Annotated in this window: 50 protein-coding genes and 1 riboswitch (2 of these 51 only partly in view); of the genes, 31 read left to right on the top strand and 19 right to left on the bottom strand. The window is 72.0% G+C overall.

Features of this window, described 5'->3' with window-relative positions; all coding sequences use genetic code 11:
- A protein-coding gene (locus FHR37_RS08480; RefSeq protein ID WP_092889959.1) for an FAD-dependent oxidoreductase crosses the window boundary here: on the bottom strand, positions 1 to 454 show its beginning. Its footprint begins 779 nt before the window's first position; 454 of the gene's 1233 nt are visible here — the first part of the coding sequence; it begins with the start codon at positions 452 to 454; the stop codon falls past the left edge of the window.
- 157 nt (positions 455 to 611) lie between these two features.
- Here FHR37_RS08480 and treZ point away from each other — a divergent pair, with 157 nt between their 5' ends.
- Complete coding sequence (gene treZ / locus FHR37_RS08475; RefSeq protein ID WP_092889956.1) at positions 612 to 2459, top strand: malto-oligosyltrehalose trehalohydrolase; 1848 nt, start codon at positions 612 to 614, stop codon at positions 2457 to 2459.
- A complete protein-coding gene (treY, locus tag FHR37_RS08470) occupies positions 2456 to 4951 on the top strand; it encodes a malto-oligosyltrehalose synthase (RefSeq protein ID WP_092889953.1) in 2496 nt (831 codons plus the stop codon). Before treZ ends, treY begins: the two co-directional genes overlap by 4 nt.
- Positions 4952 to 5009: 58 nt before the next feature.
- On the opposite strand, the gene FHR37_RS08465 is transcribed toward treY, so the two are convergent.
- Positions 5010 to 6098: a zinc-binding alcohol dehydrogenase family protein gene (locus FHR37_RS08465; protein ID WP_237769123.1), complete on the bottom strand. Its 1089-nt coding sequence runs from the start codon at positions 6096 to 6098 to the stop codon at positions 5010 to 5012.
- Here FHR37_RS08465 and FHR37_RS08460 point away from each other — a divergent pair.
- From FHR37_RS08460 to FHR37_RS08450, 3 genes are all read left to right on the top strand, one after another.
- A complete protein-coding gene (locus FHR37_RS08460) occupies positions 6097 to 7035 on the top strand; it encodes a (2Fe-2S)-binding protein (protein ID WP_175542830.1) in 939 nt (312 codons plus the stop codon). The genes FHR37_RS08465 and FHR37_RS08460 overlap by 2 nt on opposite strands.
- 111 nt (positions 7036 to 7146) lie before the next feature.
- Positions 7147 to 8217 (top strand): fatty acid desaturase family protein, encoded by a 1071-nt coding sequence (locus FHR37_RS08455; protein WP_237769122.1) that lies wholly within the window; start codon positions 7147 to 7149, stop codon positions 8215 to 8217.
- A 72-nt stretch (positions 8218 to 8289) separates the two neighbouring features.
- Complete coding sequence (locus FHR37_RS08450; protein WP_092890052.1) at positions 8290 to 9123, top strand: MBL fold metallo-hydrolase; 834 nt, start codon at positions 8290 to 8292, stop codon at positions 9121 to 9123.
- A gap of 7 nt (positions 9124 to 9130) precedes the next feature.
- Here FHR37_RS08450 and FHR37_RS08445 read toward each other — a convergent pair whose 3' ends face one another.
- Complete coding sequence (locus FHR37_RS08445) at positions 9131 to 9952, bottom strand: TrmH family RNA methyltransferase (protein WP_092889951.1); 822 nt, start codon at positions 9950 to 9952, stop codon at positions 9131 to 9133.
- 102 nt (positions 9953 to 10054) lie between these two features.
- Here FHR37_RS08445 and FHR37_RS08440 point away from each other — a divergent pair, with 102 nt between their 5' ends.
- A complete protein-coding gene (locus FHR37_RS08440) occupies positions 10055 to 10705 on the top strand; it encodes a DNA methyltransferase (RefSeq protein ID WP_092889948.1) in 651 nt (216 codons plus the stop codon).
- A gap of 210 nt (positions 10706 to 10915) precedes the next feature.
- Here the strand turns inward: FHR37_RS08440 and FHR37_RS08435 are convergent, their stop codons facing one another.
- Positions 10916 to 12181: an ISL3 family transposase gene (locus FHR37_RS08435; RefSeq protein ID WP_179770988.1), complete on the bottom strand. Its 1266-nt coding sequence runs from the start codon at positions 12179 to 12181 to the stop codon at positions 10916 to 10918.
- Between the two features lie 160 nt (positions 12182 to 12341).
- On the opposite strand from FHR37_RS08435, the gene FHR37_RS08430 reads away from it, so the two are divergent.
- Positions 12342 to 14375, top strand: coding sequence for an HNH endonuclease signature motif containing protein (locus FHR37_RS08430; protein WP_179770987.1), 2034 nt, complete (start codon positions 12342 to 12344; stop codon positions 14373 to 14375).
- Between the two features lie 46 nt (positions 14376 to 14421).
- On the opposite strand, the gene FHR37_RS08425 is transcribed toward FHR37_RS08430, so the two are convergent.
- On the bottom strand, positions 14422 to 15453 hold the full coding sequence (locus FHR37_RS08425; RefSeq protein ID WP_092884636.1) for a helix-turn-helix domain-containing protein: 1032 nt from the start codon (positions 15451 to 15453) through the stop codon (positions 14422 to 14424).
- A gap of 71 nt (positions 15454 to 15524) precedes the next feature.
- On the opposite strand from FHR37_RS08425, the gene FHR37_RS08420 reads away from it, so the two are divergent.
- From FHR37_RS08420 to manD, 8 genes are all read left to right on the top strand, one after another.
- Positions 15525 to 16019 carry a rhodanese-like domain-containing protein gene (locus FHR37_RS08420; protein ID WP_092884638.1) on the top strand — a complete coding sequence of 165 codons (495 nt, stop codon included), beginning with the start codon at positions 15525 to 15527 and terminating at the stop codon, positions 16017 to 16019.
- Positions 16020 to 16191: 172 nt separating this feature from the next.
- A complete protein-coding gene (locus tag FHR37_RS32375; RefSeq protein WP_269086091.1) occupies positions 16192 to 16575 on the top strand; it encodes a MerR family transcriptional regulator in 384 nt (127 codons plus the stop codon).
- Between the two features lie 184 nt (positions 16576 to 16759).
- Entirely contained in the window at positions 16760 to 18187 is a 1428-nt protein-coding gene (gene murD / locus FHR37_RS08410; RefSeq protein ID WP_175542600.1) for a UDP-N-acetylmuramoyl-L-alanine--D-glutamate ligase, read from the top strand.
- Between the two features lie 45 nt (positions 18188 to 18232).
- On the top strand, positions 18233 to 18979 hold the full coding sequence (locus FHR37_RS08405) for an HAD family hydrolase (RefSeq protein ID WP_092884642.1): 747 nt from the start codon (positions 18233 to 18235) through the stop codon (positions 18977 to 18979).
- Between the two features lie 101 nt (positions 18980 to 19080).
- Entirely contained in the window at positions 19081 to 19788 is a 708-nt protein-coding gene (locus FHR37_RS08400; RefSeq protein WP_139239038.1) for an AAA family ATPase, read from the top strand.
- Positions 19785 to 21581, top strand: a complete 1797-nt coding sequence (gene lysS, locus FHR37_RS08395) for a lysine--tRNA ligase (RefSeq protein WP_202818173.1) — start codon at positions 19785 to 19787, stop codon at positions 21579 to 21581. Before FHR37_RS08400 ends, lysS begins: the two co-directional genes overlap by 4 nt.
- Positions 21582 to 21684: 103 nt before the next feature.
- On the top strand, positions 21685 to 22518 hold the full coding sequence (locus FHR37_RS08390; RefSeq protein ID WP_092884647.1) for a phytanoyl-CoA dioxygenase family protein: 834 nt from the start codon (positions 21685 to 21687) through the stop codon (positions 22516 to 22518).
- 7 nt (positions 22519 to 22525) lie between these two features.
- Entirely contained in the window at positions 22526 to 23731 is a 1206-nt protein-coding gene (manD, locus tag FHR37_RS08385) for a D-mannonate dehydratase ManD (RefSeq protein ID WP_092884649.1), read from the top strand.
- Here the strand turns inward: manD and FHR37_RS08380 are convergent.
- The 3 genes from FHR37_RS08380 to FHR37_RS08370 are packed head-to-tail and all read right to left on the bottom strand — an operon-like array spanning position 23694 to position 25834.
- On the bottom strand, positions 23694 to 24638 hold the full coding sequence (locus FHR37_RS08380; RefSeq protein WP_092884651.1) for a hypothetical protein: 945 nt from the start codon (positions 24636 to 24638) through the stop codon (positions 23694 to 23696). The genes manD and FHR37_RS08380 overlap by 38 nt on opposite strands.
- Before the next feature lie 13 nt (positions 24639 to 24651).
- A complete protein-coding gene (locus FHR37_RS08375) occupies positions 24652 to 25491 on the bottom strand; it encodes a nucleotidyltransferase domain-containing protein (RefSeq protein ID WP_202818174.1) in 840 nt (279 codons plus the stop codon).
- Positions 25484 to 25834 (bottom strand): DUF3817 domain-containing protein, encoded by a 351-nt coding sequence (locus FHR37_RS08370; protein WP_092884653.1) that lies wholly within the window; start codon positions 25832 to 25834, stop codon positions 25484 to 25486. Before FHR37_RS08370 ends, FHR37_RS08375 begins: the two co-directional genes overlap by 8 nt.
- Before the next feature lie 559 nt (positions 25835 to 26393).
- Here FHR37_RS08370 and FHR37_RS08365 point away from each other — a divergent pair.
- From FHR37_RS08365 to FHR37_RS08350, 4 genes are all read left to right on the top strand, one after another.
- On the top strand, positions 26394 to 27194 hold the full coding sequence (locus FHR37_RS08365; RefSeq protein WP_092884655.1) for an ABC transporter permease: 801 nt from the start codon (positions 26394 to 26396) through the stop codon (positions 27192 to 27194).
- Complete coding sequence (locus FHR37_RS08360) at positions 27187 to 27990, top strand: ABC transporter permease (RefSeq protein WP_202818175.1); 804 nt, start codon at positions 27187 to 27189, stop codon at positions 27988 to 27990. The genes FHR37_RS08365 and FHR37_RS08360 overlap by 8 nt, the downstream gene beginning before the upstream one ends.
- A gap of 2 nt (positions 27991 to 27992) precedes the next feature.
- Positions 27993 to 29036, top strand: coding sequence for an ABC transporter ATP-binding protein (locus FHR37_RS08355; RefSeq protein WP_092884657.1), 1044 nt, complete (start codon positions 27993 to 27995; stop codon positions 29034 to 29036).
- Between the two features lie 180 nt (positions 29037 to 29216).
- Positions 29217 to 30914 carry a substrate-binding domain-containing protein gene (locus tag FHR37_RS08350; RefSeq protein ID WP_092884659.1) on the top strand — a complete coding sequence of 566 codons (1698 nt, stop codon included), beginning with the start codon at positions 29217 to 29219 and terminating at the stop codon, positions 30912 to 30914.
- Here FHR37_RS08350 and FHR37_RS08345 read toward each other — a convergent pair.
- On the bottom strand, positions 30868 to 31701 hold the full coding sequence (locus tag FHR37_RS08345; protein WP_092884661.1) for a TrmH family RNA methyltransferase: 834 nt from the start codon (positions 31699 to 31701) through the stop codon (positions 30868 to 30870). The genes FHR37_RS08350 and FHR37_RS08345 overlap by 47 nt on opposite strands.
- A 256-nt stretch (positions 31702 to 31957) precedes the next feature.
- Here FHR37_RS08345 and fdhD point away from each other — a divergent pair, with 256 nt between their 5' ends.
- Positions 31958 to 32812, top strand: a complete 855-nt coding sequence (gene fdhD / locus FHR37_RS08340; RefSeq protein ID WP_092884663.1) for a formate dehydrogenase accessory sulfurtransferase FdhD — start codon at positions 31958 to 31960, stop codon at positions 32810 to 32812.
- Here the strand turns inward: fdhD and FHR37_RS08335 are convergent.
- From FHR37_RS08335 to FHR37_RS08325, 3 genes are all read right to left on the bottom strand, one after another.
- Positions 32796 to 34298, bottom strand: a complete 1503-nt coding sequence (locus tag FHR37_RS08335; protein WP_092884665.1) for a tripartite tricarboxylate transporter permease — start codon at positions 34296 to 34298, stop codon at positions 32796 to 32798. The two genes, fdhD and FHR37_RS08335, sit on opposite strands and share 17 nt — an antisense overlap.
- Complete coding sequence (locus FHR37_RS08330; protein WP_237768888.1) at positions 34299 to 34811, bottom strand: tripartite tricarboxylate transporter TctB family protein; 513 nt, start codon at positions 34809 to 34811, stop codon at positions 34299 to 34301.
- A gap of 131 nt (positions 34812 to 34942) precedes the next feature.
- The gene (locus tag FHR37_RS08325) at positions 34943 to 35953 is read right to left on the bottom strand and encodes a Bug family tripartite tricarboxylate transporter substrate binding protein (RefSeq protein WP_092884669.1); all 1011 of its coding nucleotides are present in this window, start codon (positions 35951 to 35953) and stop codon (positions 34943 to 34945) included.
- Positions 35954 to 36059: 106 nt separating this feature from the next.
- Between FHR37_RS08325 and FHR37_RS08320 the strand changes: the two genes are divergently transcribed.
- Both FHR37_RS08320 and FHR37_RS08315 read left to right on the top strand, forming a co-directional pair.
- A complete protein-coding gene (locus FHR37_RS08320; protein WP_139239039.1) occupies positions 36060 to 37769 on the top strand; it encodes a sensor histidine kinase in 1710 nt (569 codons plus the stop codon).
- Positions 37766 to 38440 carry a response regulator gene (locus tag FHR37_RS08315; protein WP_139239040.1) on the top strand — a complete coding sequence of 225 codons (675 nt, stop codon included), beginning with the start codon at positions 37766 to 37768 and terminating at the stop codon, positions 38438 to 38440. The genes FHR37_RS08320 and FHR37_RS08315 overlap by 4 nt, the downstream gene beginning before the upstream one ends.
- Before the next feature lie 36 nt (positions 38441 to 38476).
- On the opposite strand, the gene FHR37_RS08310 is transcribed toward FHR37_RS08315, so the two are convergent.
- From FHR37_RS08310 to FHR37_RS08300, 3 genes are read right to left on the bottom strand one after another with little or no spacing between them, the layout of a single operon-like run.
- Positions 38477 to 38965 carry a GNAT family N-acetyltransferase gene (locus FHR37_RS08310; RefSeq protein WP_092884671.1) on the bottom strand — a complete coding sequence of 163 codons (489 nt, stop codon included), beginning with the start codon at positions 38963 to 38965 and terminating at the stop codon, positions 38477 to 38479.
- 27 nt (positions 38966 to 38992) lie between these two features.
- Positions 38993 to 41836 (bottom strand): ATP-binding protein, encoded by a 2844-nt coding sequence (locus tag FHR37_RS32370; RefSeq protein WP_175542601.1) that lies wholly within the window; start codon positions 41834 to 41836, stop codon positions 38993 to 38995.
- A 46-nt stretch (positions 41837 to 41882) separates the two neighbouring features.
- Positions 41883 to 43064, bottom strand: coding sequence for a metallophosphoesterase family protein (locus FHR37_RS08300; protein WP_092884675.1), 1182 nt, complete (start codon positions 43062 to 43064; stop codon positions 41883 to 41885).
- 463 nt (positions 43065 to 43527) lie between these two features.
- Positions 43528 to 43678, top strand: a riboswitch (cyclic di-AMP (ydaO/yuaA leader).
- 4 nt (positions 43679 to 43682) lie between these two features.
- Between FHR37_RS08300 and FHR37_RS08295 the strand changes: the two genes are divergently transcribed.
- The 6 genes from FHR37_RS08295 to FHR37_RS08270 all read left to right on the top strand — a co-directional run bounded on the left by FHR37_RS08295 (position 43683) and on the right by FHR37_RS08270 (position 50252).
- Entirely contained in the window at positions 43683 to 44372 is a 690-nt protein-coding gene (locus tag FHR37_RS08295) for a LysM peptidoglycan-binding domain-containing protein (RefSeq protein ID WP_092884679.1), read from the top strand.
- 255 nt (positions 44373 to 44627) lie between these two features.
- Complete coding sequence (locus FHR37_RS08290; RefSeq protein ID WP_092884681.1) at positions 44628 to 45230, top strand: sigma-70 family RNA polymerase sigma factor; 603 nt, start codon at positions 44628 to 44630, stop codon at positions 45228 to 45230.
- Positions 45227 to 46093: an anti-sigma factor gene (locus tag FHR37_RS08285; RefSeq protein ID WP_092884683.1), complete on the top strand. Its 867-nt coding sequence runs from the start codon at positions 45227 to 45229 to the stop codon at positions 46091 to 46093. The genes FHR37_RS08290 and FHR37_RS08285 overlap by 4 nt, the downstream gene beginning before the upstream one ends.
- 68 nt (positions 46094 to 46161) lie before the next feature.
- Positions 46162 to 47259, top strand: coding sequence for a glycoside hydrolase family 130 protein (locus FHR37_RS08280; protein ID WP_237768889.1), 1098 nt, complete (start codon positions 46162 to 46164; stop codon positions 47257 to 47259).
- Between the two features lie 90 nt (positions 47260 to 47349).
- Entirely contained in the window at positions 47350 to 48852 is a 1503-nt protein-coding gene (locus FHR37_RS08275; protein ID WP_092884685.1) for a TldD/PmbA family protein, read from the top strand.
- Complete coding sequence (locus FHR37_RS08270; RefSeq protein ID WP_092884687.1) at positions 48849 to 50252, top strand: metallopeptidase TldD-related protein; 1404 nt, start codon at positions 48849 to 48851, stop codon at positions 50250 to 50252. The genes FHR37_RS08275 and FHR37_RS08270 overlap by 4 nt, the downstream gene beginning before the upstream one ends.
- Before the next feature lie 72 nt (positions 50253 to 50324).
- Here FHR37_RS08270 and FHR37_RS08265 read toward each other — a convergent pair whose 3' ends face one another.
- Positions 50325 to 51104, bottom strand: coding sequence for a dihydrodipicolinate synthase family protein (locus FHR37_RS08265; protein WP_092884689.1), 780 nt, complete (start codon positions 51102 to 51104; stop codon positions 50325 to 50327).
- A 167-nt stretch (positions 51105 to 51271) separates the two neighbouring features.
- Between FHR37_RS08265 and FHR37_RS08260 the strand changes: the two genes are divergently transcribed.
- Both FHR37_RS08260 and FHR37_RS08255 read left to right on the top strand, forming a co-directional pair.
- Positions 51272 to 53170 carry a S9 family peptidase gene (locus FHR37_RS08260; protein WP_092884691.1) on the top strand — a complete coding sequence of 633 codons (1899 nt, stop codon included), beginning with the start codon at positions 51272 to 51274 and terminating at the stop codon, positions 53168 to 53170.
- Complete coding sequence (locus FHR37_RS08255; RefSeq protein WP_092884693.1) at positions 53167 to 54090, top strand: NAD(P)-dependent oxidoreductase; 924 nt, start codon at positions 53167 to 53169, stop codon at positions 54088 to 54090. The genes FHR37_RS08260 and FHR37_RS08255 overlap by 4 nt, the downstream gene beginning before the upstream one ends.
- A 64-nt stretch (positions 54091 to 54154) precedes the next feature.
- Here FHR37_RS08255 and FHR37_RS08250 read toward each other — a convergent pair whose 3' ends face one another.
- Positions 54155 to 54958 (bottom strand): NmrA family NAD(P)-binding protein, encoded by an 804-nt coding sequence (locus FHR37_RS08250; protein WP_092884695.1) that lies wholly within the window; start codon positions 54956 to 54958, stop codon positions 54155 to 54157.
- Between the two features lie 161 nt (positions 54959 to 55119).
- On the opposite strand from FHR37_RS08250, the gene FHR37_RS08245 reads away from it, so the two are divergent.
- Entirely contained in the window at positions 55120 to 55914 is a 795-nt protein-coding gene (locus FHR37_RS08245) for a TetR/AcrR family transcriptional regulator (protein ID WP_092884697.1), read from the top strand.
- Positions 55915 to 55949: 35 nt separating this feature from the next.
- Here FHR37_RS08245 and FHR37_RS08240 read toward each other — a convergent pair whose 3' ends face one another.
- Together FHR37_RS08240 and gcvP are read right to left on the bottom strand one after the other, a co-directional pair.
- Positions 55950 to 56954, bottom strand: coding sequence for an LLM class flavin-dependent oxidoreductase (locus tag FHR37_RS08240; RefSeq protein ID WP_092884699.1), 1005 nt, complete (start codon positions 56952 to 56954; stop codon positions 55950 to 55952).
- 132 nt (positions 56955 to 57086) lie between these two features.
- Positions 57087 to 57440: the end of an aminomethyl-transferring glycine dehydrogenase gene (gcvP, locus tag FHR37_RS08235; RefSeq protein ID WP_092884701.1), read on the bottom strand. The gene runs 2619 nt beyond the window's last position; 354 of the gene's 2973 nt are visible here — the last part of the coding sequence; its start codon lies beyond the right edge, outside the window; the stop codon is at positions 57087 to 57089.

Below are 57440 nucleotides of genomic sequence, written 5' to 3'. Positions count from 1 at the left end.
CGGCATCGATCTGCGAGCCGTCGGTGAGGCCGACCCGGACGCACTCGGACCGGTCGTCGACGGCGCGGACACTCGTCGCGTACCGCAGGTCGACGGTCGCCGGCAGCTTTTCGCGCAGCGCCCGCTCGAGGTCGGGGCGCATCAGGCTCATCACCCGCCCGCCGCTCGCCCGCTCCACCCGGGCGTACTCCAGCCGGGCCCGCACCCGGCCGTCATCGTCCAGCCAGGCGGCCTCCTCGACGACGTAGCCGAGCTCGCGCAGCCGGGGAAGCAGGCCCATCCGCTCGGCCACGTCGTACCCCGGCCCGAAGAAGTCGATCATGTAGCCCTGCTCCCGCGGGCCGGGCGCCTGCTCGACGAGCACCACGTCCCGGTTGGCGGCGGCCAGCCGGTGGGCAAGGGTCAGCCCCGCGATCCCGGCCCCGCAGATCACCACACGTCTCGCGCCGCGCATCTCACCGCACTCCTCACTCGATCAGGGTCGTCGACGGGGCCCGCAACCACGATAAACCCGAATTGGTCGATCGCCCAAACCCATAGCGGTCCGGTGCCGGACCACCGGCACCACTGCGCGTGTGCGACTACCCGGCGCACCCTGCACAATGCGAGGCATGGCGACGACGTTCGAAGTCTGGGCCCCGCTGGCCCGCGAGCAGGTCCAGGTCGAGGTCGACGGGTCGACCGTCCCGATGACCAGGTCCGGCGACGGGTGGTGGCGGGCCCGGGTCGACCAGGCCACGCACGGCACGGCGTACTCCTTCCGGCTCGACGGCGGCGAGCCCCGGGCCGACCCCCGCTCCCGCTGGCAGCCCGACGGCGTGCCCGGCCCGAGCGCGGTCTACGACCACGACATCTTCGCCTGGACCGACCAGGGCTGGCGGGGAAGCCCGCTGCCCGGCGGAGTGATCTACGAGCTGCACGTCGGCACGTTCACTCCGCAGGGAACGCTCCAGGCGGCCGTCGACCGGCTGGACCACCTCGCGGACCTCGGCGTGACGCTGGTCGAACTGCTGCCGCTGGCCGCCTTCCCCGGCCACCACGGCTGGGGCTACGACGGGGTCGGGTTGTACGCCGTGCACCAGGCCTACGGCGGGCCCGACGGGCTGAAGACGTTCGTCGACGCCTGCCACGCCCGCGGCATCGGGGTCTGCCTGGACGTCGTCTACAACCACCTCGGCCCGGCCCACAACTACCTCAGCGAGTTCGGGCCGTACTTCACCGGAAAGTACGCCACCCCGTGGGGGCAGGCCGTCAACCTCGACGACCCGGGCTCGGACGAGGTGCGCGCCTTCATCGTCGGCAACGCCCTCGGCTGGCTCCGCGACTTCCACGTGGACGCGCTGCGCCTGGACGCCGTGCACGCCCTGCACGACGAGCGCGCCGTCCCCATCCTGGAGGAGCTGTCGTACGAGGTGGACGCGACCGCCGCGCACCTCGGCCGGCCACTGTGGCTGATCGCCGAGAGCGACCGCAACGACGCGCGTACGGTGACCCCCCGCGAGACCGGCGGGCTCGGCATCCACGCGCAGTGGGACGACGACGTCCACCACGCCCTGCACGCGCTGCTGACCGGCGAGCGCGACGGCTACTACGGCGACTTCGGCAGCCTGCCGTGCCTGGCCAAGACGATGACCCGGGCGTTCTTCCACGACGGCACCTGGTCGTCGTTCCGCGGCCGCGTGCACGGCCGGCCGGTCGACGTCGAGCACACCGCCGGCTGGCGGTTCGTCGCCGCGCTGCAAAACCACGACCAGATCGGCAACCGGGCCGCCGGCGACCGGCTGTCGGCCACCCTGACCGACGACCAGCTCGCCGTGGCCGCCGGCCTGCTGCTCACCTCGCCGTACACCCCGATGCTGTTCATGGGCGAGGAGTGGGGCGCGCGCACGCCGTGGCAGTACTTCACCGACTTCGCCGACCCCGACCTCGCCGAGGCCGTCCGCAACGGCCGCCGCAACGAGTTCGCCGACCACGGCTGGAATCCCGAGGACGTGCCCGACCCGCAGGACGAGGGCACCTTCCGCGCCTCCCGGCTGGACTGGACCGAGCCGGAGAAGGAGTGGGGCGCCCGGCTGCTGGACTGGTACACCACCCTGATCAGGCTGCGCCGCGAGCTGCCCGGTCTCGCCGACCCCCGCCTGAACCAGGTCGAGGTGACCTACGACGAGGACGCGCGCTGGGTGGTGATCCGCCGGGGTGACTTCGGGGTGGTCGCCAACCTCGCCGGCGCGCCCGCGACGGTTCCGCTCGGCGCGGTGGTGGACGAGGCGACCGGCCGGGACGGGGTCGTACTCGCCTGGCATCCCGACGACACCCACACCACACCCGACTACCACGCGGAACCCAACGTGGGTCCCCACTCAGATTCCAACCCGGACTCGAACTCAGCGGACAAGGACGACGTGACCCAGATCCAGCTGCCCGGCCACTCCTTCGCCATCGTCGGGCTGCGGCCTTGAGCGCCGCCGAGCGCTCGCGCGCGAACGTCGTCTCGACCTACCGCCTGCAACTCCAGCCGGAGTTCGACTTCGACGCCGCGGCGGCCGTCGTGCCGTACCTCGCCCGGCTCGGCGTGACCCACCTCTACCTCTCGCCGATCCTGCAGGCCACGCCCGGTTCCACCCACGGCTACGACGTGGTGGACCACACCCGGCTGTCGGCCGACCTCGGCGGACAGCCGGCGTTCGACCGGCTGGTCGAGGCGGCCCACGAGGCGGGGCTGGGCGTCGTCGTCGACGTCGTGCCCAACCACATGGCCGTGCCGACTCCCCTGCACCTGAACGCCAAGCTGTGGGCGGTGCTGCGGGACGGGCCGAGCTCGCCGTACGCCCGATGGTTCGACGTCGACTGGTCGCTGCAGGCGGGCACCGGTCACGGCGCGATCCTGATGCCCGTGCTCGGCGACCGGATCGGCCAGTGCGTGGAGCGCGGGGAGATCACGCTCGACCAGCACGACGGCGCGCCGATCATCCGCTACTTCGACCACGTGTTCCCGGTCCGCCCCGGCACCGAACACCTGCCGCTGGCCGAACTCCTCGACATGCAGTTCTACCGGCTGGCGTTCTGGCGGATCGCCGACGAGGAGCTCAACTACCGGCGGTTCTTCGACATCGACACCCTCGCGGCGATCCGGGTGGAGGACCCCACGGTGTTCGCCGCCAGCCACGACCTGCTGGTCCGGCTGCACCGCGAAGGCAAGGTCGACGGCTACCGCATCGACCACCCCGACGGGCTGGCCGACCCGCGCGGCTACCTCCGCCGGCTGGCCGAGGCCACCGGCGACTCCTGGGTGGCGGCGGAGAAGATCCTCGAGGCCGACGAGCCGCTGCCGGAGGACTGGCCGTGCGCGGGCACCACCGGGTACGACGCGCTGTGGCGGGTGCAGTCGCTGTTCGTCGACCCCGACGGCGCCGCTCCGCTGCTGCGCCAGTGGACCTCCCTCACCGGAGAACCGGAGACCCTCCAGCCCGTCGTGGACGAGGCCAAGCGCTACATCGTCGACCAGGTGCTGGCCGCCGAGGTGGTCCGGCTGGTCGAACTCGTGATGGCCATGGGCGAGCACGACATCAACCTGCGCGACTTCACCCGGCGCCGGCTGACCCGCGCGCTCGGCGAGCTCCTGGTGGCCTTCGACGTCTACCGTGCCTACGTCCACCCGGGTGAGCCGCTCGCACCGGAGGCGGAGGAGATCGTGCGGGCCGCCGCGGTCCGGGCCACCGGCGCCGCGCCCGACCTGGCCGACGAGATCGAGTTCCTCGTCGGCGTCGCGCTCGGCAGCCACCGGAGCGCGGCCGCGCGGGCACTGCAGGATGAGTTCTGCGTACGGTTCCAGCAGACCACTGGGCCGGTGATGGCCAAGGGCATCGAGGACACGGCGTTCTACCGCTGGTTCCCGCTCGTCTCGCTGTGCGAGGTGGGCGCGCCGGCCGACCGGTTCGGGATCGCGGAGGACACCTTCCACGAGTGGGCGGCCCGGGCGACCGCCCGGCACCCGGCCGCGATGACGACCCTGTCCACCCACGACACCAAGCGGACCGAGGACGTACGCGCCCGGCTGGGCGTGCTCTCGGAGCTGCCCTCGGTCTGGGAGCACACGGTGTCCGCGCTGCGCGAGGCGACCGCGGCCTACCGGCCCGAGCCGCTGGACCCGGCGACGGAGTACCTGTTGTGGCAGATCCTCGTCGGCGCCTGGCCGATCGAGGCCGACCGGCTGGTGGAGTTCGTCACCAAGGCCACCCGTGAGGCCAAGCGGCACACCACCTGGACCGAACCCAACGCGGCGTACGACGAGGCGGTCACCGGGTTCGCCCGCGCGGTGGTGGCCGACGAGAACGTCGTACGCCTGGTCCGCGCGTTCGTGGACACGATCGCGCCGTACGACCGGGCCAACGTCCTCGGCCAGAAGCTCGTCCAGCTCACCTGCACCGGTGTGCCCGACGTCTACCAGGGCACCGAGCTGCGCTCGCTGACGCTGGTCGACCCGGACAACCGGCGCCCGGTCGACTTCACCGAACGGGTCCGGTTGCTGGACCGGCTGGACGCCGGCGACTCCGGGGCCTCCTCAGGTGGGGCCTCCTCCGACGGGGACGCCTCCGAGGGGGACTCCCTGGACGCGGAGAAGCTGCTGGTCACCGCGGCGACGCTGCGGTGCCGGGCGGCGCACCCGGACCGGTTCGTCGGACCGGACGCCGGCTACACGCCGTTGGAGACCACCAGCCCGCACGCGCTGGGTTTCCTGCGCGGCGGCGCGGTCGCCACCGTGGTCACCCGGCTGTCGGCCGGGCTGGCCGCCGCCGGCGGCTGGGGTTCGGCCACCGTGGACCTGCCCGCGGGCAGCTGGACCGACGAGTTCACCGGGCAGCGGGTCGACGGCGGGAAGGTCCGGCTGGACCGGCTGCTGGCCCAGCGGCCGGTGGCACTGCTCGTCCGCGCGGACGACCCGGCGGCCTGAAGCCGGTGCGCCGGTGTGCGCCGGTGCACCGCGTGGACCGCGTGCACCGGCGCACTGGTCAGGGGACCAGAACGGCGACGCCGTTCACCCGGTCCGCGGCCAGGTCGTCCAGCGCCTCGTCGGCCCGATCCAGCGGGTAGGTCGTGGTGGCGATCCGCAGCCGGTGCGCGGCCGCGGCCGCGAGGAAGGCGTGGCCGTCCTCGCGGGTGTTGGCGGTGACGCTGCGGACCGTGCGTTCCTGGAACAGATGCCGCTCGTAGTCCAGGGAGGGTACGGCGGTCAGGTAAATCCCGGCGATGCTCAGGGTGCCGCCGCGGTCGAGGGCGCTCAGCGCCGCGGGGACGAGGTCGCCCACCGGCGCGAACAGGATCGCCGCGTCGAGCGGCTCCGGCGGTGCGTCGTACGCCTCCCGTGCGGAGGCGGCACCCAGGTCGAGGGCCAGGGCGCGGGCGGCCGCAGATCGGGTGAGCACGTGCACCGTGGCGCCCTCGGCCGCCGCCACCTGGGCGGTGAGATGGGCCGAGCCGCCGAAGCCGTAGACGCCCAGCCGGCCACCGGCGGGCAGGTCTGCGCGGCGCAGTGCGCGGTAGCCGATGATCCCCGCGCACAGCAGCGGTGCGAGCTCCTGCTCGGCGTACGCGGCGAACCTGTCGCCCGGCAGCGGGTAGGCGTAGGCGGCCGGGACGGTGGCGTACTCCGCGTACCCGCCGTCGGCGTCCCAGCCGGTGTAACGGGAGTTCGAGCAGAGGTTCTCCTGGCCGCGCAGGCAGTACCTGCACTTCCCGCACGTGTGCCGCAGCCAGGGAATGCCGACCCGGCCCCCGATCCGGGCGACCTCGGCGATCCGGGGAACCAGGCTCCCTCCGCCCGCGCCCACCGCGGCCACCTCGGCGCCGGTCGCCACCACCTCTCCGACGATCTCGTGGCCGGGCACCACCGGCGAGCGGTGCGGCGGCAGGTCGCCGTCGCGCACGTGCAGGTCGGTCCGGCACACCCCGCAGGCGCGCACGCGGACCAGCAACTCCTCCGGAGCGGGCTCGGGAACCGGCAGCTCGACCGCTTCCAGCCGGCCCGGCTCGTCGACCACCCACGCCCGCATGGTCGCGGGCAGGCCGCCGGGCGCGGCCGGGGAACTCGGCTCGGTCATGGGCCGATTCTCCCCCGGCGGCCGGGATCCCACCGCCGACCTGATGGAATCGTGCAGTGGTGAACGCGGTGAGGCGTACGACGGGAGGCGCGCGGTGAGCGGCGGCCGGAGCGTGCGAGACCTGCTGGCGGACGCCGGCACGATCGGCGCGTACTTCACCGTCTCCCCTTTCCCCGTCTCCCACTTCACCGTCTCCCCCGAGATTCCCGGGGCCCCTCCCCGCGACCTCGGCCTGGTGTCGCTGGCACAGCTGTACGCCGGGCACGCCACGCTGGGCCGGGCGATCACCCACATGACGGAACGGCTCGGCACCACCGAGGTCCGGGTCGGCGCCTCGATCCTGTTCCAGGGAATGGCCGCGCGTCTGTGGTCACCGGTGGTGGCGGTGGCGCTGCTGCATCGACGGGTGCCTGTGCTCGCCCCCGAATCGACCTGGCCGGACCTCGGCGCCTCGCCCGCGTCGTGGCGTACCGACCCGGAACGGGTCACCCTGCTCGACCCGGCCGACAACCCGGGCGAGGACCCCGACGAGCACCAGGCAGAGCACCCGTCGGAGCGCCCGGACAACGACGTGGATCGCCTTGCCCGGTTGGTGGTTCGTACCGTCGTCAAGACGCACCTGACACCGTTGACCGACGCCGTGCGGGCCGAGCTCCCGATTCCGGGCGCGCTGCTGTGGGGAAACGCGGCCTCCGCACTCGTGGGCACGCTCGGCGTCCTCGCCCGTTCCAGACCCGGCCTCGCCCACGAGGTGTCCGTTCTCACCGCGACGGCGCTGCGTCAACCACCGCTTGCGGACGCCGGAACCCTCGACTCCACCCAGCTTTCGCCCGGCGACACAGGGCCACCGGCGTTCGTACGCAGGAGTTGCTGCCTCTACTACCGCGTTCCCGGCGGCGGGCTGTGCGGCGACTGCGCGCTCACCCGCCGTCCCTGACTCCGTCCCGGGGATCCGCCCCACTCCGCGGCCGGGGTAGGGCTGGCCCCACCCTCGACCGGGGGGCACCCGGGCTGCCCCTCGACAGCGGCGCCGTACAGACTCTGCGGCGTGAGCACAGACATCGCCTTCGAACGAGACGACGCCGCCACCACCACCCGTACCGACGGAAAACCCAAGTCCGGTAGCGAGTTCGCCGAACTCCGCCGCCGGGTGAGCGAGGCCGGACTCCTCGCCAGACGGCCGGGCTACTACGCGGTCCGGATCGCTGTGGTGACCGCCTGTTACGCCGGTGCCTGGGCCGCTTTCGGGTTCCTCGGCGACACCTGGGCGCAACTGCTGGTTGCGGCGTTCCTCGGCGTGGTGTTCGCCCAGGTGGCCCTGGTCGCGCACGACCTGGCGCACCGGCAGATCTTCCGCACCCGCCGCCCCAGCGAAATCGCCGGGCTGATCGCGGGCAACCTGGGCATCGGAATGAGCTACGGGTGGTGGATGGACAAGCACACCCGCCACCACGCCAACCCCAACCACGAGGACCTCGACCCGGACGTGGCGCCGGGCATCCTGGTGTGGTCGGAGGAACAGGCGCGGCACAGCCGTGGCGTGACCCGGGCGATCGGCCGCCGGCAGGCGTTCCTGTTCTTCCCGTTGCTCACCCTGGAAGGCTTCAACCTGCACGTGTCCGCGGTTCGTGCCGTCCTGCGCCCGGGCCTGCGGACCCGCCGGTGGGAGGCGATCCTGCTCACGGTGCACACCGTGGCGTACGTCGCGGCGTTGTTCCTCATCCTCTCCCCCGGCCTCGCGATCGCGTTCTGCCTGGTGCACCAGGCGGTGTTCGGGCTCTACCTCGGTTCGACGTTCGCCCCGAACCACAAGGGGATGCCGGCGCCGACCCCGGAGCAGAAGGCGGACTTCCTGCGCCGTCAGGTGGTCACCTCCCGCAACGTCAGCGGCGGCCGGCTGGTCGACGTCGCGCTCGGCGGGCTCAACTACCAGATCGAGCATCATCTCTTCCCGAGCATGCCGTCACCGCATCTGCGCCGGGCGCAGCCGATCGTGCGTGCCTACTGCGCCGAACTCGGAATTCCGTACCACCAGTCCGGCCTGGTCTCGTCCTACGCACAGGCGCTGCGGCACCTGCACCGCGTCGGCGCGTCGTTGCGCACCGGCCGGAAGTCCTAGGACCGACGACGCAGCGCCGGACGGTCTGCCGAAGGATGTCGTGCGACCCGTTCGCTCCCTAGGGTGGTGGCCATGACGCACTGGATCTGTGGCACCTGTTCGGTGGAGTACGCCGACACCCCCGAGCCCCCCTCGTCCTGCCCGATCTGCACCGACGAGCGGCAGTACGTCCCACCGACCGGGCAGGCGTGGACCACCACGAAGGACCGGGCCGCGGCCGGCCACCGCACTCGCATCGAGCCGGTCGGGCCGCACGAACCAGGACTGCACCGGGTGAGCGTCGAGCCGAAGGTGGGCATCGGCCAGATCACCCTGCTGGTCCAGACCGAGGCCGGCAACCTGATGTGGGACCCGGCGGGGTTCGTGGACCAGGACGCGGTGGACGCCATCACCGCGCTCGGCGGCCTGGCGGCGATCGCGTCCAGCCACCCGCACATGTTCGGGGTACAGGTGGAGTGGAGCCACGCGTTCAGCGGCGTACCCGTGTACGTCAACGAGGCCGACCGGCGCTGGCTCGGGCGTAACGACGAGGTGGTACGCCTGTGGTCGGGCACCCACGAACCACTGCCCGGCATCACCTTGATCCAGGCAGGCGGCCACTTCCGGGGCAGTTCGGTCGCACACTGGGCAGCCGGCGCGGGCGGGCGGGGCGTTCTGCTCAGCGGTGACACGATCTTTCCGGTGGCAGATCGCCGGTGGGTGACCTTCATGCGCAGCTTCCCCAACTCCATTCCGCTGTCCGCCGCTGCCGTGCGCCGGATCGTGGACCGGGTGGAGCCGTACGACTTCGAGCGGTTGCATGGCAACTTCGGCGCCGTCGTGGAGGAGGACGCGAAGGGTGCCGTACGCCGGTCCGCCGACCGCTACATCGGCTGGGTCAGCGGCGACTTCGACTCCGACACCTGAGCAGGCGTCACGCGGGCCGCGGCGGTACGTCCCTGGTGAGCACGTAACAGGCGACTGCCGCGGCGGCGGCGACGTTGAGCGAGTCGACCTCGGCGCTGATCGGGATCCGGGCGCGTACGTCGGCGAGACCTTGCCAGCGCGCCGACAGCCCGTCGCCCTCGGTGCCGAGCAGTAAAGCCACGCGCTCGGCGCCGCCGGCGAGGGTGTCGAGGTCGACCGCGTCGTCGGCCGGGGTGAGCGCCACCAGCCTGAACCCGGCGGCGCGCAACTCCTCCAGCCCGTCGTACCAGTTGTCCATCCGGGCGTACGGGCAGGTGAACACGGTGCCCATCGACACCTTCACCGACCGGCGGTACAGCGGGTCCGCGCACCGCGGCGCGAGCACGATCGCGTCCACCCCGAACGCGGCCGCGCCACGGAAGATCGCACCCACGTTGGTGTGGTCCACGACATCCTCGAGCACCAGGATCCGACGTGCGTGCGCGGTCACGTCGGCCACTGACTGCAGCGGCCGGCGCTCCATGGACGCGATCGCTCCGCGGTGCACGGCGAAGCCGGTGACCTCCTCCAGGAGGTCGGGCGGCAGGACGTAGCAGGGAGCATCGCCGGCCGCCACGACGTCGGCCAGGCCGTCCAGCCAGCGTTCACTCAGCAGGAACGACCGGACGGGGTAGCCGGCCGCGACCGCCCGGCGGATCACCTTGGCTCCCTCGGCGAGGAACAGGCCGTGCTCGGCCTCCAGACTCCGCCGTAGGGTGACGTCCTTGAGGTTGGCGTAGTCGCCCAGCCGAGGGTCTTCGGCCGACTCCAGCCGTACGATCGCCGACACGGCCTCAGTCTGCCGCAGGCCGCGCGGGCGGGACCCGGGCGGGGTTACCACCGGGTGCACGGCCGGGTGCGGGTACGACCGGCGCTATGAGAATCTGAGCGCATGCAGCCCGTCCTGCCGCTGTCCGCCCGGGTTCGCCGGACCGACAGCGCCTCCGACGAGGACGACGACGACCGCTTCTCCGAGGAACTGGTCGAGGCGTTCCTCACCGCGTACACCTCCCCCGGCGACGTCGTTCTCGACCCGTTCGCCGGGTTCGGGACCACCCTGGTGGTCGCGGAGAGGCTGGGCCGGCGGCCGATCGGGCTGGAGATCCTGCCGGGGAGGGTCTCCTACGTACGAGAACGCCTGCGGGACCCGTCGGCGATCATCGAGGCGGATGCCCGCGGGCTGGCGAAGCTCGACCTGCCGCCGGTCGACTTCACGATGACCTCCCCGCCGTACATGACGAGGGCGGACCATCCGGAGAACCCGCTCAACGGCTACCGCACCGACGACGGCGACTACGGCCGCTACCTCGACGAGCTCACCGCGGTGTACGCGGCGATCGGCGGTCTCCTGCGCGGACCCGAGTCGCGCGCGGTGGTCAACGTGTCGAACCTGCGCACCGATACAGGTGTCTCGCCGCTGGCGTGGGACGTGGGTGCCGCCCTGTCGCGCGTACTCGCGTTCGACCAGGAGGTCATTCTCGACTGGGCCGACCCCGAGGACTGGTACACCAACGACTACTGCCTGGTGTTTCGGCGGCCCTGAGGCTCGTCGCCCTCGGCTCTCTCGGCGCTCCCTGCGATCCGGGCAGCGATGATCCGGGCGCACTCCAGCACGCTCCGGCGGGTAAGCGATGCCAGAGCGATGCCAGCTTTCTGTCCACAGGTAGCGGTTCGGCGCTGTTTCGGGGTCTCTTTGTGGACAACGGATTCCTGTCGCTGGTGGTCGATAGCATTCGTGCATGAGTCCCTCTCCTCAGGTTTGTGTGGGGAGGTTGAGGGTGATTCCGCCGAGGCAGAGGTAGATCATGGCGGTGAGGGAGTCTGGTCCTGGGTGTCCGTAGCCGCGGCGTTGGATGACGCGGATTTTGCTGTTGATGCCTTCTGCTCGTGAGTTGGACAGGCCGAGTTCGACGGCTGCGATGGTTTGTTGGAAGTACTTCTTCAGGCGGGTGGCCAGTTGGCGCATCGCGGGGATGGTGGATCGGAACGCGCGGGTGATCCACCTTCGGAGGTAGCGGCGGGCCTGTTCGGGTGGGATGCGGTAGAGGTCTCGTAGTTGTTCTTTGAGGGTCCAGGCGCGGAAGAGCTGGTAGTTGTGGCGGCGCAGGGCGTTGATGAGGGCGCGGCGGTCGTCGGTGAGGTTTTCAGCGCCTGAGCGCAGCGCTGTCTTCAGCCGTCGCCACGCCCTGGCCGGGGCGTTGACCTGAGCGACGGTGTGCTGCTTGGCCGGGCTGGCCGGGGCGGCCGGCAGTGGTGGGACGGCGGGGTTGGCCTGGCGGGCTCTGTCGAGGGCTTCGTTGGCCCACTTGATGACGTGGAAGGGGTCCAGGCACACCGCGGCCTGTGGCGCCTTCTGTGCGGCGACGGGCATGTAGATCGGGGAGCCGTCCATGGTGATCGCGGTCAGCTGTTTGCTGCGGTCAGGGCCCAGGGCGGTGAAGAAGCCCTCGAACGCCTTGCGGGTGCGGTCCTTGGTCACCCAGACCACCCGGCCGGTGTCGTGGTCGCAGACGATGGTCAGGTAGTGGTGGCCGCGTTTGTAGGAGATCTCGTCCACCCCGATCCGATACAGCCCGTCCAGCCGGTCGGTGGGCAGATGGTCGGCCACCAGCATTCTCACCGCCCGGTCCACCGCCTCCCACGAGCACCGCAGCAGCCGGGCCACGCTCGTCTTGTCCATGCGCTGGGCCAGCCAGCCGATCACGTCCTGGAAGTCGCGGGTGTGCCGGGCGTTGCGCCGCGCCCAGGGCACGGTCTCGGTGCGGATTCCACACGCCGGGCAGGCGATCCGGGCGATGTCGGCGGCCAGCCACACCTTGGTGGCCCCGAAGTCCAGGTGGCGCCAGCGGCGGCGGGATATGTCATAGCGGGCCCGGGTGGAGAACCCGCACTCACACCGGTAGCGGCGGCCACGCCGGCGGCGAAGGCCAAGAACGAGGCCGTCGGTGGTGAAGTCCACCGAGCACACCGATGCCCCGGACAAACCCAGAATGCGGTTGAATACCGTGGTGACGCGCACGTGCGTTGCTCCAGACGGTTAAGGATTCGACACCCAGAACCTAAGGGCAACCACGTGCGCGTCTTCTCATGCCCCGCCCCGCCCCACACACCCCAACCCAGCCACACCAACCCCCCTCCCGGCCCTGGTTACGAACCCACACCAAGCCGAGGAGAGGGGCATGAGTTCGACAGTGCAGAATCCTCCGGGCTGGGACGGCGGCATCGACGCCGAACAGCGGCTGGAGGCTGCGCTGCTCGAGGTCCACGCCGTTCTCGGTGACGCGCTGGCCGCGCCGAAGTTGTCGTTGCGGGCCGAGCGGATGGGCCGGTTGTTCGACCTGCACAGCGCCGACGAGGCGATGATGTCCGCGCTGAAGCTGCAACTGGTCCGCCAGGCCGACGCCTGCGACATCGGCAAAACCACGGGTGCGGCGACCACCGCCACCTGGCTGCGCATCAGTCAGCGGATGGGCAAGAACGACTCCTACGCCACCGTCGCGCTGGCCCGTGACCTGGACCGCACCATCACCCTCACCGCCCGGGCACTGGCACGTGGCGAACTCTCGTTCCGGCATGCGCAGGTCATCGCCGCGGCCATCAAGGACCTGCCCAAGTGGGTCAGCCTCGAACAACGCGCGAAGGCCGAGGACTACCTGATCGACGAATCGCGGCGGCGTAACCCCGACGACGTACGGATCCTCGGCCGCCACCTCCTCCAGGTCATCGCGCCGCAGGAGTGGGAGGAGCGGCTGGGCAAGGAACTCGACGCCGCCGAACGCGCCGCCGAACGCAGCCGGTCCCTGTTCTACCGGCCCAACGGTGTTCCGGGCTCCGAAACCGTGGTGATCAGGCTGCCGGTGCTGGAGATGGAACAACTCCGCAAGATCATCGAAGCACTCGTCGCCTCCGACAAACGCGCCGAACCCGACGACCGCCCCCTGGACCAACGCCGAGGCGACGCGTTCGCCGACCTTATCGCCGCGATGGCCGAGTGGGAGGCATCACCGAACCGCGGCCGGGGACGCGACTGTGTCACCGTGCTGATCCACCTGCAGCAGCTGATGGCAGGTGTCGGGTTCGGCAGCATCGACGACCTCAACCCCGTCCGCCCCATGCCGTGCGGCTGCCAAACCCCCGACGCCAAACGCCAGGCGCAGCGCCAGAACGCCAAGCGCAAGGCCCGCAAGAACGCCAAGCGCAGCGAGACTTCTGAGTCCGGCGAGTCCGGCGAGTCCGGCGAGTCCGGGGAGTCCGGGCGGGGCGCGAGTCGCAGCGGCACGACACCCGCCGAACCCGGCCAGAGTGCCGGCGATAGCGAGAGCGCCAAGCCCGACCAGGCCGAGAACACCAAGCCGGGTAAGACTCCTGACGACGCCGAGGCGGCCACGTCCGAGGACGCCGACGACCCCGGGCCCGACGCCAAGCCGGGCCAAGCAGTCACCGACCCGGGCGCGACGAGCGACCCCATCCAGCCCGGCGACCCGACCGGCGCCGGTGACCCGGACGCGACGAGTGACCTCGGGAAGGGTGCGGGTGTGAGGCCAACCGCCACCGTTGGTCCGCAGGCGGCTCCCGCTACCGCGCAGACCACGGCAGCTACCTCGGAAAGTCAACCAGCTGAACCGGGACCCCGATGGGATCCGGAACCCGAACCACACAACGGGGATCCGGAACCACATACCGGACCCGAGGACTGCGACCTCGGAGCGGAAGACGACGCCGAACCTGACGAGGGTGCGGCGGGGCCGGAGGCTGCCGTCGACCCCCACGATGGGTGTCAGAAGTGCGGCGGTGGTGGATCGGCTCGCATCAGCGGCCTGCGCGGGGAGCCGCTCTCGGTCGCCACGGTCCGGCGGATGGCGTGCGACGCGAACATCATCCCCGTCGTACTCGGCGGCAACGGCGAGGTCCTCGACGTGGGGATGGCCGACCGGTTCTTCACCGAAGCGCAACGCAGGGCACTCGCGGTTCGTGACGGTTCCCACTGTCACTTCCCCGAATGCCAAGTGCCCGAGCGGCGTTGTGTCGCCCACCACATGACGGCCTGGGACGACTTCGGGCCGACCGACCTCGACAACGGAGTCCTCTTGTGCAAGACACACCACACCTTCGTCCACCACAAAGGCTGGCAGGTACGGATGGGCAGCCACGGCCACCCGGAGTACATCCCACCCGAGTGGGTGGACGTCCACCAGAAGGTTCAACGACCGTAAAAACCAAACCTTCCATGAATCCCTGCCGCATCTGGCCGACGAACGCTCACCCGTCAGCCCTCGCGGCGGTACGGAACGCTCGACGGTACGCCGACGGCGAGGTCCGCATCGTCTTCGCGAAATGGTGCCGAAAGGTGACCGCCGTGGCGAAGCCGACCGTGGCGGCGACCTGCTCGACCGGGGCGTCGCCACGCTCCAACAGAGGCAGACTCGCCTGTACACGTTGGACTATCAGCCACCGGATGGGGCTGGTTCCGGTGCAGCGCTGGAAGTGCCGCAGGTAGCTTCGCCGCGACATGTGCGCCTGGGCGGCCAGCGCCGACACCGTGAGGTCCTCCTCGAGGTGCGCCAGCGCCCACGCCATGCTGGCCGCGATCCGGTCGTCGTCGAGTTCGTCCGGCACCGGGCTCTCGACGTACTGCGCCTGACCACCGTCACGGTGCGGCGGTACGACCATCCGCCGGGCAACCGCGTTCGCGACCGACGGGCCGAAGTCCTGCCGTACCAGATGCAGGCACAGGTCCACACCGGCCGCACTGCCGGCGCTGGTGAGAACGTTCCCGTCGTCGACGTACAACACGTCGGCGTCCACCCGCACCAGGGGAAACCGCTGCCGCAGCAGCGGGGCGTACTGCCAGTGCGTCGTCGCCGGCCGGTTGTCGAGCAGGCCGGCCGCGGCGAGCGCGAACGCGCCGGAGCAGATCGAGACGATCCGCGCGCCACGCTGGTACGCGGTCCGCAGCGCGGCCACGAGTTCGGGCGAGGGGTCGCCGTGGACGTCGGGAACACCGGGAACGATCACCGTGTGAGCGTGCGCGATCTCCGCGAGGCCGTGCGCGGCGGAAAGCTCAGCCCCGCCGACCAGCCGGACCGGGTTCCTCTCGGCACAGATCCGCAGGTCGTACCACCGGAGATCGAACTCGGGCCGCTCCAGCCCGAACACCTCGGTCACGATGCCGGTCTCGAAGACCGACATCCCGTCGTAGGCGACCACCACGACCCGTCGCCCCTCGGCCGCGACCCGTCCACGGCGCCGGATCGTGACCGCTGCCGGGCCGCTCAGGTCCGCTGAATGCATGGCGCGATATTAGTGGACTACGGCATTCGGGCCACTGTCGCCCGGCCGGACGGCACCGCAGGATCAGCGGTATGAGCAATCCAGTGATCACCGCCGCGGACACTCGTTCGTCCGCCGTCGCCGCCACGCCGGCCGCCTCGCCCACCGTTGCCGTCGCCCACTTCACCGCCCGGTTGGGTTTCGAGACCGATGTGAGCGACGTGCACGCCGACCTGGAAGCCGGCGTGGCCGGCCTCGTCGTGGTCGACGTGCGGTCGGACGAGGCGTGGGCGCAGGGACACCTGCCCGGCGCGATCCACCTGCCCGTCGACCGGATCGCCACAGACGGCCCCCGGCTGGTCCCGGCCGAAGCCCTCGTCGTGACGTACTGCTGGGGACCCGGCTGCAACGGCGCGACCAGGGGCGCCCTGGAGTTCGCCCGCCTCAACCGCCGGGTGAAGGAGATGCTCGGCGGCTTCGAGTACTGGGCGCGGGAGGGCCTGGCGGTCGAGACGGCACAGGGCCGGTACCTGCGGCCGGCGGACCCGCTCACCGCCCCACTGGCAAGCCCCGCCTGTGGCTGCTGAGCCGTACGAACCGCCTCCGGAGCACGTTTCCGAAGGTCAAACTCCCACCTCGGCGCCGGGCAGAACTCCACGCTCCGGTCAGGCCCGGACGCGCAGGGCGCAACACGGCCGGCGGGTGCAGCACAAATCAGACATTTCCGGGCGAAAGGTCTTGACCTTGACCGCTGTACTGATGCGATCCTTCCTGCGTGACCTCCTACTCCTCCGGCCAGGCCGCGGACAGATCAGGCTTCAGCATCGACACCCTTCGCTATTACGAATCGGACTGCTGACGGGGATCCACCGCACCGAGTCCGGGCAACGCCGGTTCTCCGACGATGACGTCAACTGGCTGACACTGCTGCGGTGCATGCGCGACACCGAGATGCCGCTGGCACAGATGCGGAGGTACGCCGATCTCCACCGCGCCGGTCCCGACAGGCTCGCCGAGCGGCTCACCCTCCTCGAGGAACACGGCCGGCGGGTCGAACGCAGGCTCGCCCACCTGCAGACGTGCTGGACCGTCATCCGGGACGAGATCGGTACCCGGGCAGAGGCCGCGCAGCCGGTCCACTGACCGCTCACCGACGTCCGCCGCCACCGTCAAGGCCAACTTGACAATGACGCCATGTCAGAGAGGCCATGTGAGAGAGGCCATGTCAGGGACGCCATGTCAGGGGGGCCTTGACGATGGCGCCTTGACGGTGGCGGCGGACGTCCATCCCGGAGCGGCAACGGTAGGCGTCGGGCACAATGGCCCGATGCTGGTCGACGTTCCGAAGCTGTCCGGCGCGCGGGTCACCGTGATGGGCCTCGGCCTGTTCGGCGCGGGCGTGGGTGTGACGAAGTTCCTCTGCCGATCGGGTGCACGGGTCACGGTCACCGACCTCGCCGACGCGCACCAACTCAGGGAGTCGGTGGCGGCACTCGACGGCTGGCCGGTCGACCTCCACCTGGGCGGGCACCGGGAGGAGGACTTCACCGGCGCCGACCTGGTGGTCGTGAGCCCGGGCGTACCCGACGAGTCGCCCTGGCCGGCCCTCCCCCACGCGCTGGAGACGGAGCTGAACCTCTTCGTCAAGCTGTGCCCGGCGCGCACGGTCTACGGGATCACCGGCTCCAACGGCAAGTCCACCACGACCACGCTGATCGGCGAGATCCTCGCCCGCGGACCGCGCCGGGTCTGGGTCGGCGGCAACCTCGGCGTGTCCCTGCTGGACCACCTCGACGAGATCGGTCCCGACGACATCGTCGTCCTCGAACTCTCCAGCTTCCAACTGCAGCGGCTGGCTCCCCTGCGGTGGAGCCCACAGGTGTCGGTCGTCACCAACATCACGCCCAACCACCTCGACCGGCACGGCACGATGGCGCGTTACGTCGAGGCCAAGCAGACCGTCGTGAGCCACCAACGCGAAGGCGACGTACGGGTGCTGAACGCCGACGACCCGTTCGCCGCGGAGTTCGCCCGGGATTTCGCCGGAGATCATGCCGGACACCTCGGCGTCGACCCTGCCGGCGGTGCGCCGTCCATACGGTGGTTCGGGGTGAACGCCCCGGCCGACGCGACCGACGGCACCCGGATCGGCGACGAGGTGATCGAGCATGCCGGGCACCGGCTCGACGTCCGCGGCCGGCGCCTGCCCGGGAGGTTCCAGCTGCACAACCTCGCCGCGGCCACCGCCGCCACCGCGGATGCCTTCCCCGGTTGGGCACAGGCGGCCACCGAGGTCATGGTGAGCTTCCCCGGAGTGGAGCACCGGCTGGAGTTCGTCGCCGAGATCGACGGCGTCGCCTACTACGACGACTCGATCGCCACCACACCCGAGCGCACCCTGGCCGCCCTGGACACCCTGCCCGGCCCGCTGGTGATCCTGCTCGGCGGCTACGACAAGGGCCTGCCGTTCGACGCGCTCGGCGCCCGGGTCGCGGAACGCTGCCGGGCCGCGGTGGTGTTCGGGCAGACCGCCGGCGCACTGACCGCCGCGATCGGCGGAGGCAGCCATCCCGACGAGAACGCTGGCCCGGTGGACGTGCATCGGGCGACGTCGTTCGAGGACGCGGTCGCTTCGGCCCGTGCGCTGGCCCGGCCCGGCGACACGGTGCTGTTGTCGCCGGCCTGTGCGAGCTACGGCTGGTTCCGCAACTTCACCGAACGCGGACGCAGGTTCAAGGAGCTCGTCCGCGGCTGATCGGCACCGACTTCGTCGCTGATCGGCACCGGTAGGTTGGGCGGCATGTCCCTCGCAGCTGACAGCGTGCCCGGCGAGCCGAATCAGCACAGCGAGATCCGCGCGCTGGTGTTCGACTTCGACGGTCTGGTGGTCGACACCGAGACGCCGGAGTTCCAGGCCTGGCAGGAGATCTTCGCCGACCACGGCACCGTGCTGGAGCTGGCGACGTGGGCAGGCGGAATCGGTACGGCCGACCACCACTTCGACCCGTACGCCGCGCTCGACCGCGCATCCGGCCGCCCCGTCGACCGGGACGCCCTCCGCACCGCGCGGCGGGCCCGGATCCGCGAACTCGTCAGCGACCAGCCCGTCCTGCCCGGCGTCGAGGACTACCTCCGGCAGGCTCGCGACCACGGACTCCGGGTCGGCCTGGCGTCGAGTTCGTCCCGTGCCTGGGTGCACGGGCACCTGGCCGAACGCGGTCTGCTGCACCACTTCGACACCATCCGTACCGGCGACGAGGTGGAGCACACCAAGCCGGATCCGGCGTTGTATCGGCTGGCGACGGCCGACCTCGGCGTCGAGCCGGCACGTGCGGTCGCGCTGGAGGACTCCCCCAACGGCGTGGCCGCCGCCAAGCGGGCCGGCATGTTCTGCGTCGTGGTGCCGAACGCCCTGACCCGTCAACTCGACCTTGCGGCGGCCGACGTTCGGGTCGGCTCTCTTGCCAACCTGCCGTTGACACAGCTACTGGACACCGCTCGGAAATGGTCGGAACGCTCCCGCCGTTCCCGCCCGGGCATCGCGTAGACCGAAGGCGGAGGCTGCGGCCGGGCCTCCCGGGGACGCTGTGCCGGGCAGGCCGAAAAGGTGATGACTCCCCGACGGGGACGCCGATAACGTTCCGGTCCATGAACTCCCCCACATCGGCCGGCGACCCCACGCTGTCCACACCGTCACCGCCTGGGGCGGAGTTCTGCATGGAGTGCGGCCCGGAGACCGCCCTGCGCCCGGGCGACACTGGTGCCACCCGGGATGTGGCCCGGTGCCCCCGGTGCGGGTGGGAGCGTCCCTTCACCAGGCGGCCGGTATTCCTCCTGACCGGCCCGAGCGGCACCGGGAAGACCACCGTCACCGACGCGCTCACCAGGCTGGCCGACGGGGGTGGACTGCCCGGCTGCGCGGTGTTCGACGTCGACCTCACGCTGCACGTCGCCGCACTCGGCTGGGACGTCTGGCGCAACACCTGGTTGCAGCTGGCTCACGGCCTCGCCGGCAACGGCCTGGCCACGTTGCTGTGCGGGACGATCGTTCCCGAGCAGCTGGCCGAGCTACCTGCCCGGATGCTGGTGGGGCCGGTCCATCACGCGGCCCTGGACTGTCCGGACGACGTACTGGTGCGGCGCCTTCGGGACCGGCCGGCGTGGCGCGGTTCCGACGACGAGTTCGTCGCCCGCCAGCTCGGTTTCGCCGGCTGGCATCGTTCCCAGGTCGGCCGGCGGTTCGACACGCACCGATCCGATCCGGCCACGGTGGCTGCCGGGGTCGCCGAGTGGGTACGCGAGGTGCTGGGCACACCGGCCCGCCCCGCAGCCGAACCGACGGGAGGAGCCCGGTGAGCGAGATCGAGGGCAGTGACTGGGTGAGCCGTACCGCCGACGAGGTGATCGCCGAGGCCGACCGCCGCGCACCCGGCGCACCGGTCGTGTGCGCCTCCGGGCTCAGCCCGTCCGGTCCGATCCACCTGGGCAACCTCCGCGAGCTGATGGTCCCCCACCTGGTCGCCGACGAGATCCGCCGCCGCGGCCGGGACTGCGTCCACCTGCTGTCCTGGGACGACTACGACCGGCTGCGCAGGGTTCCGGCCGGGCTGCCGCCGTCGTTCACCGAACACGTCGGCCGCCCGCTGACCGCGGTACCCGACCCCGACGGCGCCTACGACAGCTGGGCCGAACGCTTCAAGGCCCCCGTGCGGGCGGCCATGGACGCGCTCGGCATCGAGGTACGCGAGATCAGCCAGACCGCGATGTACGCCTCGGGGACGTACGCCGACGCGATCCTGCGCGCCCTCGACGAACGCGCCCGCATCGACGCGATCCTGGGCCGCTACCGCACCCGGCCAGGAGCCGGGGACGCCGGGGACTCCAGGGACACCGGGGACGCCGGGGACGTGGAACAGACCGGCAACACCGGCGACCCCGGCGACACCGACGCGGCGGCAGGCCTCTACTACCCCTACCGGCCGTACTGCCATCGCTGCGGCCGCGACACCACCCAGGTGACGTCCTACGATGCAGCCGGCGCGTGGGTCGACTACGCCTGCGCCGCCTGCGGTCACCGCGACCGCGTGCACCTGCGCGAGGACAACAGCGGCAAGCTGGTGTGGAAGGTCGACTGGCCGATGCGCTGGGCACACGAGCGGGTCACGTTCGAACCCTTCGGCGCCGACCACTCCGCCCCCGGGTCCTCGTTCACGGTCGGTGCGCAGGTGGTCCGCGAGGTGTTCGGTGGTGAGCCGCCGGTTCCGCTGCCGTACTCCTTCGTCGGCATCCGCGGCATGGCGAAGATGTCGAGCTCGGCCGGCGGCGTGCCGACCCCTGCGGACGGCCTGCGAATCCTGGAGCCGGCGGTGCTGCGCTGGCTGTACACCCGGCGGCTGCCGGGCCAGGCGTTCACCATCGACTTCGGCGCCGAGGTGGGCCGGCTGTACGACGAGTGGGACCGGCTGGCGACACGTATCGAGGCCGGCCAGGCGCAGCCGTGGGAGCGCGACGTCGCCGACCGGTCGACCACGACCAGCCGCGGACCGGTCGCGGGGCCGCGCCGCCGGGTGTCGTTCCGCGTCCTGGCGTCCCTCCTCGACGTCACCGCGGGCGACACCGCCCAGGTGGGCCGGATCCTCGCCGGTTTCGACGACGGCGCACAGAACGACGCCGCCCACAACGACGGTGGACAGAACGACAGCGCACAGGGCGTCACCGTCGACGACGTCGAGCCGCGGCTGACCCTGGCCCGGACCTGGCTGGCCGAGCAGGTGCCCGCCGAGGAACGCACCCACGTACGCACCGAACCCGACAAGGACCTGCTGGCCTCGCTCACCGCCGAGGACGCGGCGTCACTGCGGGAGCTGACGTCCCGGCTGACCGAGGACTGGACGCTGACCGGGCTGACCCGCCTGGTGTACGGCGTGCCGAAGCTGCGGGCCGGCCTCACTCTGGACGACCCGGCCACGGCGGAGGTGAAGCACGCGCAGCGGGGGTTCTTCCGGTTGCTGTACCGCCTGCTCGTGGGCGCCGACCGCGGGCCGCGGCTGCCCACCCTGCTGCTGGCGCTCGGCCCGGACCGGGTGCGGACGCTGCTCGAAGAGCTCGACCCGACGGCTCCGGACACGACCGCGGCGCGGAGCCGATGAGAGCCGCGTGACCGAACCTGGCTAGAACCCGGCCGGCGAGGTGCGACTCCCGGCCGACGTTCGTACGGTGGAAGCAATCCCCGAACGCTGCCAGGGAGGCATCGTGACCACCGTCGTGGAAACACCCCAGGTTCTGAGTGACGCACAGATCACGCAGTTCTGGGAGCAGGGCTATCTCCTCGTACGCGGAGTGATCTCCCGGGAGGAGGCGGCCCACTACCGCGACCACATCCTCGACCTGATCCCGCGCAACCTCGCCCTGCCCGACCACTGGCACTCCTCGGCCGGCCGGATCAAGCCGATGCGCACCGCACACGACCACACCTTCGACACACCGGAACTCCTGCCGCTGTGGGCGAACGAGAAGCTGTACAACGTCGCCGCGCAACTGCTGGAGTCGACGCGGCTGCGGGTGCTGGACGGCTCGCTCGGCATCACCCTGCGCAACGACAGCGACCGGGACCGCGCGCTCAGCCAGACGTTGCACATCGACGCCTCGGTGCCGACCGACGTCGACCAGTTCCTGTTCTCGCTGGCCGAGGTGCAGATCGGCGGCTGCTTCTACTTCACCGACGTACTCCCCGAAGGCGGCGGCATCCACGTCGTTCCCCGCGGGCACAGGATCGTGGAGGAGGAGGCCCGCGCCGCGGGGCCGCAGGGACGGCACCTGCACCAGAACTGGAAGCGCATCACCCACCTGGAAAGCGTCGAGGTGACCGGTGAGGCCGGCGACTTCGCGCTGCTGCACCACCTGATGCCGCACGGCGCCTCGCACAACCGCCGGTCCACCCCGCGCGTGGCGCAGTTCCTCCGGTGGGTACGCGAGGACCAACCGCACGGCGCGGGCAAGGCGCCGCAGCCGGGCCGGTACAGCGCCCGCCAGCTGGAGGCGGCCGGTCCGCTCGGCCGCAAGCTCCTCGGCGCCGAGCCCTGGTAGGCCGGGCATGAGGATCACCGGTGCCCGGGTGGTCGTGACCTCACCCGGGCGCAACTTCGTGACATTGAAGGTCGAGACCGACGAGGGCGTGTACGGCGTCGGGGACGGCACCCTCAACGGCCGTGAGCTCGCCGTCGCGTCCTACCTCGCCGACCATGTCGTCCCCATGCTGGAGGGCCGCGACCCGGCCGACATCGAGGACACCTGGCAGCTGCTCTACAAGGGCGCGTACTGGCGGCGCGGGCCGGTGACGATGGCCGCGATCGCCGCCGTCGACATGGCGTTGTGGGACATCAAGGGCAAGGTGCTCGGCACGCCGGTGTACAACCTGCTCGGCGGCCGGTCCCGCAAGGGCGTGCTCTGCTACGGCCACGCGTCCGGGCGCACCATCGAGGACACCGTGGAGCAGGTGCTCCGGCTGCGCGAGGAGGGCTACCGCGCGATCCGGGCGCAGTGCGTGGTGCCCGGCATCGACAACATGTACGGCACACCGCGCGGCGACGTGTCCGGACAGCGGCCCGACCTGCCGTTCGTCGAGGACGGCTGGTCGACCGAGAAGTACCTCCGCTTCGCGCCCGAGCTGTTCGCCCGGGTCCGGGAGGCGGTCGGGTTCGACGTCCACCTGCTGCACGACGCGCACCACCGGCTGACCCCGGCCGAGGCGGGCTGGCTGGGCAAGCGGCTGGAGGACCACCAGCTGTTCTGGCTGGAGGATGCCGTACCCGCCGAACTGCAGGAGAGCTTCCGGGTGATCCGGCAGCACACCACCACCCCGCTCGCGGTGGGCGAGGTGTTCAACTCGCTGTACGACTGTCACCAGCTGATCCGCGAACAGCTGATCGACTACGTACGGGCCAGCGTCGTGCACGCGGGCGGGATCACCCACCTGCGCAAGATCGCGCACTTCGCCGAGCCGTACCACGTCCGCACCGGCTGCCACGGCGCCGCCGACCTGTCGCCGGTGTCGATGGCGGCGGCGCTGCACTACGGCCTGGCCACCCACAACGCGGCGATCCAGGAGTACGGCCACCACAGCGAGGAGACGCTGGAGGTCTTCCCGCACGCCTGGTCGTTCGCCGACGGCTACCTCCACCCCGGTGAGGCGCCGGGGCTGGGTGTGGACATCGACGAGAGCCTCGCGGCGAAGTACGAGTACCAGCGTGGCTACCTGCCGGTCAGCCGCCGGGAGGACGGGACCGTCGGGAGCTGGTGAGTCCCGCGCCGGTCGCGGAGGCCTGGGCTTCGATCCATTCGGCCAGCCGGTCGGGTGGGTCGAAGCCCCAGGTCGCGGCAAGTGTGCGCCACAACCGCTCCCCCAGCTCCCAGGCGGCCGCGTACGCCCGGCCCAGGTCGGCCGGCTCGGTGCGGGCGGAGGCCTGTGCCAGCGCGTCGACCACCTCCGGGGACAGGTCCCGCTCGGCCAGCCGGGACGGTGTGAGCCACCGCCTGGTGGCGTCGGCGGACCCCGGCTCGGCTCCGCCCGCGGGCCCGGGCTTGGACCTGGGCTTGGGCTCGGCCAGCCGGGCCATCCACGTCAGCTCCCGGCGTACGTGGGCAAGCGCGTCCTGGGAACGTTCCCACTCACCGCGCCCGGCGACGTTGCGGCCGAGCACCCACCAGTTGGCGAAGCGTCCGCAGACCGCGGCCACCTCCGCCGCGGTGCTCGGGACCTTCGGGTACTCGGGCAGCGCGGCCACCGCCGGAGCCAGGGTGCCGTCCCGGTCCAGCACCACCATCGCCCGCACGGGCGCGCCGCGCGCCGGCCAGCCGCGTACGACGTCGACGTCGGAGGCCGGCCAGACGTGCACCTCCACCCGCACCAGACCTGCGTGCACCGCGACCCAGGCGCCGAACTCGTTGCGTACCAGCAGTCCCGGATCGCCGACGTCCCGCAGCCACCGCGGCGGGACGGCCGGATCGGCAGGATCGGACCAGCCCTGGTCCGGTGGCGGGCCGGCGACGAACACCCAGTACTCCACGTCCGACCAGGCGTCGCCGAGCCCGGCCGGGCGGGACCCGTAGGTGAGGACGGCGCGAACCCGCTCGTCGGCGGTGAACGCCGCCCGGTACGCCGCGTCGAGCGCGTCCTGCGCCGCGGTCGCCGAGTCGTTCGGGTTCATCGAGGAGCCGGCGTCAGTCGCCGCGAACGTCGCCGCGGACGTCGGCGAGCAGCCGGTCGGCGTCGTCGAGCGCCGCGGTGAGCTCGGCGGGCGTGGTGCCGATCCGGCCGCACAGCGCCTGGGCGCGGGCCGCGAACTCCGGTGGCGCGCCCGGCAACCGGCCCGCCGCGGCGACCAGGCCCTTCTCGTTCAGCACCCACCGGCCGGCGCGGGCGTGCAGCGCGTGCGCCATGATCCCGACCGCCCGCAGCACGCACATCGCGACGTACGCCGCGTCGCCCCGCCCGGTCGCCTTCCGCGCGACCGCGAGGCTGAACTCCGCCTCCCACAGCCAGCCGACGAGCGCCTCCCGCAACGGCTGAGGGTACCGCCCGGCGGCCTGCTGGAGCCGGCGCACCTCGCCGTCCGGATCGGCGACGACGACCGCGGTCGCGAGCTCGCCGACGTAGGTCGTACTGAGGAATCCGAACGGGTGACCCGGCTGGTGGTACAGCCCGAACTCCCCGCGCGCCGCGCGCTCCCACTCGTGGGTGACCCGGCCCAGGTCGCGCAGGATCCAGTCCACGGGGCCCTCGTCGGTGGACAGCCAGGCACCGCCGTCGACCCACGGCCCCCACCCGCCCGGGGCGGTGACCTCGGTGGGCCGCCCGGTCAGCGTGGTGGCCAGGTGGGCCAGCGCGGGGACGTCGAGGGGTTGGCGGTAGTAGACGCCGAGGTCGAGGTCGGAGGTGGCGTCGGCGGTTCCGCTGGCGTGGCTGCCGCCCACCACCACCGCGACGACGCCGGTCACCTCGACCAGCGCCTGCGCGTGGGTACGCGCCGTCGCCATCGGGTCGGGCGCCGGGTCAGTCACCCGCGCCGACCCGCTCGCTCCGCCGGCCGCCCTCACGGCCCCCGGCCCCCTGCTCGCGCCGGACGTCGGCGACGATCCTGCGCTCGGCGAAGAACGCCGCGAAGGGAATCGTTCCGGCCAGCATCACCAGCAGCATGCGTACCGGCCGCCACCGCAGCGAGAAGCCCAGCAGCAGCACCACGACGACGTAGGCCATGTAGAGGAATCCGTGCAGCTGGCCGACCACCATGGTCGGGCCGGGGGTGTCGGCGAAGTACTTCAGCGGCATCGCGACCAGCACCAGCGCGAGCAGCACGACACCGGTGACGTAGGACATGACCCGGTAGACAGTCAGCAGCGGCATGGCGGAACCTTCGTGAGCTGGTGGCTCGCGGCCGGGGACGCACCGCGACGCGAGCGGGACCCTGCCTGCATATCACGCGGACCCGGCCGCCGACCCCACCGCCTCGGGCAGACGCCGAGCCGCTCGGGGCGGACGCCGTGGTGCGGGCACCCGGGCGGTCCGAGGAAAAGACCCTTCCCGTCCCGGCCGGTGCCGGTTATGCTGTCTGGCCGCCAAAATCCCGGTCTGCGCAGGGTCAGCCCCAGCTGATCAGCCGGCCGCCGGGCATGTCCGCTCCCCTCCTCAACCCCCGGTCAGCACCGATGCGGGGGAAGTTCGACGTGCTCAGCCGCCGCGCTCCTCCCCCCGGAATGCGCCGGCGGCCGTCGTCCGAGATCCACCCCAAGCGCGAGAAAACACCCCCGCGCTGCTCCCCGCGTGCCCAAGACGCGCCACCTCCGCGCGCTCTGTCCACCTCACGCATGGCCTGTTCGTACGCAGTGGCCTGCCGCAAAGGCACGGTCTGTCGTACGCCTGGCCTGCCGCACGCACGTCAGTTGTCGAAGGGAGCCCGTTCAGCATGAGGGTCTATGCCGCGATCGCGTGGCGTACCTTCCGCCGGTACTCGACCTACCGCGCCGCCACCGCGGCCGGTGTCTTCACCAACACCGTCTTCGGTTTCATCATGGCGTTCACGTACATCGCGTTGTGGCGCGCCCGGCCCTCCCTCGGCGGGTACGACGTGACCGACGCGGTGACCTACGTCTGGCTCGGCCAGTCCCTCGGCATGGTCGGCGCCCTGTGGGGCGGCGGCTTCCGGGAGGAGCTGGCCGACCGGATCCGCACCGGCGACATCGCCGTCGACCTCTACCGGCCGGTCGACCTGCAGGCGTGGTGGCTGGCCAGTGACCTGGGCCGGGCCGCGTTCCACCTGCTCGGCCGGGGCATCGGGCCGACGCTGGTGGGCGCGTTCGCGTTCACCCTCAACCTCCCCGGCGACCTGGTGACCTGGCTGGCGTTCGGACTCGCGGTCTTCCTGGGAGCGCTCGTCTGCTTCAGCCTCAACTACCTGTTCACCCTGGCCGGCTTCTGGCTGATGGACGCCCGCGGCGTACACCAGCTCGCCGGGGTGCTGGCGATGTTCTTCTCCGGCATGTTGCTGCCGCTGAACGTCTTCCCCGGCTGGCTCGGCGACCTGGCCCGGGCGCTGCCGTGGTCGTCGGCGCTGCAGATCCCGGCGGACGTGTTCCTCGGCAAGCGCCAGGGCGCCTCGCTGGTCTCCGCGCTCGCGTTCCAGGCGGGCTGGGCGCTGGTGCTCTGGCTGGCCGGCCGGGCGCTCACTCTGCTCGCCACCCGGAAGGTGGTGGTCCAGGGTGGCTGACGCACTGCGGGCGTACGGCTGGATCGTCGCGATGTGGGTGCGGTCCACGATGGTCTACCGGGCGTCGTTCGCGATGCTCACCGTCGGGCAGTTCGTGGTGACCGGCTTCGACTTCGTGGCGATCTTCATCATGTTCGTGCACACCGACACCCTCGGCGGGTTCGACCTGCCCGAGGTCGCCTTCCTCTACGCCACCTCCGGGATCGCGATGGGCACCGCGGACCTGCTGATCGGCAGCATCGAACGCCTCGGCCGGCGGATCCGGGACGGGTCCCTGGACGTGATGCTGATCCGGCCGGTGCCGACGTTCGTCCAGGCCGCGGCCGACGACTTCGCGCTGCGCCGGCTGGGGCGGATCGTCCAGAGCCTGGTGGTGTTCGGCTGGGCGATGGTCGCGGTCGACGTGCACTGGACCTGGGACCGGATCGTGCTGATGCCGGTGATGCTGGTCAGTGGCACCGTCATCTTCGCCTCGATCTTCGTCCTCGGCGCGGCGTTCCAGTTCGCCGCGACCGACGCCGCCGAGGTGGCCAACGCGTTCACCTACGGCGGCAACTTCCTCACGCAGTACCCACCGACGATCTTCGCCAAGGACCTGCTCCGCGCGGCGACGTTCGGCATCCCGCTGGCGTTCGTGAACTGGCTGCCGGCGCTGCACATCCTCGGCCATCCGGACCCGCTCGGGCTGCCGAAGGCCTTCCAGTTCGCCTCGCCACTGGCCGCCGTCGCCCTCGCCCTCGTCGCCGCGCTGGCCTGGCGGGCCGGCCTGCGCAGCTACCGCAGCACCGGGAGTTGATCATGACAGAACGCACCACCACCACCACCGAGCTCGCCGCCGGCCCGTCCGCGGCGGCCACCTCCGCCGGGCCGCTGATCGAGGTACGGGACGTGCGGAAGACCTTCTCCGTACGACGGCGGGCCGGGCGGTTCCGGCGTACCCGCTCGGAAGTGCACGCCGTCGCCGGGCTGTCCTTCGAGGTGGCCGCCGGGGAGATGGTCGGCTACATCGGGCCCAACGGCGCCGGGAAGTCGACCACGATCAAGATGCTCACCGGCATCCTCGTACCCACCGCCGGCACGTTGCGCGTCGCCGGCATCGAGCCGTCCCGCGAGCGAATCCGGCTGGCCCGGCGGATCGGCGTGGTGTTCGGCCAGCGCACCACGCTGTGGTGGGACCTCCCGCTGCGGGACAGCTTCGGGCTGCTGCGGCGGATCTACAGGATCCCGGACGCGCGCTACCGCGAGAACCTCGACCACTACGTCGGCCTGCTCGAGCTCGGCCCGCTGCTGGACGTGCCCGTACGCCAGCTCTCCCTCGGCCAGCGGATGCGGGGCGACATCGCCGCCGCGCTGCTGCACGACCCGGAGGTCGTCTACCTCGACGAGCCCACCATCGGGCTGGACATCGTGAGCAAGGCGAAGGTGCGGGAGTTCCTGCGTGACCTCAACCGCGAACGCGGCACCACCGTCCTGCTGACCACCCACGACCTCACCGACATCGAGCAGCTGTGCTCGCGGGTGATGGTGATCGACCACGGGCGGGTGATGTACGACGGGAGCCTGACCGGGCTGCACGGGCTGGACGGCCTCGGCGGGAGCGAACGCACCCTCGTCGTCGACCTCGCCGAGCCGGGCCCGCCGATCGAGGTGGCCGGCGCAAGCGTGGTCCGGGTGGACGGCCCGCGGCAGTGGCTGGCCTTCCCGGCGGCGACCAGCGCCGCTCCCCTGGTGGCGTCGATCGCCGCGCGCTACCCCCTGGCCGACCTGTCCATCCAGGAGCCCGCGATCGAGTCGGTGATCGCCCGGATGTACGCCGCCGGCGGGGACGTGAGCGGGGCCTGAACGGGCCGTCATCGCCGCCGGAGCAGGTCCGGGACGAGGTCCGGGAACCCGACGCGGTGGCCGTCCGCGTCCACCCAGGTACGTCTGGTAGCGCTTCGTCCCATACGGGATGACCGTCACCGGTGTGGCCGGCTTTTCCGGTAATGTCCCGCCCACTCGGGGTGGAGAGGGAGCAGCACTATGCCCGGTCGTCATGCCGCCGCAGATCTGCGACCCCGCCGCCCCCGCGGCCGAGGTCGAGGTCGAGGCCTGCTCGTACTCGTCGTCGCCCTCGCGCTGATCATCCCGACGGCGGCCTTCCTGGGGATCCGTGAGTTCGGAGCGGCCTCGGGCAGCAGGTCCGCGTCCTGTGAGGGCACGCTGCGCGTCCGGGTCGCCGCCGCACCCGAGGTGGTCGCGCCGCTGAAGGCGGTGGCCGCACGCGTGGAGAAGGACAAGGTCCCGGTCGGCGGAGCGTGCCTGACGTTCGGTGTCACCGCGGCCGGCCCGCGCGACATGTTCACCCGGCTGTCGAGTGACAGCGGCAGCGACGACGCGAACGCCCCTGACCTGTGGGTGCCGGACACGTTCGAGTGGGTGGCCCGCACCGGCATCCCGCCGTCCCGGGTGCTCGCGCTCAGCCCGTCGCTGGCCGCGTCGCCGATGGTCCTCGCCACCACCCAGGCAGCGGCGGAGAAGCTCGGCGCCGACGCGGACAACTGGTCGACGCTGGCCACCAGCGGCCACATGGCGGTGGCGGACGCGGAGCGGTCGGGAACGGCCTTGAGCGCGCTGCTCGGCGTGCGGCGGTCGGTGACCGGCGAGGCCGAGGAGGCCCGGTCCAAGCTCGGCACGGTGCTCATCAAGCTGGCGAAGGACCGCGTGGACGGCCTCGACCGTGAGCTCGCGAAGGCGGACACCGAGGCCGGCCTGCAACGAGGTGTCCCGACCAGCGAGCAGCAGGTGCTGAGCTTCACCCGCGAACACTCCGACACCGACGTCGTGGGGGTCGCGCCGAAGAACGGCACGGTCCTCCTCGACTACCCCCTGGTCGCCGTCCGCCACGGCGCGGCCCGCACCGACAAGATCGCCGCCGCCGGTGCCGCGCTGGCCCGGTTCGCCGACGCTCCGCAGGGCCGGGAGACGTTCCGCAAGGCGGGCTTCCGCGACTACCGCGACCTCGCGCCGCCCACGAAGAACGCCGACGTCGGCGCCGTGAAGGTGCTGCCGCCGGTCACCCTGCACGACGCCGACGACGTGCTGCGCAGCTGGGCCGCGCTGAGCCTGGAGTCGCGGCTGCTCGCCGTCGTCGACGTGTCCGGTTCGATGGCGGCGGCCGCCGGCAGCCGGAGCCGGATCGAGCTGGCCCGCGACGCCGCCGGCACCGCGCTCAGCTACTTCCCCGACAAGGGCGAGGTCGGGCTGTGGGAGTTCTCCGAGCTCCGCGACGGCACCCGCGACTACCGCGAGCTCGCGAAGACCGCCGAGCTGTCCGCCGCCCATCGCGCCGAGCTGGCGAAGGTGCTGGCGAAGCTGCCCAGCCAGGTCAGCGGCGGCACCGGCCTCTACGACACCTTCCTGGCCGCGTACCGCACCGCGCAGAACGGCTACGACGACGCCAAGGTCAACTCGGTCGTACTGCTCACCGACGGTAAGGACGAGGACCGTACGGGCGTCTCCCTTACCCAGCTGCTCAACACGCTGAAGACCGAGGCCGACCCGGCCCGCCCGATCGCGGTCATCCTGGTCGGCATCGGCCCGCAGGCCGACCTCGCCTCCCTCGACAAGATCGCGAACATCACCGGTGGCCGGGCCTACCGCGCGCGCGACCCCCAGGACATGGAGGGCATCGTCATCGACGCGCTCCTGCGCCGTCAGTGCGGCGCGACCTGCAAGTGAGCACCTCGTACAACAGCAGCGCCGCCGACACCGAGACGTTCAGCGAGTCGGCGGACCCAAGCATCGGGATCGACACCCGCCGGACGGGCGCCGCGTACCACCCGGAGGAGACGCCGCGTCCCTCCGAGCCCACGACGACGGCCGTACGCGGGCCGGACAGGTCACCCGCCCGGTAGTCGCGGCTCGCGCCGGGCTCGGCCACCACGACGGTGAACCCGCACCGGCCGAGCCAGGCGATGGCCGAAGCCGGGTCGGGCAGCTCCACCAGCGGCACGCCCAGCACCGTGCCCCGGCTCGCCACGAACACCCGGGGATGGTTGGGCCGGACCTGCCGGCGCACCAGTACGACACAGTCGGCGCTGCACGCGTCCGCAGTCCGGATCAGGGTGCCGAGGTTCCCGGCGTACTCGATGCCGTCGGCCACCAGCACCAGCGCCCGGTCGCCGAACTCGAGCTCCCCGGCGGCCCGGCGCGGCAACCCCGCCAGCGCGAGCAGGCCGTCGGGGCGGGCCCGGCCGCTCAGCCGGGAGAGGACCTTGGGGCCGATCTCGTACGCCGCCTCCGCGCGCTCGCGGAGGGCGTCCGCGCACCGGCGCGCCTGCGGCGTACGAACCAGCTCCGGGCAGCACAGGAAGGTCTCCACCGGTGTGCGCGCGGCCAGCAGTTTCTCCAGCGCCCAGATGCCCTCGACCACCACGTGGTCCTCGTCGGGTGGCGCGGTGTTGCGTGCGGCGGCCAGGAACGGCCGCAGGCGGGGATGGTGCAGGCCGACGCGTTGCGGCGTCATCGCGATGCTCCCGTGGGTGGTGGCCGCGACGACCGCGCGGCCACGAAGGTGGAGAGACGGTGAGGTGCGGGCGGACCGCGCGACACCGGCTCCACGCCGGGACGGTCCGCTTCGAGGTCGTCGGCCGCTACGGCCGGGCGGTCACGCGGGCGCTACCCGCGGCGCATCTCCACGTCTCCGACTGTAGGCCGGGGTGTGCCGGTGGGTCATCCGGTTTTGCGCGCGGCGAGGATGGGGCCATGACAAGGATGGGCCCATGACTCTCCCCACCCGGCGGCCGGGCAGCACCGTGCGAGTACGGGTCCGCGAGGTCGACGGCGGCACGGTCCGCGGCCGCGCCGACGTGGTGGCCACCGAGGAGCCGCTGGAGATCCGGGTCGGCTGGCCGGGGTCGGTGCCGCGGTCGCTGGTGGTCACCATGCGCACGCCGGGTGCCGACTTCGAGCTGGCCGCGGGGTTCCTGCGGTCGGAGGGGCTGCTGACCGACACCGACGACGTCGTACGCATCGCGTACTGCACGGATCCGGCGCTGCGCACCGAGCAGCGCTACAACGTCGTCACCGTCGACCTGGCGCGGCCGCTGCCGGAGGCGCCGACGGCGAGGTACGGCGCGGCCACCTCCGCCTGTGGCGTGTGCGGCAAGGAGAGCCTGGACGAGCTCGAGCTGCGCGGCTGCTCCCCCGTCGCTCCCGGCCCGGTGCTGGACTCGGCTCTGCTGTGCGCGCTGCCCGACCGGCTCCGCGAGGCGCAGGACGTGTTCAGCCGGACCGGCGGGCTGCACGCGGCCGGACTCTTCACCGCCGACGGGACGCTGCTGCGCGCCCGGGAGGACGTCGGCCGGCACAACGCGGTGGACAAGGTGGTCGGCTGGGCGTTCCTCGAACGCCGGCTGCCGCTGGCCGACCACGTCCTGGTCACCAGCGGCCGCGCGGGGTACGAGATCTGCCAGAAGGCGCTCGCCGCCGGCATCCCGTTCGTGGCGGCGGTCGGCGCGCCGTCCAGCCTGGCGGTGGACCTGGCCGATCGGTTCGGGATGACGCTGGTCGGCTTCCTGCGCGGTGAACGCTACGTCGCCTACACCCATCCCGAACGCCTCACCGAGCTGCGTTGAACCGCCCTGGCCGTGGGAGGTGACGCCGCGCGAGCGGCGCGACCAGGATGAGGACGATCAGCGCGTAGATGAGGTAGGACACTGGCCCGCCGAGCAGTCCGGACAGGTCACCGCCGGAGAGCTGAAGCGCCATCCGTGCCTGCCGTTCGGCGATCGGGCCGAGAATGACGCCGACGATGAGCGGCAGCACCGGAAGCCCGAAGCGGCGCATGGCAAAGCCCAGAATCCCCAGTACCAGCAGGAGAAACAGGTCGAACGGCTGGGCGTTGACCGCGTAGGCGCCCATCGAGGCGAAGAACAGAATGCCCGCGTAGAGATACGGCCGCGGAATGCGCAACAGCTTGGCCCACAACGGCGCGAGCGGCAGGTTGAGCACCAGCAGCATCAGGTTTCCGATGAACAGGCTCGCGATCAGCGCCCACACCAGAGCGGACTCGCGCTGGAACAACAACGGCCCCGGCTGGATGCCGTACGACTGGAAGGCCGCCAGCATCACCGCCGCCGTGGCGTTGGTGGGCAGCCCGATCGCCAGCATGGGCACGAGGGTGCCGGCCGCCGAGGCGTTGTTCGCGGCCTCCGGACCGGCGACGCCCTCGATGGCGCCCTTGCCGAACTCCTCGGGATGCTTGCTGAGTTTGCGTTCGGTGACGTACGACAGGAAGGTGGGGATCTCGGCACCGCCCGCGGGCAGCGCGCCGAAAGGGAAGCCGATCGCGGCGCCACGCAGCCAGGGCTTCCAGGATCGTCGCCAGTCCTGCCGGCCCATCCACGGTTGGCCGACCGGCACGACCTGCCCGGCCGTACGGCGAAGGTGGGCGGCGACCCACAGCACCTCACCGACGGCGAAGATGCCGACCGCGATCACCACGACGTCGATGCCGTCGGCCAGCAAGGGAGAGCCCAGCGTCAACCGCTGCTGGCCGGTGACCTTGTCGATGCCGACCAGGCCGATGACCAGGCCGAGCAGCAACGACGCGAAGCCCCGCACCCGGGAGTGCCCGATCACGGCGGTGACCGCGACGAACGACAGCACCACGATCGCGAGGTAGTCGGGCGCGCCGAGACCGATCGCGAACGCGACGACGAGCGGCGCGACGAGAACGAGCCCCAGCGTGCCGATCGTGCCCGCGACGAACGAGCCGATGGCCGCCGTCGCGAGAGCCTGCGCCGCCCTGCCGGCCTTGGCCATCTTGTTGCCCTCGATCGCGGTGACGACCGAGGACGACTCACCGGGGGTGTTCAGCAGGATGGAGGTCGTCGAGCCGCCGTACATGCCGCCGTAGAAGATTCCGGCGAACATGATGAGCGCCTGCGTCGGGTCCATCCCGTACGTGATCGGCAGCAACATCGCGACGGTCATGGCCGGACCGACGCCGGGGAGCACGCCGACGGCGGTGCCCACCGTCACCCCGATCAGGGCGATCAGCAGGTTGGCCGGGGTCACGACGTGCGCGAAGCCCGCCAGTAGCTGGTTCAGGTTGTCCATCTACAAGATCCCTTGCAGCACTCCGGCCGGCAGGTTGACACCCAGCCCGACCGCGAACGCGTAGAAGCTGGTCAGCGACAGCGCGACTCCGAACGCGAGACCGAGCACGTAGCGCCTGCTGCCGAGGGCGAGAGCCGAACCCCAGAACAGCAACGCCCCACTGATCACCCAGCCGAGCCGGTCGACCAGCAACGCGTTGGCGACGAAGACGCCGATCAGCGCGAGAACCGCACGCCAGCCGATCCTCGCGGTGAGGTCGACGTCCTCACCGCCCTCCTGCTCACCGGTGCCGCCGCGGGCCACGTCGATCGCGTAGATCACGGCGACGACCAGCAGCAGTACGCCGAGCAGAATCGGCGCCGGGCGTGGACCGATCGGGTCGTTGCTGCTGGTCGCGCTGCCGATACGACTCGCGTCGACGACCACCGCTGTGCCCGTCAGGGCGAGGAACGCGCACACGCCGTACTGTGCGCGATCCGGCCGCTGTCGCTGCAGTTCACCCGTGCGGTCCACGTCCGTGCGGTCTTCGTCCGTGCGGTTTTCGTCCGTGCGGTTTTCGTCCGTGCGGTTTTCGTCCGTGCGGTTTTCGTCCGTGCGGTTTTCGTCCGTGCGGTTTTCGGCTGTCCCGTGATCGTCCGTCCGGCTCATGCCAGCCCGAGCCGCGACAGCGTGTCGGCGACCGTCTGGTCCTGCTCCTTCAGGAAGGTGCCGAAGTCCTCGCCGGTGACGAACGCGTCGGTCCAGCCGTACTTCTTCTCCTGGGCCTTCCAGTCCTTGGAGTCGTGCATCTTCGTCAGCGCGTCGACCCACACCTGGCGCTTCTCGTCGGAGATCCCTGGTGGGGCGACGATTCCGCGCCAGTTCGTGAACACCAGATCGATGCCCGCGCTCTTCAGCGTCGGTGCGTCCTTGATCGCCGTGACGGGTTCCTCGCTGGTCACTGCGAGGACCCGGATCTGGCCCGCCTCGATCTGGTCGAGGAACTCACCGCCACCGCTCGCGCCGAACGCGATCTTGTCGCCGAGCAGAGCGGGCAGCAACTCCCCGCCACCGTCGTAGGTGACGTAGTTGACCTTCTTGGGATCGATGCCGACTGCCTTGGCGAGTTGCATCGGCAGCAGGTGATCCGGGCCGCCGGGCGAGGAGCCGCCGCCGACGGCGACGCGCCGGGGGTCCGCCTTCCACGCGGTCACGAGGTCGTCGATCGTCTTGTACGGCGAGTCCTTGGGCACCACGATGGCGCCGGCTTCCTCGATCAGCTTGGCGATCGGCGTGGTGTCGGTCAGCTTCGCCTTCGACTTCTGGGTGTACGACGCACCGACGACGCCGAGCCCCATCTGCATGGCGAGCTTGCCGTTGCCCTTCTCGTTGACCGTGCGCTGGAGCCCGACCACCCCGCCGGCGCCTTCCAGGTTGAAGACGTTGACGCCGGTGGCGATCTTGTTGTCCTCCATCACCTTCGCGACGGTCCGGGCCGTGATGTCGTAGCCGCCGCCAGGGCTGTTGGGGACCATGATCCGCAGGTTGCCCACCGGGCCGTCAGAGCCCTTGTTTCCTTGGCTTCCCGGCTGCTTGTCCGCTGTGACTCCACACGCACCGGCCGCGAGCACCGCGGCGGCCAGAGCACCGGCGAGCAGGCCCCTTCTAAGTTTCATCGCGGTTTCTCTTTCGTTTCGTCGGAGTCAGGCGCGATGATGGTGCCGCTTCAGCGGGTGGCCGTCCACCGTTGTGTCACTTGCGAAGGTTGTGTTCATTGTGGTCATGAGTCCCCGCCGCTCCCTGGCGGGCCAGTTGCTGGCGCTGCAGCTGGTGATCATCGTCCTCGTCCTGGTGGCGGTCGCCGCGCTGTCGCTCACCCAGTCCGCGGCGACGTTCAACCGCGTGGAGGGCCGCCGGGTCGCCGCACTCGCCGAGCAGCTGGCCGCCAACCCACTGGTACGAACCAATCTGGTTCCCCCGGAGTCCACCGGTCCGCTCGCCACCCTCGTCCAGACCGTACAGACCCAGTCCGACGTCACGTCGGTGACCGTCGCGAACGCGCGCGGTGAGGTGGTCAGCTCCACCAATCCGCTCCTCGTCCGCACCCGGCTGCCGTTCGGCGGCCCGGCGGGCAGCGAGGGGCGTGGCTGGTCCGGGGAGATCGAGATCGACGGGTCGCGCGAGCTGGTCGCCCAGGTGCCGGTGCTCTCCGCACAGCAGCGGAGCCTCGGCCTGCACCTCGGCACCGTCATGATCGGGGAAGCGTCACCGTCGTTGTGGGACCGGCTGGCCGGCGCCTCCTCCTATCTCGTGATCTACCTCGGCGTCGCCAGCCTGATCGGGCTGGTCGGCTCGTGGCTGGTGGTGCGGCGGATCAAACGGCAGACGTTCGGCATGGAGCCGCGGGAGATCGCCGGGCTCGCCGAGCATCGGGAGGCGATGCTGTACGGCATCGCCGAAGGGGTCGTCGCGCTCGACCCGCACCACCGCGTCACGCTGGCCAACGCGGTGGCCCGGACCCTGCTCGACCTGCCCGAGCGGTGCGTCGGCCAGAGCCTCGACGAGCTCTCGATCGAGGGACGGCTGCGGGACGTCCTGCTGGCATCGGACGGCATCGCCGAGCGGGACGAGGTCGTCCTCCGGCGAGGGCGGGTGCTGATCATGAACCGGATGACCGTCGTGAAGGACGGCCGGACGCTCGGCTCGGTGACCACCCTGCGCGACCGCACCGAGCTGGCCGAACGCGAACGCGAGGTCAGCTCGTTCCGCAGCTCCGCGGAACTGCTGCGGGCGCAGGCCCACGAGTTCGCCAACCAGCTGCACACCATCTCCGGTCTGATCCAGATCGAGGAGTACGACGAGGTGGTGCGCTACGTCGACGCGCTCAACGTGCACCGGCAGTCGCTGGACCTGACCCTCGCCCAGCGGATCCAGGACCGGGCGGTCGCCGCCCTGCTGATGGCGAAGTCCGCGCACGCGGCCGAGCGCAGGATCCAGCTCCGGGTGTCCGAACGCACCTGCCTGAACCCCCTGCACCCGCACGACTCCGCCGACGTGGCGACCGTCGTCGGCAACCTCGTGGACAACGCCCTGGACGCCGCGGCCGACGCCGCCGGCACGACCGGGAGCGCCGAGGACGCCGAGGGCGCCGGGGCTGCCGAGGGCACCGGGAGTGCCGACCACGCCTGGGTCGAGCTCGAGGTCCTGCAGGACGCGTCCAGCGTGGAGATCGTCGTGCAGGACTCCGGCCCGGGAGTCGCGCCGGACCTGGTGCGGGAGGTGTTCTCGCACGGATTCACCACCAAGGCCGCGCAGGCCGGTGAGCGAGGCATCGGGCTGGCGCTGACGCGGCGCATCTGCGTACGCCGCGGCGGGGAGATCGCAGTGACGAACACCACCGACGGCGCGAGGTTCACCGCCCGCCTGTCGATCGGCCAGCGTACGGACTCCACCGAGCACACCGTCGGCCTGACCGAAGGAGCGGCCCCATGATCGGCGTACTCGTCGTCGACGACGACTACCGAGTCGCACGCATCCACAGCAACTTCGTCGCCCGGGTGCCCGGCTTCACCGTCGTCGGTGTCGCCCACACCGGCCGGGATGCCATCGCGATGGCTGCCCGGCTGCACCCCGACCTGGTACTCCTCGACCTCTACCTCCCCGACATCCACGGCCTGGACGTGATCAACCAGCTGCGCGTCGCCGGGCACGACTGCGACATGTTGGTGATCTCGGCCGCCAAGGAGGCCACCGCGATCCGTGCGTCCGTACGCCAGGGAGCGGTCAACTACCTGCTGAAGCCGTTCGGGTTCGACGATCTCCGGCGCCGCCTGGAGAGTTACGCCGCACAGCGGACGGGACTGTCGCTCGCCGCCGTCCAGGACCAGACCGACGTGGACCGCATGCTCGCCAGCGCCACCTCGCGGATGACCGCGACCGCGTTGCCCAAGGGGCAGAGCGCGGAGACGGCCGCCCTGGTCGAGCGGGCACTGCGCGCAGCCGACGCCGGCCTGTCCGCCGCGGAATGCGCCGAGCAGGTGGGCGTCTCACGGGTGAGCGCGAGGCGATACCTCGAGCACCTGAACGAGACCGGGCGGGCCGAGATCTCGCTGCGGTACCAGGCGACCGGCCGGCCCGAACGCCGCTACCGCTGGGTCGGCTGACCGGCGTAGAAGACCGGTGCAGCCGGACCGGGTTCGTCAGCCGACGGTGAACGTCAACTGTGTCGCCGGCAGGTCGGTCTCGGGTGGGCCGAACTGCCGCCGGCCGACCTCCCCGGTCGCCACCGCCCGCACCACGTCGGGCCAGAACCGCCGGGCAGCGTCGTTCCCGTCGTAGTAGTCGAGGCTCCACTTCCCCGGATAGCGGCGGAACATCGCGTGCGCCGCCGACCGGCCGACCCCGGACCGGCGGTGCTTCGCGACCACGAAGAACTCCGCGACGACATTCGTTCCGCCCTCGTGCCGCACCAGTGCGAACCCGGCCAGCCGGTCACCCACCAGGATGAACAACGGCTCGCGGCCGGCCTCGACGAAGTAGTGGTCGAGATAGCGGTAGGGGTAGGTCCCGTGCGTGGACAGCTCGACGTCCCTGAGGGAGCTGAAGTCGTACAGGTAGAGCTGCAGCAGGTTGGCGAGGACGGACTTGTGGGCCTCGGTCACCCGGACCAGCCGGACGGCGTCGTTCACCCGCCCACCCTAAGGCGCACGGCGCGCCTAGATCCGCACCACCCGGGCGCCGGGAACGGTCCCGACGTAGCGGTCCGGAGCGGAGGTCAGCAGGATCACCTGCCCGGTGGCGCCGGCGCGGGCCAGCAGCGCGCCCATCGCCTGCAGCCGGCCCGGGTCGGACCAGCCGAGCGCGTCGTCGAGCACGACCGGGACGCCGCTGCCGTCGGTGGCGGTCAGGCCGGCGATGGCGAGCCGGACCAGCGTGGCGAGCTGTTCGCGGGCACCGGTGGACAGCGACGACACCGGAAGCCGGATCCCGTCGACGGTACGAGCCTCCACCTCCAGGTCGGCGCCCAGGCTCACGGCGAACGACGGTCCGTGCACCACCCGGCCGAGCGCCTCGATCCGGTCGCGCAACGGCGCGGCGTACCGGAGGCGGGCCTGCGCCCGGTGACGTTCGAGCGTCTCCCGCAACCGGGCGGCGGCCAGCGCCCGGCGTTCGAGCGTGGCGTGGTGCTCCTCCACGTGGGCGAGTTCGGCCCGGGCCCGATCGGCCGCGGTCGCCAGGCCCTGCGCGCCGGCGCGTTCCAGCGCACCCTCGACCCGGCTGAGCTCGTCCTGCAGGTGCTCGACCTGCTCGGCCAGCTGCGCGCGCAGCGTCGTCGCCTCCGCCAGCCGCTCACCGAGCTCGCCGGCCCCGCTGCGCGAGACCGCGTCCTCGGCCTCGGCGAGGTCGGCGGCGATCGCGGCCGCCTCCTGCATCGCCTTGTCCACCGCGGCGGTGAGGAGCTCGTCGCCCTGCTGGGCACGAGCACGGTCCAGCGTGGCGTGTGCGTCGGCGCGGCGTTCGGCCGCCTGCTCGGCGCGAACGCGCGCCTCGGTCGCCTCGTCCCGCGCCGTTTCGAACGCCGTACGAACGCCCGCCTCGGTCGCCTCCGCGCCGGCCAGCACCTTCGCCGCGGCGACATCCTCGGCCTGTGCCCGTCCGAGTGCCTCCCGGGTGCTCTCCTGCGTACCGGGCAACGGTGTCCGCGCTGACAACGGCTGCTTGACAGCCGTCGGCTCGTCCACCGTCAAGGACTCCTTGACAGCCGAGGAATCCCTTACCGGCAACGGCTCCGGGTCGAAGAGGGTGGCCACGGCGTCCGCCGCGCGGTCGACTCCGTCGCCGACGTGCTCGTCGTCGGACCCGCCGTCGGTCTCGTCGTCGGCGACGTCCTCGGCGACGTCCTCAGGCACGTCCTCAGCGATGTCGTCGGCCTCGTCGTCGGCGACCCTGGCCAGCAGCTGGTCATGAGCGGCGGACAGGTCGGCGAACGAGCGTCCCTCCAGCCGGCGGGTCAGGACCTCGCGGGCGACGGTCAGGGCACGCTCCGCCTCGACCCTGGACCTCGCCGCCTGCCGTACCGCGCCGATGTCGGGCCGGCCGAGCTCGGCGAGCAGCCGGCGTTCGGCGTCCTCGGCACTCGCGGCCACGGCGGCGAGCTCGGCCGCGCCGGTACCCGGTCGTACGGTCACCTCGACCACGTCCGGCACCCGGACGGTGGTGTCCCGGTCGACCGTCACCTCCCGCTCGACCGTGGCCTCCTCGAGGGGTACGCCGGACAGCTCCACGCCGGCGTCACCGAGCCGGCGGACCACCATCGTCGGCGCGCCGGCGGCCAGCGCGGCCCGGGCGGCGAGCACGTCCACGTGCGCGGTCTCGGCCGCCTCCAGCGCGGCCTCGTCGACGTTCGCGCGGTCGAGTGCGGCGGCGGCACGGCGTTCCTGCTCCCGCGCCTCCTCCACCGCCGTGAGCCGTTCTCGCAACCGGGCCAGGTCGGCGCGGTCCCGCAACCAGGACAGGTGGGCGTCGAGCCGGCGGACCTCCGCCCGCCGGGCGGCCTGTTCGTCCCTGGCCACCCGGAGTGCGGCGGTGGCGCGTTCCCACTCCTGCTCCGCGGCCCGCAACGCCGCGGCCGTCCGCAGCCGTGCGTCCTCCGCCTCGGTCGCCGCACGGTCTCGCTCCCGCACCTCCTCGACCAGCGCGGCCCGGCGTTCGGCCTCCGCCCGGGCCGACTCGACCTGCGCGGCGGCGAACTCGGCGTCCCGGCGCAGCCGGTCGACCTGGCCGACCAGCTCCTCCGCCGACTGCCGGCGGTCGGAGAGCTCCGCGACCCGGGCCTCCTGCTCGCGGGAGCGGGCGCTCATCGTGGCGCGGTCGCGGGTCAGGCGTTCGGCCGAGGCGACGTCCTGCTCGACCTCGGCCAGCAACGCCTGAGAGTCCGCCACCCGCGCGCGTTCCTGGTCGCGCCGGCTGATCGCCTCGGCGTAGTCGCCGCTGGGCCGGCCGGTCCGGGTGAAGTAGCGCTGGTACTCGCGTTCGACGGCCGCGACCAGCGGCACCGACGCGCCGTGGTCGACCTCGCCACCCGCGGACTCGTCCAGCGCGGTGAGCACCGCCGCCACCGATCCCGCCGCCGGCACGGCAAGTGCGTGTTCCTGGCCGACGACCAGCGCCGCCCACAGACTCCCGTCCACGTGCGCGGCGAACAGCCTGGCGGCCTCGTCGTGCGCCTCGCGCCCGGTCCAGGTGTGCCCGCCGGGGTCGACCCGGAGCTCGGTGAGCCGCTGGCGGAACCACCGCTTGCGGTAGTGCACCCGCTGCCCGCCGAGGGTCAGCTCGGCGGCGACCTCGCTGGACACGTCGCGGCCGGCCGGCTGCACCGCCTTCAGCTTCCCGGCCTTGGAGTCGTCCGGCAGCTCGAACAGCAGGCTGAGCGCCTCCAGGATGGAGGACTTGCCGGTTTCGTTGTCGCCGAGTACGACGGTGACGCCGGCCTCGTCGAAGTCCAGGTCGCGCGTGGCCACCCCGCGGAAGTCGCGCAGCGTCAGCCGGTGCAGCCTCACGCCGCTCCCCTCGAACCGACCGTCAAGCCGGCCGTCACGCCGACCGTCACGCCGCTCCCCCGGCAAGCCGGTGCAGCAGCGCGAGTGCGTCGGCGGCCTCGGCCGCGTCGTCGCTGCCGCTGGCGACGGTGTGCCGCAACTCCTCCAGTGCGGCCCGGGCCGGACCGGTCACCGGGAGGTCGTCCAGCATCCGGTCGTCGGGGAGCACGCCGACGTCCCAGTGCCGGCGCCATCGCTGGATCGCGGCGTACACCTCGGTCTGCGCGTCCAGCAGCACCTCCAGTCGGGTCAGCCCGGCGACCGGCAGCGCGCCGCGTACACCGAGGCGGACCACGGTGCGCGCCTTGTCGGGCTGCTCGCCGAGCCAGCGGTCGAGTGCGTCGAGTGAGGCGTCGCCGTCGACCTCGACCACCTGGGAGAGCAACCGCCAGGTGCCCACGCGTTCGGGGGTGACGGTGCAGGTGGAGCCGCCGGGACCGGTGGCCAGCTCGACCAGCAGCACGTCGCCGGGGTGTTCCTCCTCGGGCCGGGTGGGCTCGGGAGTGCCGGCGTACCAGATCCGGCCCGACTCGCCGACGGACGTACGCGAGTGCCGGTCGCCCAGTGCGGCGTAGTGGATCCGGCCGGCGGCGATCGCCTCCTCCAGCGGGTCCTGGCGAATCAGGGCGGGCTCGCCGACGTCGGGCGCGAGACTGTCCACCTGCCCGTGGCCGACGAGCACCCGCAGCCCGCCCGCCGCGGGCGGGTCGGCGTCGAGCACGTCCGCCACCGGGTCGCGCAGTGGCCGGCGGGTGCGCCACGGCGCACCGACGACCTCGACACCCGGCGCGGGCGTACGGGGGACTGAGTCGCGCAGCACCTCGACGTGGGACGGCAGGTGCGCGGCGAGCATCGGGCTCGCCCACACCGAACCCGGCTCCAGCGAGTCGTGGTTGCCGGGCAGCAGGTAGACCGGGCAGGGGACGGCCCGCAGCGCCTCGCACGCCCGCAGGACGACCTTCCGGTCGACCTGGTTGGCGTCGAACACGTCACCGGCCACCACGACGAACGCGGCGGAGGTGCGCGCGGCCACCGCGCCGATGCTTTCGATCGCGTCGACGCGCGCCTGGCCGTAACGCGCCTGGGCCTCCGGGCCGAGGAACCGGCGCATCATCCCGAGCTGCCAGTCGCCGGAATGCAGGAACCTGATGGTGGTGCCGGGCGTCGTGTGGGGCGTCGTGTCGGGCATCGTGTCCCGAACGCTAGCGAGACCCGCGCCCGAACACCCGTTCGCCACGCGGAGACCGCGAAAGCCGTGGCCGCGGGAGTGATTCCCGTCGGCCAGGACAGGAATTTTCGGCCGGCTGTCACCCTCGCACGAGCTGCGTCGCGAGCCTCTTCCACCGCCTGACCGGCAGGTCGTTCGCCGCCTCCGCGGCCGCGGTCGCCGCGGCCTCAACGACGTCGCCGGCAACGCTGTCACCAGCAGGTTTGCCATTGTCCGACAGCGGAAGCGCCGTCCTCGGGCACGGCTTCACCGCCTGTTCGCCGGCCGTCGGCTGCACACTTCATCGTGGTAAACAAAGCGTGGTCGCGACTTCGGTGAATCCTTTGGATCAGGTTGGCAACGAAACGATCACGCCGTACAGTCCATCTCGGTCGCGCCGACAGGGGGGCGGCTACGACCCGCTTCGCCTAGCTCCGCCCGGCGGTGTCGTCAGACCCGGTACTTCCATCGGGCGGAGACGGAGGAACCACATACGGACCCGGCAACGGGTCCTGGGGTGAAGCCGCCTCGAGCGGCCGGGCACTTCCTCTCGCCCGAATCCGACAGCTAACTCCGCAGGCGACGGGAGGGAACACACTCATGGCCTATCAGGCAAAGCACCGCGGCGCCAGTCGTACGAACACCGTCGCCAAGCGCGTCACGAAGACCGCCGCCGTCACCGGCATCGCCGCCGCTGTCCCCATGGTCGGGATGGCTGCCGCCGCCACTCCGGCGAACGCCGCCAGCACCAACACGTGGGAACGCCTCGCCATGTGCGAGAGCAGCGGCAACTGGCACATCAACACCGGCAACGGCTTCTACGGCGGCCTGCAGTTCACCCGTTCGACCTGGACCGGCTTCGGTGGCGGCAAGTACGCCTCCCGCGCCGACTACGCCACCAAGTCGCAGCAGATCGAGATCGCGGAGAAGGTCCTGGACGTGCAGGGCTGGGGCGCCTGGCCGGCATGCTCGGCCAAGCTCGGCCTCGGCTCCGGCGACAAGGGCGGCAGCCCCAACACCCGCGCCCAGACGCAGGAGCGCAAGCAGCACAGCTCCCGCTCCTCGCGCGGCACCTCCCGGCCGAAGATCGTGAGCCGGCACACGCACACGCACTCCCGGCACGCGGTGTCCGGTGCCAGGTACGTCGTCCGGTCCGGCGACACCCTGTCCACCATCGCTCAGGCGCAGGGCGTCGACGGCGGCTGGCGGGCACTGTGGAACCTCAACCGGAAGCTGGTCGGGAGCAACCCCAACCTGATCTTCCCCAACGAGAAGCTCCGCCTCGGCTGAGTCCTCCCGGCTTCACCGGGATGCACCCGTACACCCCGGTACCCCCGCACCACAGGCACGACCAGGCGAGCGCCCCGGCTGCTGCACTGCAGCCGGGGCGCTCCCGTCTGGTCGGCCGTTCGGATCATTTGACCTGCCGTTGCCCGGTATGTTGCCTGTCATGTTGCACGAAACGCCGCCCGAGCAGGCCGGACGCGACGCTCGCCGCGCCCCCGCCGCGTCGCGCGGGCGACGGTGCACGCGAAGATGGACCCGATGAACGACGCACCCCGACCACCGCGACCGGTGGGTGACACGTCGCCGACCGCCGACGACCTCCTCCCCCGGGTGGCCCGGGGAGACGAGGACGCGTTCGGCGCGCTCTACGACCTGCTGGCCCCGCAGGTGTTCGGCGTCGTCTGCCGGGTGTTGCGCAACCCCTCGCTCGCGGAGGAGGTGAGCCAGGAGGTGTTCGTCGAGATCTGGCGTACCGCGTCCCGGTTCGACCCCTCCCGCGGCTCGGTGCGCACCTGGGCGAGCACGCTGGCCCATCGCCGCGCGGTCGACCGCGTGCGGTCGGAGCAGGCCTCCACCGACCGCGAACGCCGGGCCGCGGCCGGCGACAACTCCCCCGCGTACGACCAGGTGGTCGAGGAGGTGACGGCGAGCCTTGAGCAGGAACAGGTCCGCCGCTGCCTGGGCTCGCTCACCGACCTGCAGCGGCAGGCGGTGACCCTCGCCTACTACGTGGGGTACAACTACCGCGAGGTCGCCGAGGTCCTCGGCGCCAACCTGGCCACCGTCAAGACCCGCATGCGGGACGGGCTGACCCGGCTCCGCGACTGCATCGGCACCTTCGAGCTGGGAGCGCCGCGATGACGACGACTCCCGGCCTCCCCGACGTGCCCGACCTGCACTCCCTGACCGCGCCGTACGTGCTCGACGCGCTGCCCGAGCCGGAGCTGCGCGAGTTCGAGGCCCACCTGTCCACCTGTTCGAGCTGTCAGGGAGAAGTACGCGAGCTGGCCGCCGTCGCGGCCCAGCTCGCCGCCGCGACCGCCACCGAGCCGCCGGAGCAGCTGCGCGCCAGGGTCCTGGCCGCGATCCGGACCACCGGCCAGGAGGCGGCTCCCGACACCGGCAACGGACGTACCACCGTCCGGCCCACCGGCCCGGACGGCGACTCCGCGAACGGCGAAACCACGAACGGCGAAACCTCCTCGGCTGCCGAGAGCCGGCACCAGCCGGTCACCCACGGCCACCGCGCTCGGCGCCCTCGCCGGCGGGGACTGCTCGCCCTGGCCGCCGCGCTGGTCATCCTCGCCGGGGTGGGGGTCGGCGCGGGGGTCGTGCAGTACCAACAGGCCCAGCAGCGGACCGCCCAGGCCGTCCAGGAACGCGAGCGGATCGAGACCGTCCTGGCCGCTCCCGACTCGCGAACCGTCCGAGGCGACGTCCGCGGCGGCGGGAAGGTCACCGTCGTGGTGTCCCAGCAGCTCGACCGTGCCGTCGTACTCCTCGACGGGATGTCCCGGCCGCCCCGGGGGCGCACGTACCAGCTCTGGTTCATCTCCGGGGACAGCGCCCGCTCCGCCGGTGTCGTCGACGTCACCGGATCCGGACGGGTCAGCGAGGTTCTGTCCGGTGTCGGCGGCGCCAACGCGTTCGGCATCTCGGTGGAGCCGCAGGGCGGGTCCAAGGCGCCCACGACCACGCCGGTGGCGGCCGTCCCGCTCGCCTGACGCCTGTCGGTGCCCCCCGATACGCTCAAGCTAAGGTTCGGCGGGGCTATTTCGGGAGGGCCGATCCGTTGAGCACGCACGCGACACAGGTTGCACACGCGCAGGTTCCTTACACCCTCACCCGGCTGGGTGTGGTGATGACGCCGGAGCCGGACAACGAGCTGGAAAGTGAGGGCGTCCTCAACCCCGCCAGCGGACACACCCCCGACGGGAGGCTGCACCTGCTGCCGCGCATGGTCGCGGCCGGCAACGTGTCGCGGGTGGGGCTCGCGGAGGTCAACTGCGTCGACGGCGTTCCGGTGAGTGTCGATCGGCGCGGCGTCGTGCTGGCTCCCGACGAGGGCTGGGAGCGCGGCCTCAACAACGCCGGCGTGGAGGACCCCCGGGTCACCTGGGTGCCCGACCTGGACGTGCACGTGATGACCTACGTCGCCTACGGCCCGCTCGGTCCCAAGCTGGCGATCGCCGTCTCCGACGACCTGACCACCTGGCGGCGTCTCGGTCCGGTGCACTTCGAGTACCAACCCGACCTGGACACCGACCTCAACCTGTTCCCCAACAAGGACGCGGTGTTCTTTCCCGAGCCGGTCCCGGGGCCCGACGGCGAGCCCTGCTACGCCATGCTGCACCGCCCGATGTGGGACCTCGGCTGGTTCCGTCCCGGTGAGGGCGTCCACCTGCCCGCCGGAATCGACGACGACCGCCCGAGCATCTGGGTGTCGTACGTCTCGGTGGCCGCGGTCGAACAGGACCTCCGCGCGCTCACCCATCTGCACGACCACCGCCAGGTGGCCCAGCCGGAGTTCCCCTACGAGGAGCTGAAGATCGGCGCGGGGCCGCCGCCGATGCGGGTCGAGGAGGGCTGGCTGGTGATCCACCACGGCGTCACCGGCCACATTCCGCCGGGCTGGGACCCGAGCAGCCAGCGGGTCACCTACGGCGCGGGCGCGATGTTGCTGGACGCCCTGGACGTCTCCCGGGTGCTGGCCCGCACCCCCGAGCCGCTGCTCACGCCGGAGACCGACGACGAACGCACCGGCACCGTCGCCAACGTCGTGTTTCCCACGGCGGTGGAGACGATCGCCGGGCGCACCTACGTTTTCTACGGCATGGCCGACGCCCGGATCGGGGTCGCCCGGCTGGACCGCACCGACCGTACGACCTGAGAAGCCACTCGCTGCGGGCATCCCGGACGGCACGGAACCCGCCGGGTAATCGGCGGCAGCCTGTCGGTGGCATGCCCTAGGCTCGGGCGCGTGCCGCAGAAGATCGATCAGGACTTCCTCAGCCTTCCGCTCCGCCCGCTCGCCGACGCCGCTCTCACCCGCGCCCGCGAGCTGGGCGCCGAGCACGCCGACTTCCGGCTCGAGCGGATCCGGACGCAAAACCTCTCGCTGCGCGACGCCCAGTTGCAGGGCAGCACCGACGGCGAGGACACCGGGTTCGCGGTCCGCGTCGTGCACGAGGGGACGTGGGGCTTCGCCGCGAGCGTCGTGCTCACCCCGGAGGAGGCGGCGCGGGTCGCCGAGCGCGCCGTCGAGGTGGCGCGGGTCGCCGCCGGGATGAACGCCGAGCGCATCGAGCTCGCGCCCGAGCCGGTGCACGGTGACGTCACCTGGGTCTCGGCCTACGACGTCGACCCGTTCGCGGTCGCCACCGCCGACAAGGTGGAGCGGCTGGGCGACTGGAGCCGGCGGCTCCTCGCCGGCACCGGGGTCGCCCACGTCGGCGCGACGCTGCGGCAGGTCAAGGAGCAGAAGTTCTACGCCGACAGCCACGGCACGGTGACCACCCAGCAGCGGGTCCGGCTCAACCCCGACGTCGAGGCCTACGGCACCGATCCCGGCTCGGGCCGGTTCGACTCGATGCGGGTGCTCGCACCGCCGGTCGGCCGGGGGTACGAATACCTCACCGACCCGGCCTGGGACGCCCGCCTGGCCGAGCTGCCCGACCTGCTCACCGAGAAGCTGAAGGCGCCCCCGGTGGAGTCCGGCAGCTACGACCTGGTGATCGACCCGTCCAACCTCTGGCTGACCATCCACGAGTCGATCGGGCACGCCACCGAGCTCGACCGGGCGCTGGGCTACGAGGCCAACTACGCCGGCACGTCGTTCGCGACCCCCGACAAGCTCGGCACCCTGCGCTACGGCTCCGAGCACATGCACATCACCGGTGACCGCACCGTCGAGCACGGCCTGTCGACCGTCGGGTACGACGACGAGGGCGTGGCCGGGCAGTCCTGGGACATCGTGAAGGACGGCGTCCTGGTCGGCTACCAGCTCGACCGGCGGATCGCCCGGTCCTTCGGCTACGAGCGTTCCAACGGCTGCGCGTTCGCCGACTCCCCGTCCCACATCCCCGTGCAGCGGATGGCCAACGTCTCGCTGCAGCCGGCCGCGAACGGCCCCTCGACGGAGGAGCTGATCGCCGGGGTCGAGCGCGGCATCTACGTCGTCGGCGACCGTTCGTGGTCCATCGACATGCAGCGCTACAACTTCCAGTTCACCGGGCAGCGGTTCTACCGCATCGAGCACGGCCGGCTCGCCGGTCAGGTCCGCGACGTCGCCTACCAGGCCACCACCACCGACTTCTGGGGCTCGATGGAGGCGGTCGGCGGCCCGCAGACGTGGGTCCTCGGCGGCGCCTTCAACTGTGGCAAGGCCCAGCCCGGCCAGGTCGCGCCGGTCAGCCACGGCTGCCCGTCGGCGTTGTTCCGCGGTGTCCGCATCCTCAACACCACCCAGGAGTCAGGACGGTGACCGGTCCCTTGAGCAGCGACCTCACTCTGCAGGAGACGGTCGAGCGGGCGCTGGCCCGGTCGAAGGCCGACGGGTGTGTCGTCATCGCCACCGAGTCCTCCAGCGCCAACCTGCGCTGGGCCAACAACACCCTGACGACCAACGGCGTCATGCTCACCAGGTCCCTCACGGTGATCGCGTCGGTCGAGGGCACCGACGGCACCGCCTCCGGTGTCGTCACCCGCAGCGTGACCACCGGCGACGACATCGACGCGGTGGTGCGGTCGGCGGAGGACGCCGCCCGCGACAGCGTGCCGGCGGAGGATGCCCGCCCGCTGGTCGAGGGCGACGCGGCCGCCGACTGGGACGAGCCGCCCGCGCACACCTCGATCCGGGTCTTCGACACGTTCGCACCCGCCCTGGGCGAGGCCTTCGGCAGGGCGCGCGGCGACGGCACCCACCACTACGGTTTCGTCGAGCACGACGTGACCACGACCTACCTCGGCTCCTCCACCGGGCTGCGGCTGCGGCACGTCCAGCCGACCGGCTACGTCACGATGACCGGCAAGTCCGCCGACCTGCGGCGGTCGGCATGGGTGGGCCAGGCCACCCCGGACTTCCACGACGTGGACGCGACCGCGCTGAGCGCCGAGCTCGACCAGCGGCTGCGGTGGTCGCAGCGCCGGATCGACCTGCCCGCCGGCCGGTACGAAACCCTGCTCCCGCCGACCGCCGTCGCCGACCTGATGATCTACGCCTACTGGACGATGTCCGGCCGCGACGCCCACGACGGCCAAACCGTCTACTCCAGGCCCGGTGGCGGCACCCGCGTCGGCGAGCAGCTTTCCCCGGTGCCGCTGTCGCTGCGGTCCGACCCGGCCTACGCCGGTCTGGAGTGCGCGCCGTTCGTGGTGGCGAAGTCCTCCTCCGCCGCGCAGAGCGTGTTCGACAACGGCACCCGGCTCGGCCCGACGGACTGGATCCGGGACGGCAGGCTGGCGACGCTGGCCACCACCCGCCACTCCGCCGACCTGACCGGGCTGGGCACGACGCCGTACGTCGACAACCTCGTCCTGGACGTGCCCGGCACGCACTCGTCCCTGGACGACATGGTCGCCCGCACCGAACGCGGTCTGCTCCTCACCTGCCTGTGGTACATCCGCGAGGTCGACCCGCAGACGCTGCTGCTGACCGGGCTCACCCGCGACGGCGTCTATCTCGTCGAGAACGGCGAGGTGGTCGGCGAGGTCAACAACTTCCGGTTCAACGAGAGCCCGGTCGACCTGCTCGGGCGGATCAGCGAGTCGGGGACGACCGTGCCGGCGTTTTCCCGGGAGTGGGGCGACTACTTCCCGCGAGTGGCGATGCCCGCGCTCCGGGTGCCCGACTTCAACATGTCCAGCGTCAGCCAGGCCAGCTGAGCCCGGTCGTGTGGTGGCCCGGGTCGTAGGCCGGCCCGGGCCCACGAACCCGGCCGGCCGCTCACCCCTCGGTCAGCGCAACCCGAGCCGGCTCACCGTGGAGATGCCGTACCTCTCCCCGGCCGCCTGCTTCAGCGCCCGCACCCCGCCGGTGCGTCCGGTGACCACCAGCCCGGTCAGCGAGCGCTGCGCCTCGGGGTCACCGCCGAACGCCGCGATGCACGCTTCCGGCTGGATGTTCGCGAACGCCAGCAGCGCACCGGGCGCACCCAGCGGCCCGGCCAGGGCCAGCAGCGCCGCCGACCCGACGTAGGTCCGGCCGCCCCACTCGTCGAGCTCGCGCAGCAACCGCACCGGGTCGCCCGAGGAGTCCTTGACCGCCCCGATCGGCAGGCCGGGCAGGGCGTCCACCTCGATGCCGGGCACGCCGAGCGGACCCGGGTTTTGGTAACCGATCACCCGGTCGGCACCGCCGGCCGCCGCCGTCACCGCGCCGAACAGCTCCACCGCGGCGACACCGCCGCGGGCCGGGCTCACGAGTACGGCGTCGGCGCCGGCCTTACGGGCCGCCGCCGCCCGGTCCGCCGCCGCCCGCGGCCAGGACGCACCGGCTCCGGCGATCACGGTGACGTCGGCCGGCAGAGCGGACCGGACGGCCGCGATGAGGCCCTCGCGTTCGGCGTCGGTCAGCGTCTCCGCCTCGCCGGTCGTGCCGGCCACCAGCACCGCGCGCACCCCCGCCTCCACCACGCGGGCGGCGTGCGCGGCGGTGCCGGCGACATCGACCTCGCCGTTACCGTCGAAAACCGTGAACAGTGCGACTCCGACGCCGGTGAACGTGGGTTCCGCCATCCGTGACCACTCCCCTGTCGTGTGCCGGCCGGTTGCCGGGTGGCCGCTCGACCGCTCCGGTTGCCGTCAGGCTGTCGTCCGGTTGATGTCTCGTTCGTTCCATTGTCGCCCGGCCAGCCACGGCGACCTCCCGGCACCGGCGATCACGGCGCTGTTACCGTCCATGCATGCCCACTGCCGCCCCGCCACCGAACGAGTTCCTGCGTTCGCTGCTGCAGATCCCTTCCGTCTCCGCCCGTGACGTGGACACCGAAGGCCGCACGCTGGTCAGCTACGACGTCACCGGCTCCGCTCAGCTGTACGAGGTCGGCGCCGACGGAACCTGGCGGCGGCTGACCGACCTGGACGGCGTGGCCGCCGGACGCTATCTGCCGGGCACCCGAGCGGTCGTCGTCCAGCACGACGCCGGTGGCAACGAACGCGGCCAGCTGTCCCTGGTCGACCTCGACTCCCCCGACCTCGACTCCCCCGACGTCGCAGGCGCCGGGGACGCCGGGGAACCGCTGCCCCCGCTCGTACCATTCGTGCACGATCCGGCCTTTGTGCACCGGTTGGCCGGAGTCGAGCCAGGCCGGGTGTTCTACCTCACCAACCGCCGCAACGGCGTCGACTTCGACCTGGTGAGCCGGGAGGTCGGGTCCGGCAAGGAGACGGTGCTCTACGACGGTGGCGGGTACGTCGCCGAGGTGGAGGCCTCCCCCGACGGTCGCTGGGTGGCGCTCACCCGGCCGAACGCCCCGGCCAACTCCCTGCAGCTGCTGCTGGTCTCCACCGAGGACGGCCAGGTGGAGCCACTCACCCCGTGGGACGACGACGCCTACGTCCGCACGCCGTCCTGGCTTCCGGACTCCTCGGCCCTGCTGGTGTCGGGCAACCCGGGCCGGGAGATGACGGCCGTACTGCGGTACGACCTGGCCGCCCGAACCTGGTCCGAAGTGGTGGCCGACTCCGGGCACGACCTGGTGGGCTGGGTCTCTCCCGACGGCGCGCACGTCCTGGTCGCCACCAACGACGACGGAGCCGTGTCGCTGGCGCTGCACTCCCTCCCCGACGGCGAACCGGTTCGCGACCTGGACCTGCCCGCGGGTGGCTGCGCGGCGCTGCACCGGCACCCCGATCCGGTGTGGTCACAGGCGGGTGACGCCGTGGCCGTGACGTACAGCTCGCCGGTCGAGCCCCCGTACGCCCTCCGCCTGGACGTCACCACCGGCACCTCGACGCCGATCCGGCCCGCGAACCGGCCCGACCTTCCGGGCGGCCTGGTCGCACCGGAGTCCCACCGCGTCGCCGCACCCGACGGCGAGCAGATCCCGACGTTCGTCTACCGCCCGGCCGACGGCGGCGACGGTTCGGCGGTGCTCGTCGTGCACGGCGGACCCGAGGGCCAGTCGGTGCGGCAGTGGCAGCCGATGGTCGCGGGCCTGGTCGCGCAGGGGCACACCGTGCTGGTCCCCAACGTGCGCGGCTCGACCGGCTACGGCAAGCGGTGGTACGCCCTGGACGACGTGCGCCGGCGGCTGGACTCGGTCGCCGACCTGGCCGCGCTGCACGAGTGGCTGCCCACGATCGGCGTCGACCCGGACCGGGTCGCGCTCTACGGCGGTTCGTACGGCGGCTACATGGTTCTCGCCGGCCTTGCGTTCCAGCCGGCGCGCTGGGCCGCCGGGGTGGACATCGTGGGGATCGCCTCGCTGGTGACGTTCCTGGAGAACACCTCCGACTACCGGCGCGCGCACCGTGAGCGGGAGTACGGCTCGCTGGCGAACGACCGCGACTTCCTGCACGAGGCCAGCCCGCTCACCCAGGTGGACGCGATGCGGGCACCACTGTTCGTCATCCACGGCGCGAACGACCCGCGGGTGCCGTTGTCGGAGGCCGAGCAGATCGTCGCCGCGCTGCGGGCCCGGAACGTCCCGTGCGAGCTGCGGGTGTACGCCGACGAGGGGCACGGGCTGGCCAAGCGGGCGAACCAACTGGACGCCTACCCCGCCGCGTGCGCGTTCCTGGCCGAGCAGCTGGCCAAGCGTTCCGGCGGTCCCGGTGACAGCGGAGAAGGAGTGGCATGAGCGAGCACAACGAACGCGTCGGCTTCGTCGGCCTGGGCATCATGGGTGCCGGCATGGCAGGAAACCTGCTGCGCAAGGGCTTCGACGTGGTGGTGTACAACCGCACGGCCGCCCGGACCGAGCCCCTCGTGGCCGACGGTGCCGAGGCCGCCGGCACACCGCGAGAGGTGGCGCAGCGGTGCGACGTGGTGTTCATCTGCGTGAGCGACACCCCCGATGTCGAGCACGTCCTGTTCGGCGAGGACGGCATCGCGGCCGGGATCCGCGACGGTGCGCTGGTGGTGGACTCCAGCACGGTGAGCCCGGCGTCCACCCGGGAGTGGGCGGGCAGGCTGGCCGAGCAGGGTGTCGGTTTCCTGGACGCGCCGGTGTCCGGCGGCAGCGAGGGTGCCGCGAAGGGCACGTTGTCGATCATGGTCGGCGGTGACGACGCAGACGTGGAGCGGGCGCGGCCCTACCTCGAGGCGATGGGCTCCACGATCACCCACGTCGGCGTCGTCGGCGCCGGCCAGACCTGCAAGCTTGTCAACCAGATCCTGGTCGTCACCTCGATGCTCGGGGTGTCCGAGGCGCTGGTGCTGGCCAAGGCCGGTGGCCTGGATCTCGAGAAGACCATCACCGCGGTCGAGGGCGGCGCCGCCGGTTCGTGGATGCTCGCCAACCGCGGACCGCAGGTGATCCGCGACGACTGGCGGCCGGGCTTCACCATCGACCTGCAGCAGAAGGATCTGCGGCTGGTGCTGGAGGCCGCCGACGAGCTCGGCGTACCCGCTCTCGCCACCAGCACGATCTTCCACCTCTACCGCACCCTGCAGCGCGACGGGCTCGGCGGCGAGGGCAACCACGCCCTGATCAAGGCACTCGAACGCCTGGCCGGCGTTCAGGCTCGGCAGGTGGACGGCGACGGTCGGGCGTCCTGACAGCGGGACCGACAGTGGGACCGCCGGCGGGCCTGGCCGCGGGACCGACAGCGGGGCCGTCGCCTCAGGAGAAGGCGGCCACGTTGGCCCGCGCCCAGGTCGCGAACGTCGTACCCGGCCGGCCGGTGACCTTCTCCACGGTCGGGACGACGGCCTGCGGGTGCTCGGCCAGCGCGGCGAGCCCGTCGACGTACCACCCGGCGACCTCCCCCATGGCCGGGGCCAGCTGCTCGACCGCCTCGGCATGGCTCACCCGCACGAACTCGACGTCCCGGCCGAGCGCCGCGCCGAGTTCGCGCACCAGCTCCACCCGGGTGAGGGTCTGCGGACCGGTGAGGTCGTACGCCCGGCCCTGGTGGCCGTCCTCGACCAGCGCGGTGGCGGCGACGGCGGCGATGTCCTCCAGCGCGATGGGCGCGTTGGCCGCGTCCGGGTACGGCTCGCGCACGGTGCCGGTGGTGCGGATCTGGCCGGCCCACATGAAGGTGTTCGTCATGAACTCGCCGACGTCGAGGTGGGTCCACGCGACACCGGACGCCTCGACCACCTGCTCGATCTCGTGCCACCAGCTGCCCGCCGGGCCGGCCAGGTCGACGATGTGCCGGACCCCGGCGTCCACGGCCATGGCGACGACCTCCCGCACGGTCTGCGTGAGCGGCGCGAGGTACATCCGGTCCACTCCGGCCAGCGCCGCCGGCATCGTCTCCGGCCGGCCGAGGTATCCCCGGGCGACCTGGACCCCCGCCGGAAGCGCGGCCTTCGCCGGGTTCGTCGTCAGGGCCCGTACGTCCGTCTCACCCGCGACCAGCAGCTCGTCGACGACCAGTCGCCCCACGTTTCCGGTCGCCCCCGTCACCAGGATCGTCATCCGCCGTTCCCTTCCCACCCATGTTTCCGTATGGAGTACGGGAATATTAGCGTAGGGCGTACGGAAAACAATCCTCGTCCACCCGAGCTCGGGAGCGACCGGAGCACCATGACGATCAGAGCACCCCTGACGACCGGAGCAATCCTGACGACCGGAGCACCATGACGATCGAACACAGCGGCGGCGCGGACCCCGCGCGGATCCTGCCCCTGCTCTGGCGGCGGACCCGGCCCGGCCGCGACGCCGCCCGCCCGGCCCTCGGCCGGCGCCCCCGGCTGTCGGTGGACGACGTGGTGGCCGCGGCCGTCAGGCTCGCCGACGCCGACGGCATCCAGGCGATGGCGATGAGCGGGGTCGCCAAGGCACTCGGCGTGGGGACGATGACGCTCTACACGTACGTGCCGTCCAAGACCGAGCTGGTCGACCTGATGGTCGACGACGTGCTGGCCGGGCTCGACCTGCCCGCGCCAGGCCAGGACCGCCCGGACGGCTGGCGCGCACAGCTCGAGCTCTACGCCGGCCGCGTCCGGTCGATGTACCGGAGCCACCCCTGGCTGCGGCACGTCTCCACGGTGCGCCCGCCGCTCGGGCCGGGGATGCTCGCCGAGCGGGAGTACGTTCTGTCCACGCTGATCGACACCGGCCTGACCCCGCCGCAGGTGGACGCGGCCGCGACCGCGGTGTCCACGATCGTGCACGCCACCGCCGGCCTGGAGACCGAGAGCGAGCAACTCGAACGCACCACCGGCCAGTCACACGACGCCTGGTGGGGCGAGCGGATGGAGTTGTGGGACGAGTACTTCGACGTCGAACGGCATCCGTCGATGACCCGGCTGTGGCACAGCGGCGGGTTCGCGCGGAACGCGGCCGAGGCGACCGTCGGGGCGAACGAGTTCGGCCTGCGCCGCCTGCTGGACGGCATCGCCCAGCTCGTCGGCGGCGGGCCCGCGCGCTGACGGGCCCGGCCGGGTTGCGCTGAGGTCGAGTGGCGCTACAGCGACCAGGACTCGGACTCGGTGACCACCGGGTCGGTCAGCCCCACCGCGGCCGCCTGGGCCAGCCGGGACAACGCCTGCGTCGGATCACCCGTGGGCACGAACACCACCGAGTCGGCCCCGGCGTCGTGGAACTCCCGCAGGGTCTTCGCCGCCTCGTCGGGTGTGCCGGTCACCGCCAGCTGGTGCACCCACTCCCGGGGCAGCGCCTCCGCCAGGTCCTCCTCCTCCGCGTGGTCTCGGGCGAGCTCGGCCGCCTCCTCGGCGATGCCGAGCGGCCCGAGCTGCACCGAGCAGTCGCCGCGCAGGACCCGGGCGATGCTGCGGCGGACCGCCCACTCCCCGTCCTCGTCCAGCCCGAGGTAGGCGTAGACGGTGTAGCGGTGCGGGTCGGTACGCCCGGCCTCGGCGCGGCCGGCGTCCACCCGCTCACGTGCCCAGCGAAGGTAGGCCGGCGCGGACAGCTCCGACAGGACGGTGCCGTCGGCCACCCGGCCGGACAGCCGCAGCGACTTCTCCGCGCGGACGCCCAGCGAGATCGGCGGCGGCTCGGCGATGGGATACCGCAGGGTCACGTCGTCCAGCCGCACGTGCCGGCCCGAGGTCGTCACCGTCTCACCGGCAAGCAGCGCCCGGACCGCCGCCACGCTCTCTCCCAGCGCGGCCAGCTGCGACGGCGGCAGCGCGCCGATCTGCTCCATCCAGCTCGCCACCCCGTGGCCGAACCCGGGCAGCACCCGGCCGGGGAAGATCCGCAGCAGGGTGGACAGCTCCAGGGCCGCGGTCGCGGGGTTGCGCATCACCGCCGGCAGCACGCCGATCCCGATGGCCAGCCGCTCGGTGGCCGCCAGGGCCGCGGTCGCCGCCGCGATGCCGCCGGCGAAGAAGCAGTCCTCCACCACCCACAGCTCCTGGTAGCCGAGGGCCTCGACCTGGTGGGCGTAGGAGGGCAGTGCCTCCGGCTCGATCGCACACGGAAACATCGCACCGACGCTCGTCATCGGGTCACTATGGCACAGCCTTCCGACAGGTCGCCCGACCCAGTGATCCGCCGACCCGACGAACCGCCGACCCAACGAACCGCCGAACCGCCGAACCGATGGCCAGGCCGCGAAGACCCGGCCGGGACAGGGCTACTCGGCGAACGCGTCCGGCGGCGGGCAGACGCAGACGAGGTTGCGGTCGCCGTAGGCCTGGTCGATCCGGCGTACCGGCGACCAGTACTTCCGCCGGCGCAGGCTCGGCATCGGGTAGGCCGCCTCGTCCCGGGTGTAGGGGTGGTCCCACTCCCCGGCCAGCATCTCCACCGTGTGCGGTGCGTTGACCAGCGGGTTGTCGCCGGCCGGCCACTCCCCCGACGCGACCCTGCCGATCTCGCCGCGGATGGCGATCATGGCCGCGCAGAACCGGTCCAGCTCGGCGAGGTTCTCCGACTCGGTGGGCTCCACCATGAAGGTGCCCGCCACCGGGAAGCTCATCGTCGGCGC

Origin of the sequence: Actinopolymorpha cephalotaxi (assembly GCF_013408535.1) — a bacterium.
Classification (GTDB): domain Bacteria; phylum Actinomycetota; class Actinomycetes; order Propionibacteriales; family Actinopolymorphaceae; genus Actinopolymorpha; species Actinopolymorpha cephalotaxi.
Note: the sequence above shows the minus strand (reverse complement) of the source record. Positions and strands in the feature narration are given on the sequence as shown.

What these genes read in the sequence shown, in the direction of transcription:
- treZ (WP_092889956.1), top strand. Translation starts at nt 612, where the DNA reads ATGGCGACGACGTTCGAAGTCTGGGCCCCGCTGGCCCGCGAGCAGGTC.
- FHR37_RS08460 (WP_175542830.1), top strand. Translation starts at nt 6,097, where the DNA reads ATGGGCCGATTCTCCCCCGGCGGCCGGGATCCCACCGCCGACCTGATG.
- FHR37_RS08465 (WP_237769123.1), bottom strand. Translation starts at nt 6,098, where the DNA reads ATGACCGAGCCGAGTTCCCCGGCCGCGCCCGGCGGCCTGCCCGCGACC.
- FHR37_RS08450 (WP_092890052.1), top strand. Translation starts at nt 8,290, where the DNA reads ATGACGCACTGGATCTGTGGCACCTGTTCGGTGGAGTACGCCGACACC.
- FHR37_RS08440 (WP_092889948.1), top strand. Translation starts at nt 10,055, where the DNA reads ATGCAGCCCGTCCTGCCGCTGTCCGCCCGGGTTCGCCGGACCGACAGC.
- FHR37_RS08430 (WP_179770987.1), top strand. Translation starts at nt 12,342, where the DNA reads ATGAGTTCGACAGTGCAGAATCCTCCGGGCTGGGACGGCGGCATCGAC.
- FHR37_RS08425 (WP_092884636.1), bottom strand. Translation starts at nt 15,453, where the DNA reads ATGCATTCAGCGGACCTGAGCGGCCCGGCAGCGGTCACGATCCGGCGC.
- FHR37_RS08420 (WP_092884638.1), top strand. Translation starts at nt 15,525, where the DNA reads ATGAGCAATCCAGTGATCACCGCCGCGGACACTCGTTCGTCCGCCGTC.
- FHR37_RS32375 (WP_269086091.1), top strand. Translation starts at nt 16,192, where the DNA reads ATGCGATCCTTCCTGCGTGACCTCCTACTCCTCCGGCCAGGCCGCGGA.
- murD (WP_175542600.1), top strand. Translation starts at nt 16,760, where the DNA reads ATGCTGGTCGACGTTCCGAAGCTGTCCGGCGCGCGGGTCACCGTGATG.
- FHR37_RS08405 (WP_092884642.1), top strand. Translation starts at nt 18,233, where the DNA reads ATGTCCCTCGCAGCTGACAGCGTGCCCGGCGAGCCGAATCAGCACAGC.
- FHR37_RS08400 (WP_139239038.1), top strand. Translation starts at nt 19,081, where the DNA reads ATGAACTCCCCCACATCGGCCGGCGACCCCACGCTGTCCACACCGTCA.
- manD (WP_092884649.1), top strand. Translation starts at nt 22,526, where the DNA reads ATGAGGATCACCGGTGCCCGGGTGGTCGTGACCTCACCCGGGCGCAAC.
- FHR37_RS08380 (WP_092884651.1), bottom strand. Translation starts at nt 24,638, where the DNA reads ATGAACCCGAACGACTCGGCGACCGCGGCGCAGGACGCGCTCGACGCG.
- FHR37_RS08370 (WP_092884653.1), bottom strand. Translation starts at nt 25,834, where the DNA reads ATGCCGCTGCTGACTGTCTACCGGGTCATGTCCTACGTCACCGGTGTC.
- FHR37_RS08365 (WP_092884655.1), top strand. Translation starts at nt 26,394, where the DNA reads ATGAGGGTCTATGCCGCGATCGCGTGGCGTACCTTCCGCCGGTACTCG.
- FHR37_RS08355 (WP_092884657.1), top strand. Translation starts at nt 27,993, where the DNA reads ATGACAGAACGCACCACCACCACCACCGAGCTCGCCGCCGGCCCGTCC.
- FHR37_RS08350 (WP_092884659.1), top strand. Translation starts at nt 29,217, where the DNA reads ATGCCCGGTCGTCATGCCGCCGCAGATCTGCGACCCCGCCGCCCCCGC.
- FHR37_RS08345 (WP_092884661.1), bottom strand. Translation starts at nt 31,701, where the DNA reads ATGACGCCGCAACGCGTCGGCCTGCACCATCCCCGCCTGCGGCCGTTC.
- fdhD (WP_092884663.1), top strand. Translation starts at nt 31,958, where the DNA reads ATGACTCTCCCCACCCGGCGGCCGGGCAGCACCGTGCGAGTACGGGTC.
- FHR37_RS08335 (WP_092884665.1), bottom strand. Translation starts at nt 34,298, where the DNA reads ATGGACAACCTGAACCAGCTACTGGCGGGCTTCGCGCACGTCGTGACC.
- FHR37_RS08325 (WP_092884669.1), bottom strand. Translation starts at nt 35,953, where the DNA reads ATGAAACTTAGAAGGGGCCTGCTCGCCGGTGCTCTGGCCGCCGCGGTG.
- FHR37_RS08320 (WP_139239039.1), top strand. Translation starts at nt 36,060, where the DNA reads ATGAGTCCCCGCCGCTCCCTGGCGGGCCAGTTGCTGGCGCTGCAGCTG.
- FHR37_RS08315 (WP_139239040.1), top strand. Translation starts at nt 37,766, where the DNA reads ATGATCGGCGTACTCGTCGTCGACGACGACTACCGAGTCGCACGCATC.
- FHR37_RS08300 (WP_092884675.1), bottom strand. Translation starts at nt 43,064, where the DNA reads ATGCCCGACACGACGCCCCACACGACGCCCGGCACCACCATCAGGTTC.
- FHR37_RS08295 (WP_092884679.1), top strand. Translation starts at nt 43,683, where the DNA reads ATGGCCTATCAGGCAAAGCACCGCGGCGCCAGTCGTACGAACACCGTC.
- FHR37_RS08290 (WP_092884681.1), top strand. Translation starts at nt 44,628, where the DNA reads ATGAACGACGCACCCCGACCACCGCGACCGGTGGGTGACACGTCGCCG.
- FHR37_RS08285 (WP_092884683.1), top strand. Translation starts at nt 45,227, where the DNA reads ATGACGACGACTCCCGGCCTCCCCGACGTGCCCGACCTGCACTCCCTG.
- FHR37_RS08265 (WP_092884689.1), bottom strand. Translation starts at nt 51,104, where the DNA reads ATGGCGGAACCCACGTTCACCGGCGTCGGAGTCGCACTGTTCACGGTT.
- FHR37_RS08260 (WP_092884691.1), top strand. Translation starts at nt 51,272, where the DNA reads ATGCCCACTGCCGCCCCGCCACCGAACGAGTTCCTGCGTTCGCTGCTG.
- FHR37_RS08255 (WP_092884693.1), top strand. Translation starts at nt 53,167, where the DNA reads ATGAGCGAGCACAACGAACGCGTCGGCTTCGTCGGCCTGGGCATCATG.
- FHR37_RS08250 (WP_092884695.1), bottom strand. Translation starts at nt 54,958, where the DNA reads ATGACGATCCTGGTGACGGGGGCGACCGGAAACGTGGGGCGACTGGTC.
- FHR37_RS08245 (WP_092884697.1), top strand. Translation starts at nt 55,120, where the DNA reads ATGACGATCGAACACAGCGGCGGCGCGGACCCCGCGCGGATCCTGCCC.
- FHR37_RS08240 (WP_092884699.1), bottom strand. Translation starts at nt 56,954, where the DNA reads ATGACGAGCGTCGGTGCGATGTTTCCGTGTGCGATCGAGCCGGAGGCA.